This window comes from Vagococcus bubulae, assembly GCF_003950315.1.
Classification (GTDB): domain Bacteria; phylum Bacillota; class Bacilli; order Lactobacillales; family Vagococcaceae; genus Vagococcus; species Vagococcus bubulae.
The window spans coordinates 1-57,671 of sequence record NZ_NGJT01000013.1 but is presented as its reverse complement, the minus strand read 5'-3'; the positions used below and the strand labels follow the sequence as shown (position 1 = coordinate 57,671).

Here is a 57,671-nt window from a genome sequence, read left to right as displayed (position 1 = left end):
TTAGCGGATTTAATGGTGGGGCGTTCTGTATCATTTAAAACAGAAAAAGAAGTAGCTGATCCAAAAGAAGTGATTTTATCTGTACAAGACTTGCATGTAAAAGACAATCGTGGACTTGAAGCCATTAAAGGACTTGATTTAGATGTTAGAGCTGGGGAAGTTGTTGGGATTGCAGGGATTGATGGTAATGGTCAAACAGAATTGATTCAAGCTATTACAGGTCTTAAGAAAATTGAGTCAGGTAAAGTGATGCTGAGAGATAAAGATATTACTAATTTAAAACCTCGTCAGATTACGGAATCAAGTGTCGGACATGTCCCTGAAGATAGACATAAATACGGATTAGTTTTAGATATGACGCTATCTGAAAATATCGCCTTACAGACTTATTATCATGAACCATTTAGTAAAAATGGTGTATTGAATTATGGTTACATGGATTCTTATGCAAGAAAATTAATTGAAGAATATGATGTTCGTACAACGAGTGAGCATGCACAAGCTAAGTCACTTTCAGGTGGTAACCAGCAAAAAGCGATTATTGCTCGTGAAATGGACCGCGACCCTGAATTACTGATTGTTTCTCAACCAACACGTGGGTTAGATGTAGGTGCGATTGAGTATATTCATAAACGCTTGATTAACCATCGTGATAAAGGAAATGCGGTGTTAGTTGTTAGTTTTGAATTAGAAGAAATATTAAACGTATCTGATCGTATTGCTGTTATCCATGCAGGACAGATTGTTGGGATTGTGGATCCGAAAGAAACAACTGAAAATGAGTTAGGTTTATTAATGGCAGGATACACATTAGAAGAAGCAAGACGAGAATTAGGGACAGAGGTAGGTGTAACTAATGAGTAATTTTAAGTTTAGTAAGATGAATGGGGTTTTAGTTCCTATTTTATCAGTTATCATGGGATTTGTATTAGGTGCAATTATTATGTTGATTTTTGGTTACAACCCAGCACAAGGGTATCAAGCCATGTTAACAACAGCGTTTCAGTCACCAAAAAGTATTGGCGAAATTTTTGTAACAGCTGGTCCATTAATTTTTACAGCGTTAGGGTTTTCTGTGGCAAGTGCGGCAGGATTCTTTAATATCGGGCTTTCAGGCCAGGCTTTAGCTGGTTGGGTGGCAAGTATCTGGGTAGGTCTATCAATGGGAGATTCGCCAAGATTGATTGCCCTAACTGCAGCTATTTTAGCCGGTGTGATTGCAGGAGCTTTAACAGCAGCGATACCTGGTCTATTAAGAGCGTACTTTGGAACAAGTGAAGTTATTGTCACTATCATGATGAACTACATTTTGCTTTATACAAGTACACATATAGTGAATAATGTGATTCCTCAAAAATTTATTTCAACAAAAGGAACAACTAAGTTAGTTGGAGCAAACGTATCATTAAGAACAGAGTTTTTAACATCGATTAGTAATGGCTCTCGTTTGAATTTAGGGATTATCTTTGCACTGATTTTCTTAATTTTAATTTGGTTTTTAATGAAGAAAACGACATTAGGATATGAAATCACAGCAGTTGGTTTAAACCCATTTGCCTCAGAATATGCAGGGATGAGTAGTAAACGTATCATTGTGTTATCTATGGTCATCTCAGGAGCTTTAGCTGGTATGGGTGGCGTTGTATACGGATTAGGAACATTTGGTAATTTCTTTGTTCAAGGTAATTCATTAAGCATTGGTTTTGATGGTATGGCTGTGTCCTTATTAGGTGGTGGCTCATCCATTGGTATCTTATTATCTGCTTTATTATTCAGTATTTTGAAACTTGGTGGCCAAGGTATGCCAATCTTAGCAGGCGTTCCGACTGAATTGGTTGACGTAGTTATTGCTTCAATTATCTTCTTTGTCGGCATTAGCTATTTAATCAAATTGATTTTAACAAAACTTGAAACAAAAAAAGACACAAAAGCTAGCAAAGTTGAAGGAGGTAAAGCGTGATGGCAGCAGATACTATGTCAACAGTTGCGTCAATTATTACGCAAACACTTGTTTATTCAACACCTCTTGTTTTTACAGCATTAGGCGGAACCTTTTCAGAACGTGGTGGTATTGTCAACGTTGGACTAGAAGGTATCATGGTGATGGGAGCTTTTAGTTCGGTAGTTTTTAATATTACATATGCGGGTGTTTTTGGTGTATGGACACCATGGATTGCTTTATTAGTTGGTGGGATTGTCGGAATGATTTTCTCATTACTCCATGCAGTTGCAACTATTAATTTACGAGCTGACCATATTATCAGTGGGACAGTTATTAATTTAATGGCTCCTGCTTTAAGTATTTTCTTAGTTAAAGTATTATATGGTAAAGGTCAAACAGACCAAGTCCCTCAAACATTTGGATATTGGGAAGTTCCTGGGTTAAGTAAAATCCCAGTCATTGGACCATTGTTGTTTGAAAAAACGTCTGCACCTGCCTTTGTGGCTATTTTGGTGTCAGTTATCGCGTGGTTTGTCATTTATAAAACACGTTTTGGTTTGAGATTGCGTTCTGTTGGGGAAAATCCTCAAGCAGCAGATACATTAGGGATTAATGTTTATGGCATGAAATATGCTGGGGTATTAATTTCTGGCTTTTTAGGTGGGATTGGTGGAGCGGTATTTGCTCAAACAATCGCTGGACGTTTTGCTGTGACAACTATCTCTGGTCAAGGATTCATCTCAATGGCTGCGATGATCTTTGGTAAATGGAACCCACTTGGTGCGATGGGAGCAGCCTTATTCTTTGGTTTTGCTCAAAACTTGAGTATTGTAGGGGACAGTATTCCATTTATTTCAAGTATTCCAAAAGTTTACTTACAAAGTGCACCTTACGCATTGACAATTATTGTGTTAGTCTTGTTCCTAGGTAAAGCAACAGGTCCTAAAGCAGGCGGTAAAACATATATTAAATCTAAATAGTAATTAATTCCTTCCTCTAGCTCCTCTAAAAAGAGGAAGGTTTTAAAATATAAAAATGACTTGGAAGAAGGAATTGTAATGTTTAAAAGAATTCATTTAGTAGTACTAGATTCTGTAGGAATTGGTGAAGCACCAGATGCTGAAAAATTTGGCGATGTTGGTAGTCACACACTAGGTCATATAGCTGAGCATGGCTTACATGTGCCAAATATGGAAGAATTAGGTCTTGGAACAATTGAACCATTAAAAGGGGTAAAAGCAATTGAAGACCACAAGGGTTATGCAACTAAATTAGAAGAAGTTTCTGTTGGTAAAGACACAATGACTGGCCATTGGGAAATTGCTGGATTAAACATTCAAACACCTTTTAGAGTCTTTCCAGAAGGATTTCCTCAAGACTTATTAGATAAAATCACTGAATTTTCAGGTCGCGGTATTATTATGGGAGCCAATAAACCATATAGTGGCACACAAGTAATTGAAGATTTTGGTGAAGAACAAATGAAAACAGGTGATTTGATTATCTATACATCAGCTGATCCTGTGTTACAAATTGCTGCTCATGAAGACGTGATTCCGTTAGAAGAATTATACAAAATCTGTGAGTATACTCGTGAGATTACAAAAGATGATCCATATATGATTGGTCGTATTATTGCGAGACCTTATTTAGGTGAACCTGGTAACTTTAAACGTACCGCTAATCGTCATGACTATGCACTTGATCCATTTGGTCGTACTGTTTTAAATGAATTGAAAGACGCAGGTAAAGATGTTATTGCAGTTGGTAAAATCAACGATATCTTTAACGGTCAAGGTATGACAGAAGCAATCCGTACTGCTTCAAATATGGATGGTGTGGATAAATTATTAGATGTGATGAAACAAGATTTTGAGGGAGTAAGTTTTACTAACTTAGTTGATTTTGATGCATTATTTGGTCATAGAAGAGATACACCAGGTTATGCAAAAGCGCTAGAAGAATTTGATGCTCGCTTACCTGAAATTTATGCTAATATGCAAGAAGATGATTTATTATTAATTACAGCAGACCACGGAAATGATCCAACATTCCCAGGAACTGATCATACTCGTGAATATGTACCATTACTTGCTTATAGTAAAAAAATGCAAGGCCATGGTCAATTACCACAAGGATACTATTCAGACATCTCTGCGACAATTGCAGATAACTTTGATGTTAAACCAACTGAAAACGGAAAAAGTTTTTTAGAATTATTGAAATAAGGGAGACTATAACATGTCATTAAGCGAAAAATTAGCAGCAACATCACAATTTATTAAAGATGCAGGGGTAGGAGCCGTTGATTTTGGATTAATCTTAGGTTCAGGATTAGGCGAACTAGCTGACGAAATTACGGATCGTGTCGTGATTCCTTATGAAGACATTCCAAATTTTCCAGTATCAACTGTTGTTGGTCATGCCGGACAATTAGTTTATGGAACATTATCAGGTAAAAAAGTATTGGCAATGCAAGGGCGTTTCCATTATTATGAAGGCCATTCAATGCAAACAGTTACGTTTCCAGTACGCGTGATGAAAGCATTAGGAGCTGACTCGTTAATTGTCACAAATGCGGCTGGTGGGGTGAATACAAGTTTTTCACCTGGTGATTTGATGTTAATTACTGATCAAATTAACTTTACAGGAGACAACCCTTTGATGGGATTAAACGAAGAAGATTTAGGTCCACGTTTCCCTGATATGTCAGAAGCTTACAACAAAGAATATGGTGATGTAACCAAAAAAGTGGCACAAGAATTGTCTATTCACTTACAAAAAGGTGTGTATATGGGATTTTCAGGACCAACTTATGAAACACCAGCAGAAGTACGTATGGCTCGTGTAATGGGTGCTGATGCTGTTGGTATGTCAACAGTTCCTGAAGTGATTGTAGCAAATCATATGTCAATGAAAGTATTAGGTATTACCTGTGTGACAAACTTAGCAGCAGGTATGCAGGCTAATTTGAACCATGAAGAAGTGGTTGAAACAACAGAACGAGTAAAAGCAGATTTTAAAGAACTAGTAAAACGTACACTAGAAAAATTATAATTAAAGGAGACTAGAGAATGAGCGTACATATTGGTGCAAAAAAGGGAGAAATCGCAGATAAGATTTTACTTCCAGGAGACCCATTAAGAGCGAAATATATTGCCGAAACATTTTTAGAAGATCCTAAGTGTTACAATGAAGTTCGTGGGATGTTAGGATATACTGGAACGTATAAAGGACATAAAGTATCTGTTCAAGGAACAGGTATGGGAATGCCTTCAGCAGCGATTTATGCGAATGAATTAATTCGAGAGTATGATGTAAAAAAATTATTACGCGTGGGTACTTGTGGTGCGATTCGTGAAGACGTTCATGTGAGAGATTTAGTGTTAGCTCAAGCAGCAGCGACCAATTCAGCAATTATTCGCAAAGATTTTCCAAATTTTGATTTTCCACAAATTGCTGATTTTGATTTATTAACAACAGCGTATGATATCGCCAAAGAAAAAGGGTTTAATATTCATGTTGGGAATGTGTTATCAAATGATACATTCTACCAAGATGATCTAACTGAAGTTTTTAAATTAGGTAAACATGGTGTGTTAGGTGTTGAGATGGAAGCAGCTGTGCTTTATTACTTAGCAGCTAAATATAACGTTCAAGCTCTTGCTTTGATGACGGTTAGTGATCACATGATTACTGGTGAAGAAACCACCTCAGAAGAACGTCAAACCACTTTTAATGAGATGATGATAGTTGGTTTAGAGACATTAATTAAAGAAGATTAAATTAAAAAACGAGTAAGGGAGAATTTCTTACTCGTTTTTTATTGGATATAGTAGATAATTAAGCTAGCTAAGGCAAAAAGATTGAGGATAAACTCTTTCTTTTTGGCCTTTTTTGTTTTCATGAACAAGAAAAATGAGATGATAGTAGCAGCAATAAAAGAAACTAACTTCCAAGTATCTAGCTGTTGATACAGGTAATGTTGTATTGCGAGATAATAAGTTCCAGCTAGAGATAGTACACCAAGGAATAAGAAAATTGGTTGTCTTGAGAGATACGAGTACATTCCTTGAGTAAAGATGGTTAAAAATAATACAATTAAAAATGAGAAAATAAAGGGTTTAATCAATTCAAAATCATAATCAAATGGATAACTAATTGTTAATAGTTGATTAAACACAATTCCTTTAAAAAAAGCGTTGGTAAACGAATAAAAAAGTGAGTCAACATAGTAAAATTGTTTTGAAAAAATCATCATTTGAAAGAGTTCATAAGCTAATAAAATTATCCCAAATTGAATCGCTGTTTGTTGGATAATAAGATAGATTAAAACTGCACTAATGATAAGTTTGATTCCGTAAATTGCTAGAGGCATGGATTTCCCTTTTTTATAAGTATTTTTCCCAACTAATTGAAAAAAGTCGCTTATTAATAAATAGAGAATCATGTAATTTAAAATTAAGGCACCATGGCTACTGTTTTTTAAAAATAAAATGCCAGGAATCAATGAAATGACTGTTTGTAAAATGGCAATAAGGAAGGTGAGTGGAATATTTTTCCACAAAGTTGGTTTTGGTTGCAAAGTATATCTCCTTGTATGTTATTGATAATAATACTTTATGGCAATAAGGTAAAAAGGTCAAGATTATAGGGTGAATTAAGTAGGTAAAAAGGAAAAAATCTGCTATACTAATTTATGTTGCAAGATTCCCGATAGGATTTACATCTCGTGTAAAGATGCCTTGTAACCGACTATATTTAGGGGGAATGAAAGATGGAAGAAAGAAAATTATTTACGTCAGAGTCTGTATCGGAAGGACATCCTGACAAAGTAGCAGACCAAATAAGTGACGCGATATTAGATGCGATACTAGAAAAGGACCCAATGGCTCGAGTAGCTTGTGAAACAAGTGTTACAACAGGATTGGTCTTAGTATTTGGAGAAATTACCACAAGTGCTTATGTTGATATTCAAAAAGTAGTGAGAGATACGATAAAAGGCATTGGGTATACACGTGCGAAATATGGTTTTGACGGAGACACATGTGCGGTCATGGTTGCCATTGACGAGCAGTCACCAGATATTGCACAAGGAGTTGATGCATCACTTGAAACACGTGAAACCTCAACTAGTGAAGAAGATTTAGGTGCTGGAGATCAAGGATTAATGTTTGGATTTGCTATTGATGAAACACCAGAATTAATGCCTTTACCAATTGCTCTAAGTCATAGAATCACACACAAATTATCTGAACTAAGAAAAAATGAGACGCTATCTTATTTACGTCCAGATGCTAAATCTCAAGTGACAGTTGAATATGATGAAGAAGGCAATCCATTACGTGTTGACGCAATCGTTGTGAGTACACAACACGATGAAGATACCACGTTAGAAATGATTCAAAAAGATGTCACAGAGCTAGTCATAAATGAAGTGATTCCTAGTGAATTACTTGATGAAAAGACTAAATATTATATCAATCCAACAGGTCGTTTTGTTATTGGCGGTCCTCAGGGGGATTCTGGTTTAACCGGTCGAAAAATTATCGTAGATACGTATGGAGGATACGCTCGCCATGGTGGTGGAGCATTTTCTGGAAAAGATGCGACAAAAGTGGATCGTTCAGCTAGTTATGCCGCGCGTTATATTGCGAAAAACATTGTTGCTGCAAAACTTGCGACAAAATGTGAAGTGCAATTAGCTTATGCTATTGGGGTGGCACAACCTGTCTCAATATCAATTGAAACATTTGGGACAAGTCCATATAAAGAATCAGAATTGATTGCTGCTGTAAGGTCCTTGTTTAATCTATCGCCAACTGGTATCATAAACATGTTGGATTTAAGACGTCCGATTTATAAAAAGACAGCTGCATATGGTCATTTTGGTCGTGATGACGAAGACTTTACGTGGGAAAAAACGGATAAAGTGGATGAATTAAAACAATTTTTAACTAAATAAAAACAATACTATCAATAATCCTTATTAGGCAACCATTTATGCTGATAAGGATTATTATTTTGAGGAGGAAACCATGCAACAAAAAAGAGAAACAAATGTTAAAATTATCACAGCGTGTGTATTTATCGCTACGTTTATGACAGCAGTTGAAGGAACGATTGTCTCAACAGCTATGCCAACAATCGTTGGGTCATTAAAAGGAATTAGTATTATGAACTGGGTTTTTTCTATTTATTTATTAACAAATGCTATGATGACACCTATTTATGGGAAATTAGCTGATAAAATTGGGAGAAAACCGATTTATTTGATTGGTGTATTTATTTTTATTATTGGTTCTGCTTTATCAGGAATGAGTCAAAATATGATTCAGTTGATTATTTTTCGTGCCATACAAGGGATAGGAGCAGGTTCGATTGTTCCAGTATCTTTAACGATTATTGCAGATATTTATCCTGTTGATAAACGAGCTGGCGTATTGGGGTTAAATAGTGCAGCTTGGGGGATTGCCAGTATTGTGGGTCCACTGGCAGGTGGTTTTATAGTGGATGCTTTAAGTTGGCATTGGATTTTCTTAATTAATGTTCCAATAGGCATTATTTTAATGATTTTAGTTTGGATTTATTTGATAGAAGATAAAAGAGAGGTCGAAAAAAGTCCGATTGATTACATGGGCAGTTTTTATATGATGACTATGTTACTGTCATTATTGTATGGTGTTCAAAAAATCAATGATGGTTTTAATTTGATTACAGTCATTGCTTTTGCAATTTTTATTCTAAGTTTGGTATTGTTTGTAAGAACAGAAAAAAGAGCACAAGACCCAGTTATTCCCCTCGACCTTTTCAAAAATCGCACCTTTGTATTGGTGAACTTAATTGCAGCATTAATCAGTGGATTTTTAATGGGAGTAGAGGTCTATATTCCTATGTGGATGCAAGGTGTTGTTGGGAAATCTGCTGCATTAGGGGGAATTGTATTGGCTCCTATGTCAGTTATTTGGATGTTCGGTTCATTTGCCGGAGGACGGGCGATGAAAAAATGGCACCATTGTTTAGCGATTGTCATTAGTATGTTGCCAATATTAATTGGTTCTGTTTTCTTAACGTTAGTAGATAAAGGAACACCATATGGACTGTTCTTGGTTTTCTCTGGAATTATGGGGATAGGATTTGGGATGACGATGACTTTATTAACTGTTTTAGCTCAAACTTCTGTCTCGGAGCAATTTACAGGTGTTGCGACATCATTTTTTACGTTATCTCGTACCATTGGACAAACAATTATGATTTCAATTTTTGGTTTAGCATTAAACAAAACGATGGATACACAGCTAGAAAGTAGCGTGGTTCCAGGGGCAACAAAAGATATGATGAATGAGCTAATCAATCCACATACCGCATCAGAGTTACCAATCGAACTAATTGGTGGATTAAGAGATATTTTATATAATAGCATTCATAATGTATTTTTAATTGGTTTGTTTTTAGTTATTGCGTCTTATGTGCTCAACTATTTTCAAGAAAAAGAATAAATATATAAATAGAGTTAGCCAAAGATAGTTTTTTGTCTTTGGCTTTTTGTATACTTAAAAAACCAACTTCATTTGAACTTCATATAGGCTCCATTTTGAATCCACTTAGCTATGATAAGATTTTTTTGGGGAGGGATAATGATGATTATTTTAAAAAGAAGTATCCAAAGCTTAAAAAAGTTAAAGAAACGAACAAGTATACTGTTTTTATTATTTTTAATAGTCGTGATTTGTTTAATATCAGGTTCAGTTATAAAAAATTCCTTACAAGATATGTTGAACAGTGCTAAAAAAGAGGTAAATCCTATTGCAACCATTGAAACTGATTTGGATAGCTTGATGAAGGACATGATGACTGGAGGACAAAATTCAACAAGTAAACCAATTGATGATGAGTTAGTTGAAAAAGTAAAAAAATCAGATTATGTTAAAGAATTTTCTGCATATGGGTCTGCAGATGTGTCTACACAATATTCTGAAGTGGCCTCTCATAATAATACTGGGTCACAAGATTACATCGAGCCTACTAATACAATTGAAATATTGGATAGTCAGAATAGACCAATATCAAGAGCCGATACAGAACTAGTAAAAGGGAGATATGTAACAGAAGAAGATAATAATAAAGTCATTGTTTCTGAAGAATATGCTAATGAAGAAGATTTAGACATTGGAGATAGTCTTTCTTTATTGACAGATTACGGTTTGTATGATGCAGACAAGACTCTAGTGGAGATTGTAGGTATCTACAAACTATCTGATAATAATTCAGATGTGCAAAAAAGATTAGAAAACCAGACATTTTACTCCAATCGTAAACTTGTTTCAGCAATAAAAAAAATCCAATTTCAAGGAGATACATCAAGTAATTTAGCTAACTATTCTAAAATAAAAGTTAATTTAAAAGATCCAATGGATACAGAATTATTTTTTTCTGAACTACAAGATGGTAAAGATTACGAAGGGATAAAATTTAGTAGTAGCTATGAGCAATACCAGGCTATGAGTCACATTGTTGATGGGATTTCTAAAACATTTTCAGTCATCCAAGTGGTCGTATTTTTTGTAGCAAGTATCATTATGGCTTTGATTATGTTGATGTCTCTAAGAGAAAGACGATATGAGATTGGGTTACTGAGATCGTTAGGGGAGAATAAAAAGAATGTATTAATTCAAATGTTTATAGAGGTTTTTATGATATTTATTGTATCTTTTTTAATTGGGTTGGCTTTTGCAAAATATGTGGTAACGCCAAATATGAGTACTATGATTAATGAAAAATTGGATGAATCGATGTCTGAAAGTATTTCAGAAACTACCGTACCATTCAAAGGCCCTAATTTTGAAGAAGATACTGATTCAGAGCTTTCAGTAGAACCTAAAATAGATAGTCAGACAAGAAAAATATCTACATCAAGTATTTCTATTATTTTTGTCACTTTGACTGGAATTATCTGTTTATCAACGGTGTTGCCAACGTATTCTATAGTGAAAAAAAGTCCAAAACAAATATTATCAACGACAGATTAAGGAGATAATTTATGCTACGATTAGAAAATATATCATATAGTTACAATAATCAAGAGATACTAGATAATATCAACTATAACTTTGAATCAGGAAAAATATATTCTATTGTTGGGGAATCAGGAATAGGAAAGTCGACACTACTATCTGTTATGTCTGGTTTGGAGTATAAACAATCAGGAAAAATATTTCTCCATGACCAAGAGGTTACTAATTTTGAAATCTATCGTAAGAAAATGAGTTATGTATTTCAGTCATATAATTTAATCTCTTACTTGAATCCTATTGAGAACATCAATATTGCATTAGATATTCACCGTAAAAAAGTCACACAAGAGACACTATTGTCGTCGCTTGAACGTTTAAATCTTCACGGGACGACACTCGAAGAACCTTGTTCTACTTTGTCAGGAGGGCAACAACAGCGAGTAGCGATTGCTAGAGCTTTAGCTTTAGATACAGAGATTATTATCGCTGACGAACCCACAGGAAACTTAGACCGACAGAATTCAGAGAATGTTATGTCCATTTTTGAGTCGTTAAAAAAAGAAGATAAGTGTATAATTATGGTAACTCATGACAATTCATTAAATAAAAAAGCTGATGTTGTGATGACAATACAAAATAAACAGCTCGTCGAGTTAAAATAAGGTGGGATAAAAATGAGCGATAGGACATCTATTTTATTAATAGAAGATAATGATACTATCCGCAAAAGCATTAGCTATAGCCTGAAAAAAGAAAACTATCAGATAGGGACTTTTTCTACCGCTGAAGAAGGAATTAAGTCTTTAAGTGAGATAAAATATGATTTAATCCTTTTAGATTTGATGTTACCAGATATGAGTGGAGAGCAGTTTTTAGATGAAATAAGTGACTTTTGTGAGATTCCAGTTATTGTGATAAGTGCTATTTCTGATGAATATACACAAATAAACCTTTATAATAAAAAAATTGATGATTATGTTGTTAAGCCTTTTTCTACAAATATTCTCCTACTAAAAATTGAAGCCATATTAAGAAGGATAGCTGTAGAGGATCAACAAGTAGCGTTAAACTACGATTCATTAACTATAGAAATAGATAACTACATACTATATGAAGACAATAAACAGATTGATTTAACGTCTAGAGAGTTTGAAATTCTACAATCTATGTTATTAAATCAAGGAAAAGTATTTACGAGAGAAGAGTTGATAACAGTTCATTGGGGCTATGATGAATTTATTGATCCAAGAACGATTGATGTGCATATCAAAAATATTCGTAAAAAAATACAAACAGATGTGATACAGACTGTTAAAGGAGTTGGGTATCGAATTGAAAAGAAAAGATAGGTATAATTTGAAAAAAATGACTATTTTTTTCTCGATTCTACTCACACTGTTCACTTTTTTTGTTATCATCGTTATTTTAACTTTACAAATTGGTAAACAAATTGAAGGAAAGCAAAAAGAAAATTTTGAAAGTCATATTGAAGATATTAAGGTAGGCTTATCAAAGAAAGACATGGCTGAAGTATTAGATGAATATACTCAACAGGGATATAGTATCATTGTTTTCGATCAGTCCGATAATATTGTGTATCCAGAAACAGCAGATAAAACAAATTTGTTACTTAATCCAAATGGCTTAGTATCCTCTTTTAGTGTTAATGATCAGCGAGTAGTTGTTAGCTACCCTATGTCAATCAGCTCTGAGGATGCTACAATGGCATATCTTAGTATATTACCTATTATCATTATTGTGCTAATGGTTGTCGTATTTTTAATTCTTAGATTATATCTTAATGTATTAAAAAAAGAGATGGATAAAATCAAGGAGTTAATATTAGACATCAAACAAAATAATTTAAACTATGTCTATAATTTATCTCATTATAATATTAAGGTTTCTGAATTTAGTGATATGGCAGAGCAATTAAAAGAGATGTATCAAGAAAATCAATTAAAAGAACAAGCTTTGAATAGTGAAATTAATAAGGTTAATAAATTACAAGCAAATAGTGTCTCATTATTTAATAGCATTGCTCATGAAATGAAGACCCCCTTGATGTCCTCTCGATTACTTATGGAGAGAATAGAGTATGATGATTTAAACACTAAAAATAGAGGGATATTAGAGGATTTGTCTGGGGAGTTGGTTTTTTTAGAGAATTTTACTAAAGAGATGTTATTTGTGGCGCAAAGAAAAAATCAATCCTTCTCATTTTTTGAAAACTCAGTTTGTGAGGCAATAACTAAAATTGAAAAAAATTATTATGTGTTGTTGAATGAAAAACATATTGTGATGAAGATCTCTGTGAAGGAGGATTTTCTAATGAACTTAGACAGATTATTGATTGAAAAAGTGTTGTCTAATTTAATTAGTAATGCAATCTACTATTCATCAGACTATTCAACAGTAGAAATTGATATAACCAGTTGTAGTATCACTATCATAAATCCAATTGATTCCATCCTTAAAGAAGAAGATATTTTTACAAATAATCAAACAGGTATTGGTTTATTTTTAATAGATATGATGTTATTAGAAAGTGATTATCATCATACTATTACTAAAACAGATAATTGTTATAAAGTGATGATTTCAATAAATTAAGAAGATTCAAAAAGTCATGACGCCGATTATTGGCATCATGACTTTTTGACTACATTGATTCAACAGCTTCTAGAGCTTTTGTAACATTAAGGTAAGCATCTTCAGTTAATTTTTTACGTTTATCAGCAGAGATATTTGTACTAATTTCATGTAAATTATGACCGAGATTAACGATATTGCGTTCTATCGTCTCAGCATAGTTTAACTCCTCAGCAGAAAATTGTTCAGGATGTTTTTTGAAATCTTCTTTTAATTGTTTTACTAGAGATTCAGCATTTTGATAGATACCTTCATATTGATCAGATTCTAATGATTCCATGATAGAACTGTCTTTCTCTAAGATAACAAGTAAATCTTCTTTTAGTTTTTTTAAATGTATAGTGATACCCTTAAATGTTTCGGCTTTTGATACTGTCATGTTAATCACTCCTATAAGTTTTTTCAAAACGATTTGTTTATAGAATTTATTATAGTGGTCAAATAAAAAGTTTTTGTAAACAAAAGTCGAATAAATTCAAAATATTTAAAAAGATAAATAGTTTTTTTTACATATAAAAACCATTTTTTTGTAATAAACTAAACACTAACTTGAGAAAGGTGGTATAAGTAGTATGAGAGAAAATATAGGTATTGGTTATTTAATTGAATTATTTGATAATAAAGTAGAAAAAATATCTATTGTAGAGCCTTTAGTTGGGTTGTATATCCCAAAAGATGTCAAAAAATTAAGTCATTTAAACAGAGCGCCAGAGATTGGTGATGTGGTTGAAGCAAGAGATCACAATCATTATTTATTGATTGATGTCATTCATCGTGAAGATAGTGAGGAAGCACAAGAGGTGTTACCACATATTACAAATATCATTCATACAAAAGATCAATTAAAAGATTATATTGTTGAAGTGGTTGGAGATAATGAGTCAACATTTGATCGTTTAGTGGATGAATATATGGAAAGTAGTGCAAATTAATAATATCAAAAAGACCTGAACCATTTTGTAGTGGTTTAGGTCTTTTCTATTAAGTATTATAGTTTGCCATCTTTTTTTGCAGTATTCTGAATTTCTTCGGCTAGAGATAGGTAATTATCCCAAGCAGGATTTCTTTCTGTATAACCTGAGGACTTATAGTCACCAGTATTTTCAGTGGCAGGTAATCCTTCTATATTCAGCATATCTTGGTTTTTCTTGATTTGCTCTGTTAAAGCATCCATTTGAACGTTAAAACCAATTCTTGATGCCTCGTCATATTCAACGCTATCATATTTTGATAGACTCGCAAATCTTTTGAATTTTTCTTCTGTTATCTTATCTGGATCTGTTGAAAATACTTCATCATAATGAAGGTCTGTAATTTTTTTATCTTCAATAACTACTTTAAGGATACCATAAATACCGTCACCTAAATCTTTTGTTAATTGATAAAAAGTTGGTCCGTCAAAATCTTTTGATGGAACAATTTTTTCATTTAATTTTTTGGCCATCGGAACTAAAGCTTGTTCTACACTATTTGATGCACCTGACACAGTATCTACGTCTTCTGTTAGAGATTGTTTTTCGGTCATCTGTTCTTCAGCTAGTAATACCCCTTCAATCCATGCAGCTCCTTTTGCTTCCTTCATCGAAATATTGTATTCACTCATTCTTTTACTAACATCTTGAAAATACCTATTATAGTAATTTGGACGGGTATACTCATTAAAGTAAATGTATTCTAATTTATCATCTTTCACTACAACTTCTAAAATTCCTTCATGACCTTGACGGAATCGTTCAGACATTCTGTAGTAATTTCCAGAAATAAGTCCTTCTTTTGGGATAGTGTTCCAAGTTACTTTAGCGACTTCAACATCTTGTTTCACAGAAGCTGAACTGACTGTATCCTCAGATGTAGCGGTCGTTTTTTGTGTATCAGATTTTTTTGTCGATGCAGCAGTTTTTTCTGCTTCACTATCCCCACATGCCGTCAATGCTAAAAGTGAAAATAATAAAATAGCTGTTTTTTTCACAAAATCTCCTCCTTTTTATAAATAAACCCCTTACATTATTTTGAAAAACATACGTTATATTTTATATATGTCAATCATATAATACTAAATATAAAAAATCAATCTATTTGTGAAAATAAAAACATGATGAATATTTTGTTGATAGGGTACATTATAAAATAATTACTCTCATTAATTGATAGATTATTGAAAGTAAACGAGGGTTATTTAGTTTACATAAGTTACAAAAGTATCATTACTTACAAATCGTTAACTTTTTCACAAATTGGTATTAAGATGTATATGTAAAGCAAAGGAGCATGCAACCTTTTGTGATATAACACACAATGATTAATGGAGGATTTATATATGAATATCGGAGAAGTCATAAAAACTACCATGACTGATATGAATATTATCAGTGCGATAACATCAACAGTATTTATTATTTTATTAGGATTCTTTTGTCGCAAGAAAGGTATTTTCTCATCAGAAGTAGGGAAAATTTTATCAAAAGTTGTTTTAAGTGTAGCTTTACCAGCCTTGGCTTTTAACGCATTTATGCAAGATATTAAAAGTGAAACACTAAAACAAGGGATGAACGTTTTAATTTGGGGTATTGTCATTTATATTATTTTAATTTTTGTTTCTAAGCCATTATTTATGAAATATAAGGGTGACGAACAAGATACTCTACGCGTATTAACTATTTTTGGATCAACAACATTCTTTGGTACACCAATCGTTAGTGCCATTTATGGTCCAATCGGCGTGATGTTTTCTTCAATCTTTAACATTGGGTACCGAATTTTCTTATACTCATATGGCTACATTAAAATGAGCGGATTAAAAATGGAACTTAAAAATATAAAAACAATGTTTTTAAATCCAATTGTTATTGCAACGTTTGCTGGTTTATTCATCTGGATTTTCCAAGGATACTTGCCACAAGTAAGTGTGACAAACGCAGAAGGTGTTGTGAATCAAGTGGCATTCTTACGTATCGATCAAACAGCTGTTTGGTTATTTAAACCAATGACTTATTTAGCTGGATTAGCTTCACCACTTGCCTGGTTATCAATTGGAGCGACTTTAGGTGAAGTAAGCTTTAAAGATGCTGCATCAGATAAAACATCTTGGTACTACAGTGTAATGAAAGTTATCGTTGTACCGATCATCAACATCGTATTATTAGCTGCTTTAACAGTGACTCATATTTTACCAGTAAGTTATGAAGCGTTGGCAACAATCGTCATTATGATGGCTGCACCAACTGCAACAGTCGCAGCGGCATATGCCATTAGTTTTGATAAAAAACCAATCTTGGCATCAAACGCTTCACTTATCTCAACAGTACTAGCTGTTGTGATGACCCCAGTTTGGATTGTAGTACTAGAAATGATTAGCAAAATGGGTATTTTTTAACATAAAACATTATTAAGAAAGAAGAGGGATAGAGATGACATTCAAAATAGCATGTTACGGTGTACGACCAAATGAGGTAGCTTATTTCAATGATTTAAATAAATATGATTATGATTTAACTTTAATTGAAGGATTATTAACACATGATAATATCGAAACAGCTTATCATCATGATGCTGTTTTACTACGAGGAAATTGTGTAGCTGATCGAGAAAATATTGAAAAAATGGCAGAACATGGTGTGAAATATGTCTTTACACGTACAGTTGGTTTCAATCATATTGACTTAGATGCAGCAAAAGATTATCACATGGAAGTAGCAAGAGTTCCGTCATACTCGCCAAATGCTATTGCTGAATTGTCATTAACCTTAGCGATGATGTTATTAAGACATACTGCATATATGACCATGAGAACGAGCCATAAAAACTTTATTGTTGATAATACTATGTTTAGTAAAGAAGTGAGAAACTGTAAAGTCGGAATTATTGGAACTGGAAAAATTGGCTTAACAGAAGCGAAGTTATTTGATGGATTAGGTGCAACTGTATTAGGATATGATATTTATGAAAATGATGCGGCAAAAGAGATTTTGACCTATACAGATTTAGACGATTTATTAGCACAATCTGATATTGTTAGCATTCATGTACCATATATTCCTGGTGAAAACGATCAAATGATTAATGCAGAATTTATTAGTAAAATGAAAAAAGGTGCTATTCTAATTAATACTGCTCGTGGTGAATTACAAGATAACCAAGCCATTTTAGATGGATTAAATACAAATCATTTAGAAGGATTTGGAACAGATGTGTTTGCTAATGAGAAAGATTTATTCTTTAAACAATTTGGTGAGGATCAACCTTTACCAGATCCAACAGTTGAAGAATTAATTTCTCTTTACCCTAGAGTATTGGTTACTCCTCATGTAGGGTCAAACACAGATGAAGCTTTAACCAACATGATTGAAACAAGTTTTGAGAACTTCCATTCAGTATTAGAATCTGGAAAAACAGCTAACAGTGTTTTATAAAAAACAGAGGCTGACCAAAAAGTCTTAAAATAGAAATCCCATGAAATCCGTTAATTACAACGTTGATTTCATGGGATTTCTATTTTATTAGTTGAGTGATTTTTATTTAAAAATTACTTTTGGATCAGCCTCATTTTATGTTTTTTTATAACGTATAGTAGGTCGACCGACTTCTTGGTACACAATATCTTCTGTTAAGTAATTCGATTCAACTAAAAAGGTTAAATATTTTTTAGTCGAAATGCGAGATATGCCAATTTTTTTTGCCAGTTCTTCAGTTGAAAAAGAAGTGGTTTCTTCATTGATTTTTTCTAATACTTTTTCCATTGTTAGTTTTGCTAGGCCTTTAGGTAAATCATTACTTAAAGGCACATTAGCAGATGCGTTCTTAGTAGAGTGCTCGTTGAACAGGGCATCAATATTTTGCTGGTTAGCGTGTTGAAGTTGGCTAAATAGTTTTTTTTGTTTCATGACTTTTTGGATAGCTAATAAAAAACGTTCTGCCGTAAAAGGTTTAACCAAGTAGTCTATCACACCAAGTGCTAGAGCTTGTTGAATCGTTTCAATATCATTGGCCGCGGTAATAAGAATGACAGGAACTTGATTATTTTCTTTACGTAATTCAGCTAAAAATTCAATCCCTGTTTGATTTGGGAGATAGTTATCTAGTAATAGGGCATCTATTTTTTTTTCTTGTAAGGCTTCCTTAGCTTCTTCTGTTGTTCGATAATTTCCTACAATGTTTATAGTCGGAATAGTTTTTAAAAAGTCTTCGTTTAACTTTGCTACCATTGGATCATCTTCAATAATTAGAACGTTCATTTTGTCCTCCTTTTTGTTTCAACGGTAATTCTATGTAGACAGTCGCCCCAGTATCTTCGTTATTAGTTATATCAATTAAACCACCATGTTCATTGACAATCCGGTAAATGGCGTGTAACCCATACCCTCTTCCCATTCCTTTGGTAGAGAACCCTTTCTGAAAGAGTTGTTCAACATCAGAGGTTTGAATACCACATCCACTGTCTATGACTTCAATGATGAGAATGTTTCCTTCCATTTCATAGGTTATTAGGAGATTAACGTTTTTAATCATTTCTTCTTTAGTCGCATCAATGGCGTTATCCAATAAGTTTCCGACTATTTGAATTACTTGATGCACGGTGTCATCTAGTTTTAAATCAGGCAAAAACGAGTATGGATTTAGCGTGAGTGTGACCTGTTGTTCTTGCGCTTCATTGATTTTTCCTAAGATAAAGCCTGCAATAACAGGTGAATGAATAAGCTCTGTGACATAGCCAATTTCTTTTTGATAATCTTGACTGATTTGCTGGATATAATCTTGAACCAAATCATATTTTTTTTGTTCAATGAGCCCCATAATAACATGAGTTTTATTCATAAATTCATGTGTTTGTGCTCTTAAGGCTTCGATATATTGTTGACTACCGCTTAACGTATGAATAAGTTGATACATCTCTGATTGATCCCTAAATGTGATAACCGCTCCATTGAATACTTTGTTGACAGTAATAGGTGATGTGGTTGCAATCAAAGTAGTTGTGTGCAGTAGTAGTTCTTGGTCAGTTTGTTTAGATTGGGTTTCAAAACAATGATTAAAGAAAGCAGCAAATAATCTTTCATCTATTTTTTGATGCATTGTTAATTGGAAGGACGAATCAATAGAAGAAAGAAGACTATGGGCAGCTTGATTTATAAGTGTAATTTCTTTTTTATCATTAACTGCAATAATTCCTTCATTGATTTCATCATTAATCCACTTATTCTCTTGTACTAAACGTGAAATATCTTGCGGTTCAAGTCCAAGTAGAATGCGTTTGATTGCTGTACTACTAATAAGAGCACCGATGATTCCAACAAACAATCCGATTAATAAAATTAATGTGATTTTTGCTTGTAAATTATGAATTTCACCTTGTAATGTATCTAGTGTAATTCCGGCACAGATAACACCAATAATTTGATTATTATCATCTTTAACAGGGACGAAAAAGCGTATTCCATCACCTAAGACTCCTTTTTTTTGAGAGAAATGAGCATCACCATTAAGGGCTTGTCTAGCATCATCTAAATCAGAAAAAGGTTTCCCAATAACATCAGGATTTGGATGGGATAATCTAATGAGTTTTTTATCTAATACAACAATAAAATCCATATTACTAATTTTTGCCACTTCTAAAGAAAGATCCTGAATATCTTTAGAAGTTTTATCTTGAATTAAAGCTTTTTTTACTTGTTCATCAGTAGCAAATATTTTAGCAATAGTGGACATTTTATCTTTGGCATGTTTATATTCGTTTTGAACAACGTATTTTTGTAGGTAAAAAGTAGAGAGAATTAATGAGATGGTAGTAGTTAAAAGTACAATAGAAATAATAATGGTTCTTAAAGAAAAGCGACTCATAAATTGACTAATTTTTTGTTGCATAGCTGTTGTGTACTCCTTCATCAATCTTATTTCTTAATTATAACCTAAATTAGACAATATATAATAGAATTCGTAAAAAAAGAGCCTTTATCAGGCTCTCTTTTTCTCGATACATAATACAGAAGGGGGATTATTTTGTTGGTTGATAAATTGATAGGTTAAAACCGAGTACATATCCTGTGGGAGTGTTTGAGCAAATGTTAGAACGTCTGATTTTTCAGTCATTCCTTCTTTATGACCGGAATAGAGGACAAGAATTAGTCTACCACTTTCTTCTAAGATTGACAGTAACTGATTAATCGCAGTTAGTGTGGTATCACTAGTTGTTGTAATGTGCTTATCTCCACGAGGTAGGTAACCTAAGTTAAAGATAGCGGCTTTAATTTTAGTATTCTCCGGCAAGTGATTGACTGCATGTTCGTGGCCATCTTTAATTAATGTTGTATTTTGAATGGCTTGTGCTGTTATCTTTTTTTTAGTGCTCTCTATCGCTTTGTCTTGAATATCAAAGGCATAAACATGTCCAGTATATCCAACTAGTTCGCTTAAAAATAGAGTATCATGTCCATTTCCCATTGTCGCATCAATTACTATATTACCTGGGTTAATACATTCAGTTAAAAGTTGGTGACTAAAATGAAGTGCTGTTTTAAGCATCTTTTTTTCCTCCATTTCTAACATTATAGATTCCTTGATAGGTTTGTCTTTTCTCCAATTCTTTATCAATCCCATTTAACACTTCCCATTTTTTAAGACTCCACATTGGTCCAATAATCGCCTCTCTTGGAGCATCTCCAGTTAAACGGTGAATAATAATTTCAGGTGGAATGATTTCTAATTGGTCACAGGTTAAAGTGGTGTATTCTTCTTGCGTTAATAGTTGCAGGCGCCCTTCAAGATAATCTTTCTCCATCTTTGTATTGGACATCAAATGAAGAAGATGTAGCTTAATCCCCTGAATGTCTGAGTCTAAAACAGTACGTTTGACGTTTTCCATCATCATGTCATATGTTTCACCTGGTAACCCATTGATTAGATGAGTGCAGACATTAATACCATGTTTACGAAGTTTTTCAACACCATCTAAATAGGTTTGGTAATCATGTGCTCGGTTGATACAATGACTAGTTTCTTCAAAGGTTGTCTGTAACCCCAGTTCTACCCATAAATATAATCGTTTATTTAATTCGGCTAAATATTCTACTACATCATCCGGTAAACAATCAGGACGAGTCCCAATAGATAAGCCAACGACCCCTTCTTCGTTGATGACTTGTTCAAAGCGATGTTTTAAGACAGTAAGAGGGGCATGAGTATTAGTAAAGTTTTGAAAATACACGATGTATTGCGTGGTGTTTGGCCATTTATGATGCATTTGGTCGACTTCTTTACGAAATTGAACAGGTAAAGGATCACTTGGCGCGATAATCATATCACCAGACCCTGATACACTACAAAAAGTACAGCCACCTCGAGCGACTGTACCATCTCTATTTGGGCAATCAAAGCCACCATCAATTGGAACTTTAAAGACTTTTTCATCAAATACTTCTCTAAGAGCGGCATTCCAAGTGTAATAACGTTTTGAGTCTCCTTTTTTATATGTAAACATGTTTATCGTTTCCCTTCAAATCGTTGGATAAAATCATATTTTTTAAAGTATGGGTAACTAAAGGTTAACCAACAACCACCTAATAAGAATCCACCTAAAATATCAGTTGGGTAGTGAACACCTAAGTAAATTCGACTTGTTCCAATGAGTAAAATAATGATTCCTAGTGCAATTTGAATGACAAGTCTCATCGCTTTATTGTCAATGTATTTATAAGCTAAAAAGATAAGTGTTCCGTAAAACAGCATGCTTCCCATAGCATGTCCACTTGGAAAACTTGAGTGCTTTGCAACGACTAAATGCTCGACAGTTGGACGGGGGCGATTGAATAGATACTTCAAACTAAGGTTTCCAATCCCTGAGATAAGAACAGTATTTATAGCTAACCAGTAACTAGCCATTTTGTCTTTTACTTTAAAATATAAGATTGAAAAGCTAATAATAAATAACAAAGCAATCGTGACGGTGTTGCCGAATTTGGTAAAATATTTAAAGACAACCGTTTTCTCAGGCGTAATGGAGCCACGAATTAATTGTTGGACAGGGTGGTCAATCCCATATAAGACAGATTCATTTGATACGACAAAATAAGCAAGAACAGCAAAGAGTAGTAAGCAAATGCTTGCTGCGTAAGACCAATATAATTTCGATGTTTTCATAAAATAACCTCCTAAAATCAAAAACAGACTTTATTAACGAAATAATAAAGCCTGTTAATTATAACATGGTTTAGTCATAACCATAATGTGTGTCTTCACTATCAAGCTCTTCCACGTCAATTTCACCATTTTTAGTAGTGGCTTTGATACTTATTTTTCCTTTATTTGTTTTATATTTTCTTTCAGAAGATAAATTTTTATTAAAAATTGAGATGTCTCCTAAAGATGTTTCAAAATCTATATGGTTATGGTCAATGGATGATGTATCTGTTTCGATTGTAATATCACCATTGGTTGAAGAAAGAGTTGTATCAAAATCAATGGCATCATCATGGAATAAAATGTCTCCGTGTTTTGTTGTAATGGTAGATTTTCCAGTTGTATGATTGATAGATACATCTCCATCTTCAGAAGAGATGTTTAATTCTCCTTTTGTATTTCCAGTGAAAATGTTACCCATTCCAGTGGATAATGTCATCTGTTTTGCGGTGGTGTTTAATACGTTAATATCATATTGTTTGGAATTTACGTTTAATGTGTCTAATACTTTAGAGTCTTGAATCATAAAATCTGTGTCACTCTTAGTTTGTGAGATATGATTTGCTCTAACATCTTGTAGAGAGATACTCCCAGTTGAGATATTAAACTCCATGTTATCAATAGAAAAATCATACATCGATAAGTTGATATTTTCCCCGTTTATATGAATGGCTTCATAATGTTGCGGAATGCGTAAGTAGACAGTGTCATCTGTATAACTATTAAAATTGATAATCGAGAAAGGATAGCGACTATCATGATTGACTGTTGGATTATTAATAGTTAAAGACGAGATATCTTTTTCTTCAGTAAAGGTACAGTCTGCTTGGGTTGTTTTATCTAATTTAAAATCCACGCCCTGCTTATTCATATAAATATTGTCATCATCTGATTTCGTTATGGTGACAAGGGTAGATGAGCTGAAATGGATATTTAAGGTTTTATTTTCTTTAGTCGGGATTTTTTTGTTAATAGCATTTTCCTCACGTTCATTGATGAGTTGTTTTTGAGTGAAAAAAGTTCCTACTCCCCCTATGATCATAAATAGAATAGCTATAACGATGGCGAAAAGAGTTCTTTTTTTCATAAACGAGCTCCTCCTTTCAACACAGACCAACACCATTTATGATACATCAAAAATAGCTTAAAAGCCCCTTTCGTAATGGGTTTAAGAATCAAAAACCCTAAAAGGCCAACTCCAAATAAAACTAATGTAACGAAAAATTGAAACCAAGCATAAGTAGATACAGCTGTTCCCAATAAAAATAGACTAACTAAAGGACTAAACATAAAACTAAAAATCACTAACCATCCACTAACTAATAATAAGGTGATTAGTAGAATGACCCAGAACATAAAAAATAAATTGAGCATACCTAAACCAAGTAATTGAAAAAGGCGCGCGGATTTGGAATCTGTTTGAGCATACTGGTTGGTTGCATGGTGGGAGTAAGGGATATCATGTGTGATTTCCACCCAATCATCATCAATGGTTGTTTGCGTTTTAAATGATAAGCCTAATTCTTCAAGGATTGATTGTGCAATATGCTTTGGGGTCGGAAGGGTTTGGGTAATTTCATATTCAGATAATCCTTGAGCTGTTTTTTCATCAAAAATACGGTCATAAGTATCAATAATGGCTTGTTGTTCTTCTTTGGATAATTGATTTAAATAGAGTCTTAATTCTATAAAAAAATGCTCTTTATTCATACGTATCTCCTTCCTTAAATAATCGTTATATTCAATATACCCTCAAAAACTACCTCTAACAAGATGGAGAGAAAAAAATCGGCCTAAAGTATGAGGAAATTAGAGCTAGTTAAGTCATTAAAATAAGAACATTAATTAAAATTATTCTAATATTAAATTAGTTATACTTGAAAATAGCGCCGTCTAATGATTTAATGGTAATGTTAGAATAAAGTTGTATTATTAAAGTACTTTTTAAAAACCAATATAACAAATATACGGTTTTTGTGTTTTTATATAAAATGATAAATCAAGTAAACATTTATAGTTTATTTAATAAAAAAAGGAGAACTAAAAGATGAAAAACAAAAAATTATTGATGAACCAACCTATGATTCGTCATGCCTCTTTGTTTGGAACGGTTCTGTTATCGTCTACAACACTGTTACCAGGAATGACAGCACTAGCTGCAGAAAATATAAAAGATAATAACATCACTACACAAAATGGTTTAAATAATCAAGAAGAGTTAAATTCTAAAGAAAATTGGACATTTTTATCGATTTTAGGATCTGACGAGTGGACAGAAAACACAACACCACTTGATTTGAAGCTAACTTTAGAAGCTCATCAAACAGAGCAAATGGATGCGCTTATTCAAGTGTCACCTAATACGATTGTTAATACGGAAAAAGCTGATTTATCTATTAAAGATGAAACAGGAAGAGTTATTGGTTATTATGAGGTTAATCGTAATACCAACCAACTGCATTTAATATTCACAGAGAAACAATTTACTAAAGCAATCATTAATGTTCCACTGGATTTTAAAAAAGCAGATTTATCAGAACAAACAGTCGCTGTTTCGATTGGAAAAAGTATTATAACAAAGACTGTTAAAACAATTGCTAATCCCCAAAATGACGGTACATTAGTTGAGGATGAGACAAATACTACTCTCGCTAAGGGAACCACTGACTCGACAGATGCTTTATCAGATGAAGTTTCAGACAGCTCTTTTGATACTACCTATGACACTAATCAGTCTATAGATGAAGTAAATGATTCTCAAAATACAGGTACAACAGACTCAGAGACCACACAGTCATCTGACATAACTGAGGAATCATCAAAAGAAGAACCAAAAGAAGAACCAAAAGAAGAACCAAAAGAAGAACCAAAAGAAGAACCAAAAGAAGAACCAAAAGAAGAACCAAAAGAAGAACCAAAAGAAGAACCAAAACCTGCAGACATTGTTGTTCCAACACCTAAAGTTGCTACTTTGAGAGCCGCAACGCCACAAGCGGCCTTTATCGAGAGTATTGCTTCTCATGCGCAAAGTGTTGCCGCTGCAAATGATTTATATGCTTCCGTTATGATAGCTCAAGCTATTTTAGAAAGTGGTTATGGGACAAGTACGTTATCCTTACCACCAAATCATAATTTGTTTGGGATTAAAGGAACTTATAATGGACAGTCGGTTACGATGCCAACGCAAGAATTTTATGGTGGTCAATATGTCACAATTAATGATGCGTTTAGAAAATATCCATCTTATCGTGAATCACTAGAAGATAATGCGAGAGTATTAAAAACAACTTCATTTTCTCCAGGAGTATATTTTTATTCAGGAGCTTGGAAATCAAATACTAACTCTTACGTAGATGCGACAAAATGGTTAACAGGAAAATATGCAACAGATCCTACTTATAATACAAAATTAAATAATTTAATCGTCACATACAATTTAACACAGTATGATGATGCCAATTATAGTGGTCCTGTAACTACACCAACAGGAACCGGTTCATCTACAGGAAATAATGGGTCAAGTTCTTCAACAAATGCATCAGGAACTTACACAGTCAAAAGTGGTGATACACTTTATAAAATAGCGTTAAATTATGGTATGACCGTTCAAGAGTTGAAAAATTTAAATGGTTTAACGAGTGATTTAATCCGTGTGGGGCAACAATTAAAAGTAAAATCAACAATATCAGATGCTAGTGTATCTGATGAGGCTCCCACGCCAGAATCAAGTCATAATGGCACAACGGGGAACACTATATCTAATAATAATGGTAGCAGTGAGTCATCCTCTACATACACAGTCAAAAGTGGCGACACACTTTACCGAATCGCTTTAAATAATGGTATGACTGTACAAGAGTTGAAAAATTTAAATGGCTTAACAAGTGATTTAATCCATGTGGGACAACAGCTGAAGGTTAAAGGTGTGGCGACTAATTCTAGTAGTACAACAACGTCCACAAGTAAAGCTACGTCATCAACAAGTACCAATGCTGACACAACAACTCATACTGTTAAAAGTGGCGATACGCTATATGGTCTTGGATTAAAATATGGACTAAGTGTACAAGAAATTAAATCATTAAATAATTTAAGTAGTGATACCATTTATGTAGGACAATCTTTAAAAGTGCGTAAACAAGTTACATCATCTTCAAGTCCGTCAACAAATACGACTCAAGCAACTCATACTGTTAGAAGTGGTGACACGTTATATGGTATTGGATTGAGATATAATGTATCAGTTAATGATATTAAAAAATGGAATAATTTGACGAGTGATTTAATCCATGTCGGTCAAACATTAACCATTTGTCAAGCGACTAAAACAAGTACGCCGATTGCAACACCAGTTTCTACGAGTACAAATGTGTCGAGTTATCAAGTGAAAAGTGGCGATACGTTATATCGAATTGCTCTAGCTAATAAAACGACTATTCAAGCACTAAAACAAGCTAATAATTTAACAAGTGATTTCATTTATGTTGGTCAAGTTTTAACGTTACCAGGAGCGACAAGTGTTGTAACATCTAAAAACATACGTCACACTGTAGCACCAGGTGAATCACTGTGGTTGTTATCACAAAAATATAATGTGAGTGTGTCTCAAATTAAAGACTGGAATAACTTATCTGGTAATATTATTTATGCAAATCAAGTCTTACGAGTAAGCTAGTTGTCAAAGTAGCATTCATTTGATATGATGAACCTAATAATATAAAAACAAGTGACTAAGAAGTAGTAAAGTAGAAAGTTTTTAAGAGAGTATGTGGTTGGTGTAAACATATAAATGGACTATTTGAACTTGTCTTAATAAAAATTTACTTGTCGGAAAATCTATTTTCGTTAACATGGATTAGAGGTGCACTAGTATATCTAGGCACAAATTTAGGTGGTACCACGTCAGTCAACGTCCTATGAAGACACAAAAGTGTTTTTATAGGGCGTTTTTTTACATAAAATTTTAGGAGGAAAATTCATGGCTTATAATCATTTACAAATTGAAAAAAAATGGCGCGACTATTGGAAAAAAGATCACACGTTTAAAACAGGTGAAGAAACAGACAAACCAAATTTTTATGCACTAGATATGTTTCCTTATCCATCAGGTCAAGGTTTACATGTTGGTCATCCTAAAGGTTACACATCAACCGATGTTTTATCACGTATGAAACGTGCACAAGGGTTTAATGTGTTACACCCAATGGGATGGGATGCGTTTGGTTTGCCAGCGGAGCAATATGCATTAGACACAGGAAATGACCCAGCGGAATTTACTGAAAAGAATATCCAAACTTTTAAACGTCAATTTGATGCGCTAGGATTTAGTTTTGACTGGGATCGTGAAATCAATACAACAGATCCTTCATACTATAAATGGACACAATGGATTTTTACAAAAATGTTTGAAAAAGGATTAGCCTATGAAGCAGAAGTTCCCGTGAACTGGTGTCCAGCGTTAGGAACAGTCTTGGCTAACGAAGAAGTGATTGATGGAAAATCAGAACGTGGCGATCATCCAGTATACCGTGTTCCAATGAAACAGTGGATGTTACGTATTACGGCATATGCGGATCGTTTAATTGATGATTTAGAGTTGATTGACTGGCCAGAAAGTATTAAAGAGATGCAACGTAATTGGATTGGACGTTCTGAGGGAGCTAATGTGACGTTTGGCATTAAAGGAACAGACAAACAATTCACCGTGTTTACAACACGTCCTGATACTTTATTTGGTGCAACTTACGCGGTTATGGCGCCTGAACTTCCTGTAGTTCAAGAAATTGTCACACCAGAACAAAAAGACGCGATTGATGCGTACATAAAAGAAGCAGAAAAGAAAACAGATTTAGACCGTACAGAATTATCAAAAGAAAAAACAGGTGTCTTTACGGGTGCTTATGCAGTAAACCCAGTGAATGGTAAAGAAATCCCAATTTGGATTGCAGATTACGTGTTATCAACTTATGGAACAGGTGCGATTATGGCAGTTCCAGCTCATGATGAACGTGATTACGAATTTGCGAAAACATTTGATTTAGAGATTGTTCCTGTTTTAGATGGTGGAGATGTTTCTAAAGAAGCTTATACAGGAGATGGCGACCACATTAATTCTGATTTCTTAGATGGAATGAATAAAGAAGATGGTATTTTAACCATGATTAAGTGGTTGGAAAAAGAAGGAATCGGAGAACAAAAAACAAGTTACCGATTGCGTGATTGGTTATTTTCTCGTCAACGTTATTGGGGTGAGCCGATTCCAATTATTCATTGGGAAGATGGGACGATGACAGCTATTCCGGAAGAAGAATTGCCATTAGTATTACCAAAATCTAAAGATATTAAACCAAGTGGAACAGGTGAATCACCGTTAGCAAATATGACAGATTGGATTAATGTGGTAGATGAAAAAACGGGCATGAAAGGTCGTCGTGAAACCAATACCATGCCACAATGGGCAGGAAGTTCATGGTATTATCTAAGATTTATTGACCCACATAATGACGAACAATTGGCAGACCCAGAAAAATTAAAAGAATGGATGCCAGTTGATGTGTATCTTGGTGGAGCAGAACATGCCGTTCTCCATTTATTATATGCTCGTTTCTGGCATAAATTCTTATACGACATTGGAGTAGTTGAAACCAAAGAACCATTCCAAAAATTATATAACCAAGGCATGATTTTAGGTGAGAACAATGAAAAAATGTCTAAATCAAAAGGTAATGTCGTTAATCCAGATGATATCGTAGAACAATACGGAGCAGATACATTGCGTTTGTATGAAATGTTTATGGGTCCACTTGATGGATCGATTGCTTGGAGTGAAAAAGGTTTAGAAGGAAGTCGTAAATTCTTAGACCGTGTGTGGCGTTTGTTTATTGATGAGAATTTTGTGTTGCGTGATCGTATCACAAAACACAATGATGAAGCTTTGACTAAAGTGTATCATCAAACAGTGAAAAAAGTGACGGAAGATTATACTAACTTACACTTTAATACAGCCATTTCTCAACTGATGACGTTTGTCAATGAAGCGTATAAGGCAGAAGCTTTGCCAGTAGAATACATGAATGGATTCTTACAATTATTAGCTCCTGTTGCACCGTTTATTTCTGAAGAGTTATGGGAAAGAATGGGAAATAAAGGCTCAATTAGTTATGTAACTTGGCCAACATATGATGAATCAGCTCTAGTTGAAGACACAATTGAAGTTATTTTCCAAGTAAATGGTAAAGTACGTGGAAAAGAAGTGGTGGCACGTGATTTATCAAAAGAAGCATTGGAAGAGATTGCCATGGCACATGAAGGCGTGAAAAATCAACTTGAAGGAAAAACCATTCGAAAAGTGATTGTGGTACCAAATAAATTGGTTAATATTGTGGCAAATTAAAGTTAAGATTGTATTTAAATCGTTTAAAAGAGTTTGCATAAACGTACAATTGTCGATACAATTAAACCAGTATATTGAAGAAAGTTGGTTAGAATCATGCCAAATCGAGAAATTTCTTTTGATGCAACTGCAAAAGAGTTGAATGCAAAGGAAAAAATGGTTCGTGGCTCTTTATGGATGACAATAGGAAATGTTTTTTCTAGGTTGTTAGGTGCAGCATATGTGATTCCCTGGTATGCATGGATGGGGGACAACGCACAAATTGCGAATGCACTGTTTAATAAAGGTTACAACATTTATGCACTGTTTTTAATGATCGCAACAGCCGGTATTCCAGGTGCTATTGCAAAACAAATCTCACATTATAATTCATTAAATGAGTATGGAATTAGTCGACGCTTATTTAGACGAACAATGGTGATTATGGGGATTTTTGGAGTAGTCTGCTCAGGGATTATGTATTTATTTGCTCCGATATTAGCAGATGGGAATGCTGATTTAATTCCTGTGATGAGAGCATTAAGTGCGGCTATTCTCATCTTCCCAATGATGAGTGTGATTCGTGGGTATTTCCAAGGAAATCAAAATATGATGCCATCAGCAGTATCACAAATCATTGAACAAATTGCTCGTGTATTTTATATGTTACTAATGACGTTTATTATCATGAAAGTAACCACAGGAGATTATGTAGATGCGGTGATTCAGTCAACCTTTGCGGCATTTATTGGAATGATTGGTGCCTTTGCGGCGTTGATTTGGTTTTATAAAAAACAAAAATCACGTATGGATTATCTTGTAGCTAATAGCTCGAATGAGGTTGAGATTTCTGAAAATCATTTGATTAAAGAAATGATTAAACAGGCAATACCATTCATTATTGTGGGGTCTGCCATTACGTTATTTAAATTAGTCGACCAGTACACGTTTGAGCGAATGATGGCAAGTTTTACTAATTATTCGTCTAAGCAATTAGAATCTTTATTTAGTATTTTTAGTGCTAATCCAGATAAATTAGTGATGATTACAGTATCACTGGCTACTGGGATGGCTATGACTAGTTTGCCATTAGTGACCGAAGCCTATACAAAAAATGAAAAACCAGAGTTGGCTAAACTAATTAGTGATAATATTCAGTTATTATTGTTTATTATGGTCCCAGCAACCTTGGGGATGATTGTGTTAGCTCGTCCAATGTATGTGCTATTTTACACATCTGATGATTTAGGAATTAGTGTGTTGATTGAAGCGAGTTTAGTTGGGTTAGTGATGGGCTATTTCATTTTAATCTCAACCACACTTCAAGGTTTATATCGAAATAGAGAAGCCATTATGTTACTGGGTCTAGGATTAATAGTAAAATTAGTCTTACAATACCCAATGGTGCGTATGTTTGAAACATATGGCCCACTTGTCTCAACTGCGATTGGGTTAGGTGTTTCGGCGTTATTGATGACGCGTTCTATTTATCGTATTACGACGTTTGATTTAGCAATGACAGCTAAACGAATTTTGTTAATTGTGATATTAGGTGCAGTGATGTCTTTAGTTACATGGCTTGTACGTAGTGGTTTATACACGTTTTTAAACCCTGACAGAAAATTTCAGGCTTTCATTATCATTATGATCTGTGTGGTGTTTGGTATCATTAGTTATGGATGGCTCGTATTACGAGTTCGCTTAGCTGACCAATTACTCGGACCGAAAGCACGTAAGTTTCGTCGGAAATTTAGAATAAAATAAACAGGAAGAACATCTATTTAGGTGTTCTTTCTTTCATTAGGAGAAAAAAGATGCGGTTAGATAAATTTTTAAGTCACACAGGATTTGGTAGTCGTAAAGAAGTGAAAGAGTTACTAAAGAAAAAGCGAGTGACAGTAAATGGCGAAGTGGTAAAAGAAGCAAAATATTTAGTGGATGAGCTGAGTGATAGTGTTTGTGTTGACGGGGAAAATATCCTGTATGAAAAATTTGTCTATTATATGTTGAATAAGCCTAAAGGTGTTATCTCAGCAACAGAAGATACTTCATCTCGAACAGTTATTGATTTAATTAAAAAAGAAGACTATAAAAAAGGATTATTTCCTGTTGGACGCTTAGATAAAGATACAACGGGGCTGTTATTATTGACGAATGATGGGGCATTGGCTCATGAACTATTGTCTCCTAAAAAGAAAGTTCCTAAATTGTATCAAGCATTGGTTCAAGGAAAAATGACAGATGAAGATATCGATATTTTTTCTAAGGGAGTGATTCGCTTAGATGGGGATGAGTGTCTACCCGCTAAGTTAACCATCTTATCTATTGATGAGAAAAAAGAACAAAGTATCATTCAATTAGAAATTATGGAAGGAAAATATCATCAAGTCAAACGTATGGTAGATGCTGTTGGAAAAAAAGTGATAGAGCTTGAAAGGCTTGAAATGGCTAATCTTAAATTAGATGAAAATTTGGCTCAAGGAAAGTATCGTACATTAACTGAAATAGAGAAGGAAAAGTTAAAAAATAACGAATAAACTAGCTTAAATATTAAAATATATTATCTAAAAGAATGAAAAAATGATATGATAAAGTAAGATAAAATCAACAGGAGGTATTTTTGTATGACAATCGATTGGAGAAAAGAAGTCGAAGCTCGTCGCGAAGACTTAATGAAAGATTTATTTACGCTACTAAGTATTCCTAGTGTTAGAGAAGATGAACTAGCTACAGAAGATGCACCAGTTGGTCCTGGACCAAAAGCGGCGTTATTAAAATTTTTAGAATTAGGAGAACGTGATGGTTTCTTAACTAAAAATGTTGATAACATTGCAGGTCACATTGAATTTGGTGAAGGCGATGAAACATTAGGGGTATTTGGTCACGTTGACGTAGTACCAGTTGGCCCAGGTTGGGATACAGATCCATTTGAACCAGTAGAAAAAGATGGACGTATTTATGCTCGTGGTGCAAGTGATGATAAAGGGCCTACAATGGCTGCTTACTATGCCTTAAAAATTATCAAAGAATTGGGATTACCAGTTTCTAAAAAAACACGTGTTATTTTAGGGACGGATGAAGAAAGTGAATGGAAATGTATGGACCACTATTTAGAAGTGGAAGATACACCAGACTTTGGTTTTTCACCAGATGCTGAATTTCCAATTATTAATGGCGAAAAAGGAAACACAACGATTTTAATTGAATACCCTGGTAAAAATGAAGGAAACTTAACATTAGTTAAATTTGATTCAGGTATGCGTGATAATATGGTACCAGAAACAGCAACTGCTGTGGTTGAAATTTCTGGTGACATCAATGCATTTGAAAAAGAATTTGAAGAATACTTAACAACAGCTCCAGTAACAGGTGATATTGAAGTAGTAGGTTCTACTGCGACTTTAACGGTTCATGGTAAAGCAGCTCATGGCGCTATGCCAAGTAAAGGAATTAATGCTGGTACTTATTTAGCAAACTTCCTAAGCTTCTATGATTTCTCAGGTTCAGCAAAAGATTATCTAACAACAATTGCTGATTATGTACATACTGATACTGAAGGTAAAAACTTTGGTGTGAATCATGCGGATGACATCATGGGTGAATTGACAATGAATGCTGGTGTGTTTAAATTTGATTCTTCAAGAGATGATAATATTATTACGTTGAACTTCCGTTATCCTAAAGGGTTAACTGAAGAGATGATTTTTGATCGCATTTCCGAAAAAACAGCCAATACATCAGCTAAAGTGATTCAAAAAGCTGGTGGAAAAGGTCCTCATTACGTGTCTCCAGAAGACCCATTGGTGAAAACATTACTAGAAGTTTATGAAGATCATACAGGTCTTAAAGGTCATGAACAAGTAATCGGTGGTGGAACGTTTGGTCGATTATTAGAACGTGGTGTTGCTTATGGTGCGATGTTCCCAGATAGTATTGATACAATGCACCAAAAAAATGAATTTATTTCAGTGGATGATTTAATCAATGCAACAGTGATTTATGCTGATGCGATTTATCGTTTAATCAAATAAGAAAAAATAACCCCGTCAAACGATATTCGTCTGATGGGGTTATTTTAATGAAAAAACGACCGTGCGTCTTTTTCGAGTTCAATGGCTTTTGCCGTATAGTTTGTAAAATAAGAATCTGCTCCTAGATCAATAGCTTTGTTGATATCATCCATACTGTTTAACGTCCAAAAATTAGCTTGTTTATTAGCATCATGAATCATCTGAATAATGTCTTTAGACATAAATTTAGAATGTAAGGAAACGATATCCACGTAATCCATACGACAGGCATTTTTAGCTTCTAATTCATCTTTCGCTAATACGAGCGTCTTCATATTAGGGAAGGTGCGTTTAATTTTTTCTAAACTAGTTAACGTCCTTGCCTGGACAGTCACTTGTTTTTCCATATTGTTTTGTTTAATAATCTTTTCAAATAAATCGACTTGTTTGTCATTTTCTTTTAGTTCAATGACATAATGAGTTGTTTTTTTATAACGGTCAAAGACGTCTTGTAAACGTAAAATATGCTGATGATTGTTAGTTTCTAAGTGATTAATTTCGTCATCTGTCATTTCTGAGTATAATCGGTCGACACCTGTCAGGCGTTTAGCACTATCATCGTGAGACACATATAATGTACCATCTTTTGAGGTGACTAAGTCTTGTTCAATATTACGTGATCCATATAATAAAGCTAAATAATAAGCTTGGAAGCTATGTTCTATTTCTTCTCCACTGGCTCCTCTATGAGAGTATATTTTATTTATGATTTGCTTATGTGAGTAAGATTGCAAGAATATAACTAATAGAACACAAAAACAACTTAACAGTATAAATAATAAGTATTTTTTCTTTTTCATGAGATACTCCTTTATAAAGGTTATAACATAAAATATGAAAAAAATAAATCACATAAAAAAAAGAGTCCCTTAATGAGAGGACTCTTTTAGTATGGATTCATTAATCGGCACGTAAAGCAATAGCCGCATCTTTTTTCGCTGCGATTTTTGCTGGGATATGACCACCAAGCATGGTTAAAATAGTTGAAATAATGACTAAAATCAACGCATGTTTTGGATTTAGTTGTGCCACATTTTTTAAGTCAGTTAATTTATATAATAAATTATTGATAGGAAACGTGGCAGCATAAGCAATCAGAACACCTAATGAACCAGAGGCGATACCTAAAATACAGGTTTCAGCATCAAATACACGTGTGATATCCTTTTTTCTAGCCCCTAAAGCCTTTAAGACACCAATTTCTTTTGTTCTTTCAAGAACAGAGGTATAAGTGATGATACCAATCATAATCATACTAGTAACAAGTGAAATTCCCGCAAAGGCAATTAGAACATAAGTTATCGCATCCATTAGGCCACCAGTTAGTTGTGTCATAGTACCAGCTAAATCAGTGTATAAAATCCGATCTTTTTTATCTTTTCCTTTATTGTATTTGTCTAGATAGGTTAGAATTTGTTCTTTATCACTAAAGTTATTTGGATAAATTAAAATACTTGAGGGGATACTAGTTCCTCCAAGATAGGCAAGTAGGTTATCTTTAGCTTGCGCATCAAGAGACTCATTGTTCATCACGTTTTTATTACTATCACGTTGAGCTTTGACAATATCCGATTGTTCATTTTCTTCGACAATTTTTGCAGTTAAATCATTGCTATAAGCAAAACCAGGTGAGAGTAAATTCATGTTAGACGATGCTTTGACACGTAAAATCCCACTCACACGAATGGTGGTATTATTAGTGTTATCATACATTTTTTTATAATCTGTATTTGGAATGAAATTACCAGTTGGGATTTTTTGATAATACTCATTGTTAGAAATTAATTTAAATTCTTTCCCCACAATATCGTCAAATGGTAAGGGCTCATTTTCTTTGACGTCTAACCCAATATTTTTTAAAGCATTAATATTCGTTGCATTTTGTTTATCAACAATTAACACAACATCAGTTGCAGAGGATGGATAATCTCCCGCAATGACATTATAGTTTTCTTTTAAAAAGTCTTTTGAGTCATTGTTAAGTTTTGTTGGAAAAGATGAAATACCAATGCCAGTCATGGAAGACATGGCCGCTTCCATAGAATTACCACTATTTGGCGCAGTATTTGAAAAACTAATCGGTTTAATATCGCCATTGACATCCCCTAAAATATTCATAGCCACCGTTCTTGAGTAACCAATACTATTTGTTAAAGCAGGATCGATGTTTTTAATATAGTCCACATAGTCTTGATTAATATTATTAACATGTTGTGCTTTATCTTGTTCGCTTTGTTTCGGTGTGACTTCTTTTTTCTTAGAATAAGAACCTTTATCACTACCTAAAGCATTTTTTTGATTCATGGTTTGATCTGTTGTAACTTGTGAAATAGTAATAGGAAACTTCGACAGTGTTTCTGTTTGTGTTTTATCAATTTGCTTTTGAAAGCCATTAGATAAAGATAACACAATCCCAATACTAATAATTCCGATACTTGAGGCAAACGCTGTTAGTAGGGTTCTACCTTTTTTTGTACGCAAGTTATTGAAGGATAGTTTTAATGCAGTGAAAAAACTCATTTTAGTTCGTTTTAATTTAAATTCATTTTCGTGAGTTTCTTCGGTATAGGGATTAGAGTCATTTTTTATTTTTCCATCAGAAAACTCAATGATACGATCAGCGTAATCGTAAGCTAATTCTGGATTATGTGTCACCATAACAACTAATTTTTCTTTAGATAGCTCTTTGATTAAATTCATGATTTGTAGACTAGTTTCAGTGTCTAATGCACCAGTGGGTTCGTCACATAATAAAATATCAGGATCATTGGCGAGGGCTCTAGCGATTGCGACACGTTGCATTTGTCCACCAGATAATTGATTTGGCTTTTTGTGCATGTGTTCAGCCAGTCCAACTCGTTCTAGTGCAGCTGTGGCATGTTGTCTTTTTTCTTCTTTTGATACACCACTGAGCGTCATACCAAGTTCGACGTTCTCAATAATCCCAAGATGACTAATCAGGTTATAACTTTGGAACACAAAACCAATCGAATTATTTCGATAAGCATCCCAATCACCATCTTTGAAATCTTTAGTGGATTTTCCATCAATAATCATGTCACCAGAATCATAATTATCGAGTCCACCAATGACATTTAGTAAAGTAGTTTTCCCAGAACCACTTGCTCCTAAAATGGCAACAAATTCTTGCCGTCTAAATGATACAGATACACCGTCAAGTGCTTTTGTTGTTGTGCCACCAACCGTGTAGTATTTTTTGATGTTCTTTAACTCAAGCATGTGGATTTCCTTCTTTCTTTTTCAACATGTTATTAATAATACTTATCAATAAACTAACTTTTATTATAACAAAAAAAATTGGATAAGCTAGATAAACCATAAGTTCTTATAAAAAAGTGGCTTAACTTAATAAAGTTGTCCACATTTTCTGTGGACAAGTGTGCATAACTTTTTAATAGACAGTTTTATTATCTATATAGGTTGATAATATCGACTTTAAATTTTAGGTAAATTAAGTGAAAATAGCTGTTCGTGTGTAAAGATAATGTAAAACCTGTGGATAAGTCTGTGGACAATGTGTATAAGTTTTTAAAACCTTGAAAAATTAATCTTTTTAATGTGAAAAACTTTTATGTGGATAACTAAAACTATCCACACCCTTTTTTTTGTTCGCCAATGAGAAGTACTTTACAGGAATAAATAGAACTTATCCAAATAAACAAAATGATTTGGATAAGTTCTAAAAGTCAATTATCTTTTAAGAGAGTTATTTTCCTCTAAAATGGTTGGTTCAAGACGTTGAATCGTTTTATATGCTGATTGCAAGTATTCAGGACTTCCTTCAGAAAAACCATACGAAAAATCAGTATTTAAAAAGGCATCTGCCATTTCTTTTGCGAGATAGGGTGTTATAAGCAAACCACCCATTGCCAGTACATTCGCATTATTGATTTTTCTTGATAAAGTAGCTGTTTCAATACTTTCACACAAGGCAGAATAGACACCAGTAAATTTATTTGCGATAATGTTCACACCCATGCCAGTTCCACAAAAAATAAATCCACGATCATATTCTTGATTGGCTATGGCTTTTCCAACTTCAAAACCAACTGAATAGTATGCCTGTTCATTATTTTCGGTAATATCTGTTACATCCAATCCTTTTGATAGTAAATGTTTTTTCACATCATTTTTTAAAGCTAAGCCAGAAGGATCTGCTCCCATAATAATTTTCATGATTTTCGCTCCTTTTATTTTTTAACATATAAAAGTAAAATATGTCTATTTTTATTTTATAAAAAAACATAATATATGTAAAATGATGTTATTGGATGATTAATGATTAGTTATAAAACAATAAAAAAAGATGAATCTCATTTATAAGATTCATCTAGATATGATTTTATTTTTTGTCTTCATGTTTTTTGAATTTGTCTTTTACATCATCAACAACTTCTTCTGTTTTTTCTTTAATCTCAGAGGATACTTCTTTTACTTTGCCTTCAGCTTGTTTTAAAAGACCTTTATGTTTTAACTTGTCATTATTTGTAACGTCACCTGCAGTTTCTTCTACTTTACCTACCGCTTTATCAACTTTACCTGTATCAGTCATGTTAAATTCCTCCTATTTCTATGAATGTATCTTAACTATATATCAAAATACCTAAAAAATTCAAATGAAAGCCTTTCATAATCTATTTTTATTACAATAAATGGGTTTAAATAAAACAGAGATTTTATAGTGAATGTTTGTTATAATTAAATAGCATTAAAAAAACAGGAAACATATGGAGGAGTTTATGAAAAAAAGAGTTGTTAAAATGATGATATTGTTTACAGTGGGGCTAGGTCTTGTTGGGTGTACAGGTAAAACGGCAGACGAGTTTGTGGGAAGAATGGAGTCCGTCAACAATAAGAAAAATAATGATATGACAGTGGATATTAGTTTATCTGATATAGAAATGACGACAGAAAATAGTCAAAATCCAATGGTAAACATGTTGGTCACTCAATTAAAAGAAACCAAAATAAGTATTCATAATATAAGAGATAGTAAAGAGGACAGTTTGGTTGAAACAAACGTCCAATTTGATTTAATGGGAATGAGTATTCCTATGTCTTTGGTAGGCTCAATGAAAGAGACACCTAAAATGTATTTATCAACTGATAGTTTATCTTCAATTATGGAAATCGTTCAAAGTGTATCAGGAGAAACCTCACCTGTGGATCAAGAGACATTAAATTCTTTAAAAGGAAAATACATTGATATTTCAGATTTATCAGAAAATCAAAACAAGACAAATACATTAACTGATTTAGGAAAAGAATTGTCAGTAAATGAGAAATTCAATCAAGCTTATGCAAAAGAAGTAGTTTCTTATATTAAGAGTTTAGATGCTAAAACATTTGAAAAAAAAGATAATAAGATTACTCACACGTTTACTTTTGATGAAATAAAAGAAATGATTAAATTAAGTGATAAAGTGATTAAGTCAAATGATGAATTTAAAACAATGGACACTACAGACTCTAAAACAGTAATCGAGGATTTAGTTAAAGAGTTTAAAGATGTGAGTGTAAAATTAGCAGTTGATACTAAAAAAAATACCATGGATTTTAAAGTAAATATGAAACCAGCAGAAGATACTAATGATAGTGGGCTGAAAAAATTAGTCATGTCTGGAAAAGTATCTTCAAAATCAAGTAAAGAAACCGTTACTTTACCAAGTAAAGATAAAATTATTTCTTCTGAAGAAATAAATAAATTGACGACATCAGGACAACAAACAACAAAAATATCTGATGAAGAGTTTTCAGAGTTTCTTAAAGCAGCAAAAGCAGGTAAAGAAAATGGAACCATTACAGAAGAAACTCAAAAAGAAGTATTAGAAGCATATAAAGAAATATTAACAGATGAACAATATAAACAATTAGAGGAAGCGTTGAAATAAAAAATTAAAATTAGATGTGAAAAAGCATCTAATTTTATTTTTTATTTGACTAGTGACACTTTGTCACTTATTATATTTTTATAGTGACATTTTGTCACTATTTAAACTATTTATGAGAGGGGAAAAAATAATGAGTAAAGATTTGATTTTAGCTAGTATGGCTATGATTATTGCCTTAATATCATACAGTATAGGAGTATTCGGCGAAAGAAGAACAGGAACCATTCAATTAAAACATATTTTATTTTTTGTTGGAGGGTTGATATTTGACTCGACAGGAACAGCTTTGATGAATCAAATCGCTTCTGAAAATGCAGGATCAACTTTTGGCTTGCATCAAATTACTGGTGGTGCGGCACTTATTTTGATGGGGTTTCATTTGATTTGGGCAATCGTTGTGTATAAAAAAGGCTCTGAAAAAGCAAAAAAACAGTTTCATAAATTTAGTTTAGGTGTTTGGACTTTATGGGTTATTTCATTTGTTTTAGGTATGTTTGTTGGTATGGGGATTATATAACTAACTGTTATTAAAAAAACGCTGCTCTTTAAGAGTAGCGTTTTTAATTTGATATTTATTTTACGTTAACTGAACGACGGCGGACAATAACAGCAGATGAACCTAAAAGACCTAATCCGATTAAAGATGTAGCCATTTTTGAAGTTGTTTCACCAGTTTGTGGTAATGTAGCAGCTGTAGTTGAAGTAGTCGTAGCTGTTGGTACAACAATTGTTTGAATTGCTTCAGATACTGTAGGTTTGTTGACAGTAGATGATACTAATTCATTTTCTGGAGTGCTTGGTTTAATGATTAAATCAATACCAGGAGCAGTTGGATCTTCCATTAGACCATTATCAGGTGCCATTGGACCTACTGGAGGAGTTGGATCTTCCATCAAACCATTATCAGGTGCCATAGGAGCATCTTCTTCAAATACTAAATCATTGTTAGGAGGCATAGGAGCATCTTCTTCAAATACTAAATCATTATTTGGAGGCATAGGAGCATCCTCATCAAATACTAAGCCATTTTCAGGTGTTTCGTATGATCCATCAGCAGGCATTAAACCATTATCAGGAGCTTGATGAGGACCATCAGCAGGCATTAATCCATTATCAGAAGTCATAGGAGCATCTTCGTCAAATACTAAGCTGTTATCAGGTGTTTCATATGATCCTTCGGCAGGCATTAAACCATTATCAGGAGCTTGGTGAGGACCATCAGCAGGCATTAAACCATTATCAGTTTCCATTGGACCAACTTCTTGGTCTGCGCTTACTTTGGTAGTCATGCTAAACATACCAATACTTAAAGCACCTAATAAAGCAGTTTTTGTGAACAATTTAATGCTCTTTTTTTGTTGCATGATTTTTTTGTAATCTTGTCTTTTCATTTTTATATATCCCCTTCTTTTTTAAAGTAATAACACTACGTTCGGTAAACGTATATTACAAAAAGAGTATAAACGAAAATAAAACATATTTCAATAGTTTTTGTATTACTTTAATGTTACAAATGATATAAATAGACATTTATAAAAAAATCATATAAAATTCACAGAAAAAACATAATATTAAAGATAAAAAAAACACCCATTAATTTATTAATGGGTGCACCACGGGGTATAAGGTATTAAATGTTTGGAAGTATCCGCGGTTGGTAAAATAAAGGTAAGTTCATAATATATCCTATTTATGAAAAAGTCAACCTTTTTTTTCTTTTTTCTTTTTTTTATTAAAATAAAAAGCAACTAATTTTCCAAATAAAATAAAAAAAATGATGATTAATAAAAACCATATGGAAAATAAATCGGTATCGACAAATTTATGAATGTTCATATCAAGAATCTTCCTCACGTTCTGTTTTTATCCATGATTTAAAACCAAAGATCTGTCTAAAAAAGGCTAAAAGTACACTAGGAATGGTTAGCAGAGTATATACATACATTAGTAGACCTTGCATTTTTATTAATATCATTTCATATTTTGTTGTTTCAGTAATCCTATTTATATCGGTACAATATCTTTTTGAAAAAATATAACCAGGATATACTGTAATCAGAAGCATTAAAATTAACGAAATGAGTGTGTGTATCTTCAAATGAAATATTATATAGGAAAGTATTAAATAAGCAGAGACAGCTATAATGAAAATATTAATTAAATTCATAAAAGGTTGTAGCAAAAAGTATAGCATTTCTACTTTTCCAACGGTTGGAATATTTGAAGAACTTAATATTTTGGGTACATATTTGATGCATTGGATGGAACCCTGTACCCAACGGCTTCTCTGTTTCACATATCTTTTATAACTGGTTAAACCTTGTTGGAAAATTATTAAGTTACCTGTATAAATAATTTTATGTCCATTTAGTAACATTCGAATGGTTAAATCATAATCTTCAAGTAAACAGGGACTCCAAGGTGTATTTTCGAGTTCTTTTAAAGCAGATAAGCGTGTAAATTGTCCATTTCCACCAAGACCGACTGTATCTGTGTGCATTCGAAAGCGTTGAATATTATCAATAATTTCAAAAAACTCAATATCTTGAAAATTAATTAAAAAATTATACTTGTACTTATTTCTTAATATTTTTACACGAGCTTGAGCAGCGTCATTAGTAGGATCCATAAAGATTGAATCAGCTATATAGAATGCATCGTCACATAAAAAACCGTCAGAATCGATGATGGTTACAATAATTGATTTATCATCAATATGAAGGAAGTCTTGTTTAATTTGTTCAAAAACTAAATTTAGAGAATGTCCTTTACCTTTTTGGGCATTGGGTTTTTTCTTTTCAATAAGTTTAATTCGCTTGTCTGTAAATTTCTTAATTTTTTCAACAGTATCATCATCTGAATCATCATCTACTAAATAAATACTAGCATCTCTATTCCCTAGATTAGATAGTAATCGTTCTAATGTTGCTTCGATGACTTTACTTTCGTTTAGACAAGGGATGATTATGGCATAGTGTAGTGGCGAATAATTTGTAGCGGGCTCAAATTCTTGTGATTTAATGTTACGTATTAATGAAATATAAAAAAAATAAATAGAAGTAGCTATTAAAGAAATAACTAATACAACTAGCATATTTTATACCTACCTTTTATATACAATGATAATAAAAGTCTATCATATAACATTGAAGGGATATAATTTAATGCTCATTAAATTAAAAACCTCTAACAATAGATGTTAGAGGAAGGAGTGTATTCTTTATCGTGGGAGGATAAAAAATACATGATTAGGAGTTGTACGGTAGAATAAAAAGTTATTCTTTGAGAACTTCCTCTGTTGTGGAGTAGAGGAAGTTAGATGAGAGGTAGGATTTGAACCTACATAATATAAAGCCCTTTTGCTTTTCACTCATGAATTAATTAACTTGAATATAGCATAATCGGTTAACCTTAAATGAAGCTTAAAAAAGTATGATGAATTCGTGTTTACTAAAAAGAATAGTTAATTATGCTATTATACTTGAATAGATAAAAATAAAAAAAGAGGGATAATGATGATAAATAAAAATGAGGCCATTCTTATTTTAGATAAATGGATAGGGATTCTTAGAATAAAAAACCAGTGGGATGTTGAACTTATTTTAGTGAACGATGATAAATTTAATAAAACAGGTGATATTAAAATCGATATTACAGATAAAAAAGCACTGATTTATTTAAATAAACAAAATCCTCGAAATGAAAATATTGAAGAGGTAATTGTTCATGAGCTTCTTCATTTAAAGCTATATCCACTGGACCAATTAACTGAAACCTTAATTACGAACCATTATGATGAAAATACTCCTGCTTTTCAAATGATTTATGAACAGTTTATGGTGTCATTAGAAATAACGGTAGAAGAATTAACTAAATGTTTTTTAGGAAAAATGGGTGAAAATACTGAACTTTCTTTTGGTAGAGTAAAAGAGATGAAAAGTTTTAATGAGTTGTTTGACGGATTAAATGATTTGACCTAAAAAACCTCTAGCGTGATAACTAGAGGAAGGAGATGAGTTAACTATCTTCGGGAATAATAGTTAACTCGATTTTGGAGTAAAAATGAAAAAGTTATTTAGCATGTTATTAGCAGTTCCTCTGTTGTGTGGGAAGAGGATGTGTTAATCATCTAACTGTTTATATCATAATCTTATAATCTTAATCTAAGCTTAAAACAAGATATTATTTTTTCTTTTTCTTTTCTTCAATAATTTGTGGAGTATCTGGCAGAATAAAATTAAATCCATCATGATTTAAAGAGGTCATTCTTTCTTTGATAAAGTCACTTTTTAAAACCATTTCATTTTCAGCCTCTAGTGGCATATCATTAAGAATAACTGGTTGAGCAGGCATTGATTTATCTGACATAGTAATCCCTCTTTTCTTTTTGTTACAATCAGTTTATCATTTAAACAATATTAAATAAACTTTTTTGCTAGTCATACCAAGAGGGATATTATTCTTTTTAATTTTACCATGGAATGATACTATTATTAAGGAGCAAGGGAATTTAAAAGGGGAGAACAGTCATGGATAGACATCAAAAAATTGAATTATTACAAGATATTTTAAAAATGAAAACGATTAATGGCAATGAAGAAATGGTAGCAAAATACATTCAAAACAAATTGAAACAAGTAGGGATTTCAACAGAATTGATTCAATATGCAAATAATCGTAGTAGTTTAGTAGCCACGTTAAAAAAAGGGCAAGAAGATAAAGTACTCGGATTAACTGGGCATATGGATGTTGTGGATCCAGGTGATGAAAATGCATGGAAATACCCACCCTTTTCAGCAACGATAGAAGATAATAAGTTATATGGGCGTGGCTCAACAGATATGAAAAGTGGTTTAATGGCAATGGTCATTGCAATGATGGAACTTCAAGAAGAACAGCAAGAATTTAACGGCATTGTCAAATTACTTGCAACAGTTGGGGAGGAAGTTGGAGAATTAGGTGCAGAACAATTAACAAAACTAGGATACGTTGATGATTTAGATGGTTTGATTGTGGGAGAGCCAAGTCATTATAATATTGTTTACACACATATGGGCTCAATTAATTACACCGTAACGTCTGCCGGAAAAGAAGCGCATAGTTCTATGCCACAAGAGGGATACAATGCTCTAAATCATTTGATCGATTTTTCTTATCATATTAATAAAAAAATGGATGATATTTCTAAAAAATATATCAATGAAGAATTAGGTTCAACCATTCATAATATTACAATCATGAATGGAGGGAACCAGGTTAATAGTATTCCAAACTATGCGGCGTTACAAGGGAATATCCGTAGTATCCCAGAGTTTTCTAATGATGAAATTATTAATGTATTGCAAGAAACAGTGGATGAATTAAATAAAAATCAGCCCTATAAATTAACGCTAACAATCAACTACAACAAGTTATCTGTAAGAGCAGCGAAAGATTCAGAATTGGTTCAAGTCATTCAAAGTCAATTTGCTACGCCATTACCACTTATCGGTATCTCAGCAACAACGGATACAGCAGAATTTGTTAAATCAGATAATTCATTTGATTTTGTTGTGTTTGGCCCCGGAGAACCTACGTTACCTCATCAAGTGGATGAATATGTCGATATAGATAATTACTTAGATATGATTGATAAATATAAACAAATTATTACCACATATTTAAAATAACTTAAAAGGAATCGTGATGATGGAAGATATTCGTGTCGTAATAGGAGAAAGTAAATTTGATGTAAGAGCTTGTGGTATTTTAAAACAAGGAGATAATGTTTTGACAACAGTGGAGTCTGATGGGGCACATACCTTACCAGGAGGAGCGGTAAAAATAGGAGAGACTTCTAAAGAAGCTGTTGTAAGAGAATTTTTAGAAGAAACGGGCATTAAAGTGGGAGTCGGCTCATTGTTATCAATTATTGAGAATATGTTTATCTATGAAGGCAAGCCATACCAACAAGTCATTTTTGTTTATGAAGTATTTGCTTCAGATAATGTACAACCTAATAGAGGAGAAGTCACTGTGGAGTGGACAAATATTATGGCGTCACACTCTTTAAGACCATCTCAATTAAATGAATTAGTTAAACAAGCAACCACAACGACGCAACATTTTATTAATAAAGAATCATAAAAAAATAGCCTAAGCATACTGGATATACTTAGGCTATTTTTTATTTGTGTTCACGGATTAAACGTTTTTCAGCTTTTTCTTCTTTTTTCTCAGCAACTTTTTCACGATTTTTGTCGATATCAGCTTCGAATATTTCTTTTGCTTTCGCTTGTTCGAATGAACGGCGATTTTCTTTTGCTCCATCACGTTCAGTAGTCATAGATATAACCTTCTTTCATCCTGTTAAATTGATGGCATTGATTAAATGCTTATAAGGTTATCTTACACTTAGTTAACGAAAAAAAAGTGAATTAACTATGTTGTTTTTTTATTATGATGCAAACACAACATTATTATCCAAATGAATCGCATGATAGGTGATATCAGTTAGATTGGAATCTAATGTTTTAGCTGTAATGGCTAACCCTTCACCAGTTTGAACGTAGGCTGTTTGTTTGGCGACATCATAACCAGACCAATAGCGTGTATAGTCAGTGATAGTCATCTCTGCTTTTTTATGTTCCAATCCTCTAGGAACAATTAAAGGTCTAAAAATACTATATAAACGATTTAACCCATCGTTTGAATCGAATTCATCAATCATATTTCGTAGGTAGAAACTACGAATAAAACGAGAAGGAGAGGTATAATCTCCAGGCATACCAAACAATCCGTAACCTGTACCATGTTCAATTGGTTCTATATCCACATTATTTTTCATGACACGATGAGTTGGGTGATCAATATCACTTAAATTAATATAGTGTCTAATATTTGTTGTGTGATAAGAGTATTCGGGACTATTGGTCATAACATCGACATAGTCATAAATTTTAAATCCACCATTTAAGACAGGTTCTAACACAATCCCTTTTCCAGTTGTATCGACAAATGTGTAATGCAATGGAAAGTGAAGGTTTTGTTTTTTATAAACAAAAGGTTCATCTGCTAGGACAAATTCTTGATAATGCTCTTTTATTTCTGAGACTGTTTTGAAGTTGGAAAGAATATATAAAACGAATTCTTCTGTGAGCAATGGTTTTTTATTTTCATTAAGGATGTCTTGAGTGTTTTTGGTGGTTGCTTCTACTAATACTTGCATATCACCAGTTAAGCCATGCTCATTGATACCGTCATACATCACTGTTGTATATTTAGTCATGACGCCTAAAACAGTGTATTTACTTGTCCAAGGAGATACCTGGCTAGCTATATTTATATTTTTAGGAACAGTTGCTAAGGTAATATCTAAATCTAATCCTGAATCCTCTCCAAACATTGAAATGTCTAAATCCATTGTACGGCCGAAAAAAATATCGCCGTTTTTAGCGGATAATTTAATATTAGTACACATTTAAAAAACCTCCTTTTTATGTTAATTATATAGTAATTGTTTTATTGAAATAATACAACTGATACACTTTTTGTTATGTTCATTTAAAGAAATAATAATGATTGAAATGTCTTTAAACTTACGATTTTGTTAGATTATAAAGAGGTATTTGAGTTATTTTATTTTGAAATCCATGTTATTATTTATATATAATACTTTTTGTGTTTTAATGTTAACTATTAAGGAGTGGATCTGATGGCAAAGAAAATTATTTTAGTTGTGGCATTAGTGTTAATCGTTATATTTGGTTATAAAGGATATGAGTATTACACAACAACTTATAAAGGTGATGTGGCATATGCTAAAGTGCCAGAAGAAGTTCCAACAGTAGAAGATACAAAAGATGATACTGGTCAAGTTATAGCTGGAAGTAAATCTTATAAATATGATTTTGATTTTGTAAAAGAAGACGGTACTGTACAAAAAATGGATTATGAATTAAGTGGTGATAATGTGACACCATTCAAACCAGGATCCTATGTGAAAGTATCTCTCAGCAAAAAACGTGTGGTTAGTGGGCCAAATGATGTGGCAAAAAGTGATATTCCAAAAACAGTGTTAGATAAGTTAGATAAATAAAAAATGCTAGATTGATTTTCAAGTCAATCTAGCATTTTTTATTATCCCTCTAAAATTCGTTGTAAAAATTCTTTTGTACGGGCTTGTTCTGGGTGTTGGAATATTTTTTCTGGGGCCCCTTCTTCAGCTACAACCCCTTGATCCATAAAAATGACACGATCAGATACTTCTTCGGCAAAGGCCATTTCATGAGTCACGATAATCATGGTTAAACCAGTACCAGTTAACTCACGCATGATTTTTAATACTTCTCCAACCATTTCTGGATCAAGAGCTGATGTGGGTTCATCAAAGAGCATCACTTCAGGGTCCATTGAGATGGCACGAGCAATCGCGACACGTTGTTTTTGTCCACCAGATAATTGGCTAGGTTTAGCATGAGCAAAGTCTTTCATCCCAACTTTGTCTAGATTTTCAATCGCAATACGTTCTGCTTCTTCTCTTGATCGTTTTAAAACTTTTACCTGTCCAACAATGCAATTATTTAAAACATCATGATTTTCAAATAAATTAAATTGTTGGAACACCATGCCCACGTGAGCGCGGTATTTTGGTAAGTTATATCCAGGCGCAAGGATATTGTCACCTTTAAATAACAGTTCTCCACCTGTTGGTTCTTCTAATAAATTAATGCAACGAAGTAAAGTTGATTTACCAGAACCTGATGGGCCGATGATAGTGACCACTTCACCATCTTTTACAGATAAATTAATGTCTTTTAGCACTTCATGATTACCATATTGTTTTTGTAAGTGTTTGATTTCAATTAAATCAGTCATTATTTGTCATCCTTTCTTTCTAAAATAGCTGTTTGCATTTGGTTAGCATATGGAGCATATTCACCCGTACCATCCATTTTTCTTTCGACAAAGCGTAAGATACGTGTCACGGTAAAAGTCATGACGAAGTAAATCACACAAACAACAAAGAAGGTATCAAAGAATCTAAAGTTACTTCCTGCGACTGTTTTCGCTTGGAAGAACAACTCAGTGACAGCAATCACGTTTAATACAGAGGTGTCCTTAATATTGATGACAAATTCATTCCCCATAGCAGGTAAAATATTTCTAAATACTTGTGGAATTACCACATTTAACATTGTTTGACCATGTGTCATACCAATAGCAGAAGCTGCTTCAAATTGTCCTTTATCAACTGAGAAGATACCACCACGAACGATTTCTGTCATGTAAGCCCCGGTGTTAATTGATACAATAAATAATGCTGCAGCGAGTGGATTCATATCAATACCAAATGCTTGAGACGAACCATAATAAATGACCATCGCTTGAACAATCATAGGTGTTCCTCTAAAGATTTCGATATAAATAGAAAATAGGGTGTTTAATAATTTAAATAGAATTCTGTTTAATGTGTTTTTAGGAGTAGGGATAGTTCTAAATAGTCCAATTCCTAGTCCAATAAGTGTTCCTACGACAGTTCCGATAAGTGAGATTAAAAGCGTCACCCCAGCCCCTTTTAAGAACATTTGCCAGTTTTCTTTGACGATTTTGACAATCCAATTTTCATTTGACTGTGAATCAGGTTGCTCACTAATGGCAATATCCATAAAATTATCTCGTTCTGTTTGAGTGATGTCAGCTAAAATGTCATTGATTTTTTCAATATCTTGGCTACCTTTTTTAACCCCGATAGAAACAGACGTATCGTCACGATTTGTTTTAAATCCTTTTCCATCTTCAAAATCAATCATTTTAAAGTTTGGATTCACTTTTTGAGCGGTGATTCCCTCAGGTTTTTCTGAAACATATGCATCAATTTTTCCTGATTGGAGTGCTACACGCATGGCAGAAAAGTCATCCATGGCAGTTTGTTTTGAGACACCTTCTATTTGATCAATCACAGAATAATGAAATGTATTTAATTGAGCAGTGACTTTTGCTCCTTCAAAATCTTTTAGACTTTTTGCGTTAGCATATTTCCCATCTTTCGCAACAACGAGGACGAGGTTTGAATGATAGTAGTCGTTAGTAAAATCAATGGTTTTTTTTCGTTCTTCAGTGGGAGACATCCCAGCAATAATAGCATCTACTTTTCCAGAAGTTAACGCAGGGGCTAATCCATCCCACGCTGTTTTATAAATAACGAGCTCTTTTCCTAAACCTTCAGCGACGCGTTTAGCAATCATGACATCATAACCATTGGCATACTCACTTCCGCCTTGAATTTTGACCGCGCCATTGGCATCATTTTGTTGTGTCCAGTTGAATGGAGGATACCCGGCTTCCATTCCGACGACAAATTTATCTTCACTTGCCTCAACTTTTGGTGTCAGCATGATTAAACTAATAAATAGGAATAATAATGCCATTAAGACATGATGGGTAGAACGATTGTTTGTTTGCATGATAATTCTCCTTTTTGTGTTTTAAATAAATAAAAAAGCAACCTCGTAAATAGAGGTTGCTTTTGATGAAGTCAGATTAACAAAGTGTTATCCAATCATAGCGCATCTTAGTTTTAACTAAGACAGTCCTATAGTTATTCACTATAGTCCCAACATGATAAGTGAGGAACTTTATCACATTTCGGCAATCTTCCCTGTGCATTAGTGTCAATGTACTCCTCTACTCAACTAATGTTATTGATAGATTGCAACCTCTAGATTTATATTATTCGGTTATTTTTTCTCAATATGTCTAACACTATATCATACCTTTTTCAAAAAGTCATGAGTTTTGGTAAAAAAATATTTGACCAAGTTCGTTCAATTGGTTATTTTTAAACAAGTAAGTGTGAAAGTAAACATAAGGGAGACGAAAAGTATGTGGTTTATGTCAGCGTTAGTAACTGTCTTTGCTTGGGGGACAGCTGATTTATTTTATAAGTTAGGAAATAATGAAAAAGACAAGTATAGTGCACAAAAAACAGTGGTGATTGTTGGGTTAGTCATGGGATTACACGCTTTTTTCTATTATTATTTATATTTAGGTGTGGGATTTGAATGGAAAAATATGTTGATTTATTTACCAGTATCGTCAATGTATATCTTATCAATGGCAATAGGGTATGTAGGACTTCGCTATATAGAGCTTAGTGTATCCTCACCCATAAGTAATTCTTCAGGAGCAGTATCTGCTTTGCTAATGTTTCTTTTTTTAGGTGCTAAAATGGTATGGATTCAATTTGTGGCAGTAGCTGTCATTTCAGTGGCTATTTTTATGTTGTCGGTCTATGAAAAACAAGAAGCCGATTATGAACTAAAAGTATCAGGGGATGTAGTGGATAAAAAATACCGAAAAAGTGCATTGGCTATTATTTTTCCGATCCTTTATTGTGTGATTGATGGACTAGGGACGTTTTTAGATGGGTATTATTTGGATTATGCCGAGATTTTACCAGAAAACCAAGCAAACATGAGTTATGAGTTTACTTTTTTGATTGTTGGAGTATTAATGTGGCTTTATTTAAGAGGAGTAAAAGGTGAAAAAATCGATGTGTTTCATGAAAAGTATAAAGGCATGGCAGCCATATTTGAAACATTGGGTCAATTTTTCTATATTGGAGCAATCGCAAGTAACTCCATTGTTGTCGCACCGATGATTGCATCATATAGTATCGTATCGGTCTTATGGTCACGTATTTTCTTAAAAGAAAAACTCACAAAAAAACAATACATCATGATTTTTGCTATTATCATTTCTGTAGTTATATTAGGCTTTTTTGACGAATAATGTCATAATGAAGTAAGGGAGTGATTGATTTGGAAGAACAAGCCATTGAGATATTAAAACAGGCAAAAAATATTGTGTTTATGACAGGTGCTGGTGTATCGACTGCATCAGGTATTCCTGATTATCGCTCTATGACAGGGGTATATCATGGAGTGGACAATCCAGAATATTTACTTAGTCACACGTGTTTAAAGCGTGAGCCAGATGTTTTTTATCAATTTGTAAAACAATTATATCATCCAAGTGCCAAACCGAATGTAATCCATAAAAAAATGGCAGAATTGAGCCAAACGAAACAAGTCGGGATTGTGACGCAAAATATTGATGACCTACACATTAAAGCGGGAAGTCCAAATGTGGTGTCGTTTCATGGAAGTTTGTATGATTGTTATTGTCAAAAATGTGGTCAATCAGTTTCTGTTTCAGATTATATGCAGATTATGTATCATAAAGAGTGTGGGGGGATTATTCGACCTAATGTGGTACTTTATGAAGAAGGGTTGTCAGAATCTAATATAGAAACAGCTATCTCTTGGTTGTCTCAAGCAGACGTTGTGTGTATTGTTGGAACAACTTTTCAAGTGTATCCATTTAGTGGATTGATTCATTACCGAAAACCAGATAGTCAAGTGATTGTGATAAATAAAGAACCTATTTCTTTAATGGAACCTCATCTTTTAGTACAACAAAAAGGGGAAAACTTTTTCTCTAACATATAATCTAACGCTTATACAAAGTGAGGAGATAAGATGTTAAGTCGAGATAGACAACGAATTGATGAAATTGATGAAAAAATCGTATCATTGTTGGAAGAAAGGTATGACTGTGTATCAAACATTGCTCAGATAAAAAAAGAAAATAACCTTCCAGTTTTTGATACAACAAGAGAAGACACTGTATTAGAAAAAATTCGACAAATGGTCTCAAATGATGATTACGCTGAATCAATTGTCGAAACATTTAATCAAATCATGATGGTATCAAAAGACTATCAAAAAAGTAAACAATAAAGGTAATCCTTCAGAAAGTATCTGGAGGATTTTTTGATAGACATGATATAATGAGTAAAACACCTGAAAGGGGATTTTATTATGAATAATCGGTTGAGATTACACTCTTAATTTAAAAATAAATTAGGAGGAACGATAATGATAGAATATAAAAAGGGCTATCAGATAGATAGTAAAAATTTGAAAGAATTATACAACAGTGTGGGTTGGATTGCTTATACTCAAGACTTAGTTGGTTTAGAAAGAGCAATTACTCATTCACTTTATGTAGTGAGTGCTTGGCACGGAGAACAACTAGTAGGATTAATCAGAGTTGTCGGTGATGGTTACACGATTTTGTATATACAAGATATTTTGATCCATCCAGATTATCAACAACAAAAAATTGGGACTAAATTAATGTGTGATGTATTAGAAACATATAAACATGTTCGACAAAAAGTATTATTAACTGTAGATGCACCAAACGTTAGAGGATTTTATGAGAGTTTTGGATTTGAGTCGTGTGATAGAGGTGTAGCAGTAGCTTTTTATAGAGAATACTAATTAAGGCAATAAGTCAAATAGATGAGAGTCTTTGGCTTATTTTTTTATGCTTAATACGCATACCTATTGTTTTTTTATGTATTATATTTTTAATAAAATAATAGCGTATGATTATACTAAATTAAATAAACGTGGTATTATAAAAAAGGAAGGTTCTATATGAAAAAATAATATTTTCTTGTTATGTTAACAGGACATAGCCTTTAATGTGGGGATTAATAGATATATCACTATAACCGACCTAATGATTGTCATGCTTAGATTGGTTTTTTGTTTATGATTAACTGTCTACAGTGGATTAATAAAATATTAATATAGAATACATCGTTTTAAGGTTAGGTTAAGTATCGCATTTTATACTGTAAGTAAATTTAAGTGATGACAGTGTAATTAGGAGGTATGATAATGATGAAAAAAAAGCAAGTAATTAAAATAGCGTGGGCAAGTATTACAACGATTGTGATTATTATGGGATTAGGCTACTTTTTAAATCGAAGTATGGTGGATGATGAAGCTTATGCAGCGGGTAATACGGATAATAGTTCTTCTGATAAGACCATTGAAGATTATTTTCCAGAAGAAAATTACAACGGTGTGGCGATTATGGTTGAGGGAAATGAAGTCACATCAACAGCTACATATGGCTACAGTAATTATGAGGCAAAAGAGGTAAATGATTTAGACACAATATTCCCAGTTGCATCGTTGCAAAAAATGATGACAGCAACACTTGTTGCTAAGACTGTGTCAGATGGACAACTGACTTATGATACACCACTGTCAGATTTTTATCCTGATATTGAGGGAAGTTCAGACATAACTATTCGTGATTTATTAGACCAAACATCTGGTATTAAGATGGATGAAATAGCCCCCGATAAGGTATTAACAACACAAGAAGAACAACTGGATTATGTATTAGAAACCTTAGAAAGCACTGGAGAAACAGGATTTAATTATACCAACGCTAACTATTCTTTATTAGCAGGAATTTTATCTACTGTGACAGGTGAAAGTTATGAAGAATTATTTACAAAGGAAATCATAGAGCCATTGAATTTATCACATACTTTCTTTTGGGATAATGTAGCAGAAGAAGATGTGGCAAAAGCATATAATAGTTCACTATTGTATGGTGATTACACAGAAAGTGCCTCAGACTTTTCGCAATCAAAAGAATTATATTCTAGTTTGATTGGGGCTGGTAATGTGTTGATGTCAGCCAATGATTTAGTTACTTTTTTACAGGCGTTAACTGATGGCACGCTAATAACAAAAGAAGCATTTTCAAACATGGTTAAGACAGATAATGATTATAGTGGTGCATTTTGGCAAAATGATGGTTTAATGCAAACTAACGGTAGTCTGGGAGACTATCAATCCTCAGTATTTCTTGATGATAATGGTGAAAATATTATCGTATTGATTAGTAATGGTCATGAATTAGATAGTTTGTCAGATTTAGCTTCATCCATTTATAAAAGTAATTTTGCTTAAACAATCAATTGAGTGATTCCCTAAAAAAATTTCAAATAGAATGAGTTAAAAGAGTCTTTTTGAAGGCTCTTTTTTTATGTCCAAAATTCATTAACAGCTATTAATAAAAAGAAATATCCATAAAGATAGTAAATATAATTACTCCGAAAAAGCCTATTACTACAATGGCAATTTCAAATTGCTACGGTATTTGTTGAAGTAAGAGGAGAATGCTAGCTATTTTTAGTAACATGATTTACTGTGAAAGATAGATGGAGGTAAGAAGAGATGCTAGCAGAAATTTTAAAAGAAAAAAGACACGAATTGAAATTAACACAACAAGAAGTTGCTGATGAATTAAATGTGACAAGACAAACTGTATCGAGTTGGGAAGTTGGAAAAAGCATTCCAGATATTTATAGCTTGATTCATTTAAGTGAACTATATGATATTTCTCTAGATTACATGTTGAAGGGGGATACACAGGTGAGTGAAAAATTAAAAAAAGATACTATTGAATTAAAATTTTTGAGATTTTTTTCAAAATCAACATTAATTATTATGTGTGTGGCATTAATGGTGATGATTCCTTTTTCAGCTATTATATTATTAGGAATCTTTGCCTATCTAACAATTATTAAAAAGAAAAAGATTAAGATTATCACGCATACAAAGGAGGAAAAAGTAATGGGAAAAAGGACAAGTAATGCGATTAAATCTATTACAGATTCTACCTCAATTATTGGAGCAGTTTCCCTGTTTTATGTCGTTATTTCAATTATTTTAGGTAATGATAGTTTAATTGTTGATGAACGAAATCGATATATGATCATTGTGCTATTTGTTGGGATGTCTATTGGTCGATATATTAGGTATAAAAGAGATAGTTAGAAAGAGATTTCAAAAAACGATGAGTGAACTATATGATAAAAATAACCATTCATCCTTTTTTAGAGGGTGAATGGTTATTGCGTCTCTACTTATTGTCTCTTTTTGATGAGTAAACGAAGAGATAAAATGTTAGAGAGATAATCATTAGGAATATTAAAAGAACAGATGGATTTCCTAATCTTTCTCCAGTTTTTGGTAAATATTTCTCTTTATTGGATATTTTATTATTAGAAATAGGGCGTTTTATGATATTTATCTTGTCATATTGATGATTGTTTGGTGTATCCGATGGTTGTTCTGTCAATATTTGAGAATAAATATAGGTTACAATAATGTCTTCGATAGTGTATAGACCTTTATCGTTAATAGGTATTTCTTTTAGCGTATACCCACTAATTAAGGCAGGATAAGTTTGATAGGTTGATTCAATAGGTCCAGACATTGTATCGTGATCCTTAATCTCATTTCCATTTTCGTCAACGTATTTGATGATGACCTTCCCGTTAATTTGTATAGGCGGGTTAGGAACGATAGGTGAATAGACATAAGTTACGATGATATCTTCTACAGTGTAAACACCTATATCATTGTCAGGTATTTCTTTCAATACATACCCATTAATTAACGCCGGAAAAGTTTGATAAGGTGAATTAATAGGTCCAACCATTGAACGACTAGGTATAATGTTATTTCCTTTTTCATCAACGTATTTGATAATGACTTTTCCATTATCTTGTGTTGGAGGCACAACTCCATTAGGTGAATAGACATAGGTTACGATAATATCTTCTTTTGTGTAAGTTCCTTTATAATTATCAGGCGTTTCTTTCAGTGTATACCCCCCGATTAAGGCTGGAACAGTTTGATAATTGGAACCGATTGGCCCAGATATTGAACTGCTAGTTTTAATCTCATTCCCATCTTCATCAACGTATTTGATAATGACATTTCCACTATCTTGTGTTGGAGGCACAACTCCATTAGGTGAATAGACATAGGTTACGATAATATCTTCTTTTGTATAAGTTCCTTTATAATTATCAGGCGTTTCTTTCAGTGTATACCCCCCGATTAAGGCTGGAACAGTTTGATATTTGGAACCGATTGGCCCAGATATTGAACTGCTAGTTTTAATCTCATTCCCATCTTCATCAACATATTTGATAATGACTTTTCCATTATCTTGTGTTGGAGGCACAACTCCATTAGGTGAATAGACATAGGTTACGATAATATCTTCTTTTGTATAAGTTCCTTTATAATTATCAGGTGTTTCTTTGAGTGTGAATCCTTTGATTAAAGCAGGAACAGTTTGATAATTGGAACCAATAGGTCCAGATATTGAGTCACGAGCTTTAATCTCATTTCCATTTTCATCAACGTATTTGATAATGACTTTTCCATTATCTTGTGTTGGAGGCACAACTCCATTAGGTGAATAGACATAGGTTACGATAATATCTTCTTTTGTATAAGTTCCTTTATAATTATCAGGCGTTTCTTTCAGTGTAAATCCTTTGATTAACGCAGGAACAGTTTGATAATTGGAACTGATTGGTCCAGATATTGAGTCACGAGCTTTAATCTCATTTCCATCTTCATCAACGTATTTGATAATGACTTTTCCATTATCTTGTGTTGGAGGCACAACTCCATTAAGTGAATAGACATAGGTTACGATAATATCTTCTTTTGTATAAGTTCCTTTATAATTATCAGGCGTTTCTTTCAGTGTATACCCCCCGATTAAGGCTGGAACAGTTTGATATTTGGAACCGATTGGCCCAGATATTGAACTGCTAGTTTTAATCTCATTCCCATCTTCATCAACATATTTGATAATGAC

54 protein-coding genes and 2 riboswitches (1 of these 56 running past the window's edge) are annotated in these 57,671 nt (G+C 33.2%); of the genes, 32 read left to right on the top strand and 22 right to left on the bottom strand.

Going from position 1 to position 57,671, the window contains the following annotated elements:
* From CBF36_RS08000 to deoD, 6 genes are all read left to right on the top strand, one after another.
* Nucleotides 1–864, top strand: the 3' portion of a protein-coding gene (locus tag CBF36_RS08000) for an ABC transporter ATP-binding protein (protein WP_125957930.1). 702 nt of this gene lie to the left of the window's left edge; 864 of the gene's 1,566 nt are visible here — the last part of the coding sequence; the start codon falls outside the window, past its left edge; the stop codon is at nucleotides 862–864.
* Nucleotides 857–1,960, top strand: a complete 1,104-nt coding sequence (locus CBF36_RS07995) for an ABC transporter permease (RefSeq protein ID WP_125957929.1) — start codon at nucleotides 857–859, stop codon at nucleotides 1,958–1,960. Before CBF36_RS08000 ends, CBF36_RS07995 begins: the two co-directional genes overlap by 8 nt.
* Complete coding sequence (locus CBF36_RS07990; RefSeq protein ID WP_165865429.1) at nucleotides 1,960–2,922, top strand: ABC transporter permease; 963 nt, start codon at nucleotides 1,960–1,962, stop codon at nucleotides 2,920–2,922. The genes CBF36_RS07995 and CBF36_RS07990 overlap by 1 nt, the downstream gene beginning before the upstream one ends.
* Before the next feature lie 78 nt (nucleotides 2,923–3,000).
* Nucleotides 3,001–4,170, top strand: a complete 1,170-nt coding sequence (deoB, locus tag CBF36_RS07985; RefSeq protein WP_071455959.1) for a phosphopentomutase — start codon at nucleotides 3,001–3,003, stop codon at nucleotides 4,168–4,170.
* 13 nt (nucleotides 4,171–4,183) lie between these two features.
* Nucleotides 4,184–4,999 carry a purine-nucleoside phosphorylase gene (locus CBF36_RS07980; protein ID WP_125957928.1) on the top strand — a complete coding sequence of 272 codons (816 nt, stop codon included), beginning with the start codon at nucleotides 4,184–4,186 and terminating at the stop codon, nucleotides 4,997–4,999.
* 17 nt (nucleotides 5,000–5,016) lie between these two features.
* Nucleotides 5,017–5,727, top strand: coding sequence for a purine-nucleoside phosphorylase (gene deoD, locus CBF36_RS07975; protein WP_125957927.1), 711 nt, complete (start codon nucleotides 5,017–5,019; stop codon nucleotides 5,725–5,727).
* Between the two features lie 38 nt (nucleotides 5,728–5,765).
* On the opposite strand, the gene CBF36_RS07970 is transcribed toward deoD, so the two are convergent.
* Nucleotides 5,766–6,527, bottom strand: a complete 762-nt coding sequence (locus CBF36_RS07970; protein ID WP_125957926.1) for a hypothetical protein — start codon at nucleotides 6,525–6,527, stop codon at nucleotides 5,766–5,768.
* A 112-nt stretch (nucleotides 6,528–6,639) separates the two neighbouring features.
* Nucleotides 6,640–6,722, top strand: a riboswitch (SMK box riboswitch).
* Between CBF36_RS07970 and metK the strand changes: the two genes are divergently transcribed.
* From metK to CBF36_RS07940, 6 genes are all read left to right on the top strand, one after another.
* Nucleotides 6,720–7,907, top strand: coding sequence for a methionine adenosyltransferase (gene metK, locus CBF36_RS07965; RefSeq protein WP_125957925.1), 1,188 nt, complete (start codon nucleotides 6,720–6,722; stop codon nucleotides 7,905–7,907). (Overlaps the previous riboswitch by 3 nt.)
* Nucleotides 7,908–7,980: 73 nt before the next feature.
* A complete protein-coding gene (locus CBF36_RS07960) occupies nucleotides 7,981–9,441 on the top strand; it encodes an MDR family MFS transporter (protein ID WP_125957924.1) in 1,461 nt (486 codons plus the stop codon).
* 141 nt (nucleotides 9,442–9,582) lie between these two features.
* The gene (locus CBF36_RS07955) at nucleotides 9,583–10,971 is read left to right on the top strand and encodes an ABC transporter permease (protein WP_165865428.1); all 1,389 of its coding nucleotides are present in this window, start codon (nucleotides 9,583–9,585) and stop codon (nucleotides 10,969–10,971) included.
* Between the two features lie 11 nt (nucleotides 10,972–10,982).
* Nucleotides 10,983–11,618 (top strand): ABC transporter ATP-binding protein, encoded by a 636-nt coding sequence (locus CBF36_RS07950; RefSeq protein ID WP_125957922.1) that lies wholly within the window; start codon nucleotides 10,983–10,985, stop codon nucleotides 11,616–11,618.
* A gap of 12 nt (nucleotides 11,619–11,630) precedes the next feature.
* Nucleotides 11,631–12,305 (top strand): response regulator transcription factor, encoded by a 675-nt coding sequence (locus CBF36_RS07945; protein WP_125957921.1) that lies wholly within the window; start codon nucleotides 11,631–11,633, stop codon nucleotides 12,303–12,305.
* Nucleotides 12,289–13,569 carry a histidine kinase gene (locus CBF36_RS07940; protein ID WP_125957920.1) on the top strand — a complete coding sequence of 427 codons (1,281 nt, stop codon included), beginning with the start codon at nucleotides 12,289–12,291 and terminating at the stop codon, nucleotides 13,567–13,569. Before CBF36_RS07945 ends, CBF36_RS07940 begins: the two co-directional genes overlap by 17 nt.
* Nucleotides 13,570–13,618: 49 nt before the next feature.
* On the opposite strand, the gene CBF36_RS07935 is transcribed toward CBF36_RS07940, so the two are convergent.
* Nucleotides 13,619–13,987: a hypothetical protein gene (locus tag CBF36_RS07935; RefSeq protein ID WP_125957919.1), complete on the bottom strand. Its 369-nt coding sequence runs from the start codon at nucleotides 13,985–13,987 to the stop codon at nucleotides 13,619–13,621.
* Between the two features lie 193 nt (nucleotides 13,988–14,180).
* On the opposite strand from CBF36_RS07935, the gene CBF36_RS07930 reads away from it, so the two are divergent.
* The gene (locus CBF36_RS07930) at nucleotides 14,181–14,540 is read left to right on the top strand and encodes a hypothetical protein (RefSeq protein ID WP_125957918.1); all 360 of its coding nucleotides are present in this window, start codon (nucleotides 14,181–14,183) and stop codon (nucleotides 14,538–14,540) included.
* Between the two features lie 56 nt (nucleotides 14,541–14,596).
* On the opposite strand, the gene CBF36_RS07925 is transcribed toward CBF36_RS07930, so the two are convergent.
* Entirely contained in the window at nucleotides 14,597–15,577 is a 981-nt protein-coding gene (locus CBF36_RS07925; RefSeq protein WP_125957917.1) for an FMN-binding protein, read from the bottom strand.
* 348 nt (nucleotides 15,578–15,925) lie between these two features.
* On the opposite strand from CBF36_RS07925, the gene CBF36_RS07920 reads away from it, so the two are divergent.
* Nucleotides 15,926–16,981, top strand: a complete 1,056-nt coding sequence (locus CBF36_RS07920; RefSeq protein WP_125957916.1) for an AEC family transporter — start codon at nucleotides 15,926–15,928, stop codon at nucleotides 16,979–16,981.
* Between the two features lie 34 nt (nucleotides 16,982–17,015).
* Nucleotides 17,016–18,017, top strand: coding sequence for a 2-hydroxyacid dehydrogenase (locus CBF36_RS07915; RefSeq protein ID WP_125957915.1), 1,002 nt, complete (start codon nucleotides 17,016–17,018; stop codon nucleotides 18,015–18,017).
* Nucleotides 18,018–18,152: 135 nt separating this feature from the next.
* On the opposite strand, the gene CBF36_RS07910 is transcribed toward CBF36_RS07915, so the two are convergent.
* The 7 genes from CBF36_RS07910 to CBF36_RS07880 all read right to left on the bottom strand — a co-directional run bounded on the left by CBF36_RS07910 (nucleotide 18,153) and on the right by CBF36_RS07880 (nucleotide 24,486).
* On the bottom strand, nucleotides 18,153–18,839 hold the full coding sequence (locus tag CBF36_RS07910) for a response regulator (protein WP_125957914.1): 687 nt from the start codon (nucleotides 18,837–18,839) through the stop codon (nucleotides 18,153–18,155).
* Nucleotides 18,820–20,466, bottom strand: a complete 1,647-nt coding sequence (locus CBF36_RS07905) for an ATP-binding protein (RefSeq protein ID WP_165865427.1) — start codon at nucleotides 20,464–20,466, stop codon at nucleotides 18,820–18,822. Before CBF36_RS07905 ends, CBF36_RS07910 begins: the two co-directional genes overlap by 20 nt.
* Before the next feature lie 90 nt (nucleotides 20,467–20,556).
* Entirely contained in the window at nucleotides 20,557–21,123 is a 567-nt protein-coding gene (gene mnmM, locus CBF36_RS07900; protein WP_125957912.1) for a tRNA 5-(aminomethyl)-2-thiouridylate-methyltransferase MnmM, read from the bottom strand.
* Nucleotides 21,116–22,078 carry a tRNA modification radical SAM protein MnmL/YtqA gene (mnmL, locus tag CBF36_RS07895; protein WP_125957911.1) on the bottom strand — a complete coding sequence of 321 codons (963 nt, stop codon included), beginning with the start codon at nucleotides 22,076–22,078 and terminating at the stop codon, nucleotides 21,116–21,118. The genes mnmM and mnmL overlap by 8 nt, the downstream gene beginning before the upstream one ends.
* A 2-nt stretch (nucleotides 22,079–22,080) precedes the next feature.
* A complete protein-coding gene (locus tag CBF36_RS07890; RefSeq protein ID WP_125957910.1) occupies nucleotides 22,081–22,737 on the bottom strand; it encodes a phosphatase PAP2 family protein in 657 nt (218 codons plus the stop codon).
* A gap of 70 nt (nucleotides 22,738–22,807) precedes the next feature.
* Complete coding sequence (locus CBF36_RS07885; protein ID WP_165865426.1) at nucleotides 22,808–23,863, bottom strand: DUF4097 family beta strand repeat-containing protein; 1,056 nt, start codon at nucleotides 23,861–23,863, stop codon at nucleotides 22,808–22,810.
* Nucleotides 23,860–24,486 (bottom strand): DUF1700 domain-containing protein, encoded by a 627-nt coding sequence (locus CBF36_RS07880; protein ID WP_125957908.1) that lies wholly within the window; start codon nucleotides 24,484–24,486, stop codon nucleotides 23,860–23,862. Before CBF36_RS07880 ends, CBF36_RS07885 begins: the two co-directional genes overlap by 4 nt.
* Before the next feature lie 337 nt (nucleotides 24,487–24,823).
* On the opposite strand from CBF36_RS07880, the gene CBF36_RS07875 reads away from it, so the two are divergent.
* From CBF36_RS07875 to pepV, 5 genes are all read left to right on the top strand, one after another.
* Entirely contained in the window at nucleotides 24,824–27,451 is a 2,628-nt protein-coding gene (locus CBF36_RS07875) for a LysM peptidoglycan-binding domain-containing protein (RefSeq protein ID WP_125957907.1), read from the top strand.
* Between the two features lie 303 nt (nucleotides 27,452–27,754).
* The gene (gene leuS / locus CBF36_RS07870) at nucleotides 27,755–30,169 is read left to right on the top strand and encodes a leucine--tRNA ligase (protein ID WP_125957906.1); all 2,415 of its coding nucleotides are present in this window, start codon (nucleotides 27,755–27,757) and stop codon (nucleotides 30,167–30,169) included.
* Between the two features lie 96 nt (nucleotides 30,170–30,265).
* A complete protein-coding gene (locus tag CBF36_RS07865; protein WP_125957905.1) occupies nucleotides 30,266–31,912 on the top strand; it encodes a putative polysaccharide biosynthesis protein in 1,647 nt (548 codons plus the stop codon).
* 50 nt (nucleotides 31,913–31,962) lie between these two features.
* The gene (locus tag CBF36_RS07860) at nucleotides 31,963–32,685 is read left to right on the top strand and encodes a pseudouridine synthase (RefSeq protein ID WP_125957904.1); all 723 of its coding nucleotides are present in this window, start codon (nucleotides 31,963–31,965) and stop codon (nucleotides 32,683–32,685) included.
* Between the two features lie 87 nt (nucleotides 32,686–32,772).
* Nucleotides 32,773–34,179, top strand: a complete 1,407-nt coding sequence (gene pepV / locus CBF36_RS07855) for a dipeptidase PepV (protein WP_125957903.1) — start codon at nucleotides 32,773–32,775, stop codon at nucleotides 34,177–34,179.
* A gap of 44 nt (nucleotides 34,180–34,223) precedes the next feature.
* On the opposite strand, the gene CBF36_RS07850 is transcribed toward pepV, so the two are convergent.
* From CBF36_RS07850 to CBF36_RS07835, 4 genes are all read right to left on the bottom strand, one after another.
* Nucleotides 34,224–35,018: a glycerophosphodiester phosphodiesterase gene (locus CBF36_RS07850; RefSeq protein WP_125957902.1), complete on the bottom strand. Its 795-nt coding sequence runs from the start codon at nucleotides 35,016–35,018 to the stop codon at nucleotides 34,224–34,226.
* A gap of 100 nt (nucleotides 35,019–35,118) precedes the next feature.
* The gene (locus CBF36_RS07845; protein ID WP_125957901.1) at nucleotides 35,119–37,458 is read right to left on the bottom strand and encodes an ABC transporter ATP-binding protein/permease; all 2,340 of its coding nucleotides are present in this window, start codon (nucleotides 37,456–37,458) and stop codon (nucleotides 35,119–35,121) included.
* A gap of 471 nt (nucleotides 37,459–37,929) precedes the next feature.
* On the bottom strand, nucleotides 37,930–38,415 hold the full coding sequence (locus tag CBF36_RS07840) for an RpiB/LacA/LacB family sugar-phosphate isomerase (protein WP_125957900.1): 486 nt from the start codon (nucleotides 38,413–38,415) through the stop codon (nucleotides 37,930–37,932).
* Between the two features lie 166 nt (nucleotides 38,416–38,581).
* Nucleotides 38,582–38,791 (bottom strand): CsbD family protein, encoded by a 210-nt coding sequence (locus CBF36_RS07835; protein ID WP_125957899.1) that lies wholly within the window; start codon nucleotides 38,789–38,791, stop codon nucleotides 38,582–38,584.
* A gap of 187 nt (nucleotides 38,792–38,978) precedes the next feature.
* Here CBF36_RS07835 and CBF36_RS07830 point away from each other — a divergent pair, with 187 nt between their 5' ends.
* Nucleotides 38,979–40,130, top strand: a complete 1,152-nt coding sequence (locus tag CBF36_RS07830; RefSeq protein ID WP_125957898.1) for a hypothetical protein — start codon at nucleotides 38,979–38,981, stop codon at nucleotides 40,128–40,130.
* A 130-nt stretch (nucleotides 40,131–40,260) separates the two neighbouring features.
* On the top strand, nucleotides 40,261–40,647 hold the full coding sequence (locus CBF36_RS07825; protein WP_125957897.1) for an HsmA family protein: 387 nt from the start codon (nucleotides 40,261–40,263) through the stop codon (nucleotides 40,645–40,647).
* A 55-nt stretch (nucleotides 40,648–40,702) separates the two neighbouring features.
* Here the strand turns inward: CBF36_RS07825 and CBF36_RS07820 are convergent, their stop codons facing one another.
* Together CBF36_RS07820 and CBF36_RS07815 are read right to left on the bottom strand one after the other, a co-directional pair.
* Nucleotides 40,703–41,521 carry an LPXTG cell wall anchor domain-containing protein gene (locus tag CBF36_RS07820; RefSeq protein WP_125957896.1) on the bottom strand — a complete coding sequence of 273 codons (819 nt, stop codon included), beginning with the start codon at nucleotides 41,519–41,521 and terminating at the stop codon, nucleotides 40,703–40,705.
* A 446-nt stretch (nucleotides 41,522–41,967) separates the two neighbouring features.
* Complete coding sequence (locus CBF36_RS07815) at nucleotides 41,968–43,224, bottom strand: glycosyltransferase (RefSeq protein ID WP_125957895.1); 1,257 nt, start codon at nucleotides 43,222–43,224, stop codon at nucleotides 41,968–41,970.
* 421 nt (nucleotides 43,225–43,645) lie between these two features.
* Here CBF36_RS07815 and CBF36_RS07810 point away from each other — a divergent pair, with 421 nt between their 5' ends.
* A complete protein-coding gene (locus CBF36_RS07810; protein ID WP_243637996.1) occupies nucleotides 43,646–44,110 on the top strand; it encodes a hypothetical protein in 465 nt (154 codons plus the stop codon).
* A gap of 202 nt (nucleotides 44,111–44,312) precedes the next feature.
* Here CBF36_RS07810 and CBF36_RS07805 read toward each other — a convergent pair whose 3' ends face one another.
* Nucleotides 44,313–44,498 (bottom strand): hypothetical protein, encoded by a 186-nt coding sequence (locus CBF36_RS07805; RefSeq protein WP_125957894.1) that lies wholly within the window; start codon nucleotides 44,496–44,498, stop codon nucleotides 44,313–44,315.
* A gap of 161 nt (nucleotides 44,499–44,659) precedes the next feature.
* Between CBF36_RS07805 and CBF36_RS07800 the strand changes: the two genes are divergently transcribed.
* A complete protein-coding gene (locus CBF36_RS07800) occupies nucleotides 44,660–45,799 on the top strand; it encodes an ArgE/DapE family deacylase (RefSeq protein WP_125957893.1) in 1,140 nt (379 codons plus the stop codon).
* 16 nt (nucleotides 45,800–45,815) lie between these two features.
* Entirely contained in the window at nucleotides 45,816–46,256 is a 441-nt protein-coding gene (locus CBF36_RS07795) for an NUDIX hydrolase (protein WP_125957892.1), read from the top strand.
* Nucleotides 46,257–46,296: 40 nt separating this feature from the next.
* On the opposite strand, the gene CBF36_RS12290 is transcribed toward CBF36_RS07795, so the two are convergent.
* Both CBF36_RS12290 and CBF36_RS07790 read right to left on the bottom strand, forming a co-directional pair.
* Nucleotides 46,297–46,455 (bottom strand): hypothetical protein, encoded by a 159-nt coding sequence (locus CBF36_RS12290; protein WP_165865425.1) that lies wholly within the window; start codon nucleotides 46,453–46,455, stop codon nucleotides 46,297–46,299.
* 111 nt (nucleotides 46,456–46,566) lie between these two features.
* The gene (locus CBF36_RS07790) at nucleotides 46,567–47,589 is read right to left on the bottom strand and encodes a linear amide C-N hydrolase (protein WP_125957891.1); all 1,023 of its coding nucleotides are present in this window, start codon (nucleotides 47,587–47,589) and stop codon (nucleotides 46,567–46,569) included.
* Nucleotides 47,590–47,823: 234 nt separating this feature from the next.
* On the opposite strand from CBF36_RS07790, the gene CBF36_RS07785 reads away from it, so the two are divergent.
* A complete protein-coding gene (locus CBF36_RS07785; protein ID WP_125957890.1) occupies nucleotides 47,824–48,207 on the top strand; it encodes a YxeA family protein in 384 nt (127 codons plus the stop codon).
* Nucleotides 48,208–48,248: 41 nt separating this feature from the next.
* Here CBF36_RS07785 and CBF36_RS07780 read toward each other — a convergent pair whose 3' ends face one another.
* On the bottom strand, nucleotides 48,249–48,986 hold the full coding sequence (locus CBF36_RS07780; RefSeq protein WP_125957889.1) for an amino acid ABC transporter ATP-binding protein: 738 nt from the start codon (nucleotides 48,984–48,986) through the stop codon (nucleotides 48,249–48,251).
* The gene (locus CBF36_RS07775) at nucleotides 48,986–50,575 is read right to left on the bottom strand and encodes an ABC transporter permease subunit (RefSeq protein WP_125957888.1); all 1,590 of its coding nucleotides are present in this window, start codon (nucleotides 50,573–50,575) and stop codon (nucleotides 48,986–48,988) included. The genes CBF36_RS07780 and CBF36_RS07775 overlap by 1 nt, the downstream gene beginning before the upstream one ends.
* A gap of 90 nt (nucleotides 50,576–50,665) precedes the next feature.
* A riboswitch (Lysine riboswitch) is annotated at nucleotides 50,666–50,840 on the bottom strand.
* 153 nt (nucleotides 50,841–50,993) lie between these two features.
* On the opposite strand from CBF36_RS07775, the gene CBF36_RS07770 reads away from it, so the two are divergent.
* From CBF36_RS07770 to CBF36_RS07745, 6 genes are all read left to right on the top strand, one after another.
* Nucleotides 50,994–51,902 (top strand): EamA family transporter, encoded by a 909-nt coding sequence (locus CBF36_RS07770; RefSeq protein ID WP_125957887.1) that lies wholly within the window; start codon nucleotides 50,994–50,996, stop codon nucleotides 51,900–51,902.
* A gap of 29 nt (nucleotides 51,903–51,931) precedes the next feature.
* Complete coding sequence (locus CBF36_RS07765) at nucleotides 51,932–52,621, top strand: NAD-dependent protein deacylase (RefSeq protein WP_416340697.1); 690 nt, start codon at nucleotides 51,932–51,934, stop codon at nucleotides 52,619–52,621.
* Nucleotides 52,622–52,651: 30 nt separating this feature from the next.
* Nucleotides 52,652–52,912: a chorismate mutase gene (locus CBF36_RS07760; RefSeq protein WP_125957885.1), complete on the top strand. Its 261-nt coding sequence runs from the start codon at nucleotides 52,652–52,654 to the stop codon at nucleotides 52,910–52,912.
* A 138-nt stretch (nucleotides 52,913–53,050) separates the two neighbouring features.
* Nucleotides 53,051–53,458 (top strand): GNAT family N-acetyltransferase, encoded by a 408-nt coding sequence (locus CBF36_RS07755; RefSeq protein WP_125957884.1) that lies wholly within the window; start codon nucleotides 53,051–53,053, stop codon nucleotides 53,456–53,458.
* Between the two features lie 405 nt (nucleotides 53,459–53,863).
* A complete protein-coding gene (locus CBF36_RS07750) occupies nucleotides 53,864–54,955 on the top strand; it encodes a serine hydrolase domain-containing protein (RefSeq protein WP_165865424.1) in 1,092 nt (363 codons plus the stop codon).
* Nucleotides 54,956–55,222: 267 nt separating this feature from the next.
* Nucleotides 55,223–55,825 carry a helix-turn-helix transcriptional regulator gene (locus CBF36_RS07745; protein WP_125957882.1) on the top strand — a complete coding sequence of 201 codons (603 nt, stop codon included), beginning with the start codon at nucleotides 55,223–55,225 and terminating at the stop codon, nucleotides 55,823–55,825.
* An 85-nt stretch (nucleotides 55,826–55,910) separates the two neighbouring features.
* Here the strand turns inward: CBF36_RS07745 and CBF36_RS07740 are convergent.
* Nucleotides 55,911–57,671, bottom strand: a 1,761-nt coding sequence (locus CBF36_RS07740; protein WP_165865423.1) for a MucBP domain-containing protein, incomplete at its 5' end; no start/stop codon positions are given.

Excerpts from the sequence above, each read along its gene's own strand:
- CBF36_RS07995 (WP_125957929.1), top strand. The coding sequence starts at position 857 with ATGAGTAATTTTAAGTTTAGTAAGATGAATGGGGTTTTAGTTCCTATT.
- CBF36_RS07990 (WP_165865429.1), top strand. The coding sequence starts at position 1,960 with ATGGCAGCAGATACTATGTCAACAGTTGCGTCAATTATTACGCAAACA.
- deoB (WP_071455959.1), top strand. The coding sequence starts at position 3,001 with ATGTTTAAAAGAATTCATTTAGTAGTACTAGATTCTGTAGGAATTGGT.
- CBF36_RS07980 (WP_125957928.1), top strand. The coding sequence starts at position 4,184 with ATGTCATTAAGCGAAAAATTAGCAGCAACATCACAATTTATTAAAGAT.
- deoD (WP_125957927.1), top strand. The coding sequence starts at position 5,017 with ATGAGCGTACATATTGGTGCAAAAAAGGGAGAAATCGCAGATAAGATT.
- metK (WP_125957925.1), top strand. The coding sequence starts at position 6,720 with ATGGAAGAAAGAAAATTATTTACGTCAGAGTCTGTATCGGAAGGACAT.
- CBF36_RS07960 (WP_125957924.1), top strand. The coding sequence starts at position 7,981 with ATGCAACAAAAAAGAGAAACAAATGTTAAAATTATCACAGCGTGTGTA.
- CBF36_RS07955 (WP_165865428.1), top strand. The coding sequence starts at position 9,583 with ATGATTATTTTAAAAAGAAGTATCCAAAGCTTAAAAAAGTTAAAGAAA.
- CBF36_RS07950 (WP_125957922.1), top strand. The coding sequence starts at position 10,983 with ATGCTACGATTAGAAAATATATCATATAGTTACAATAATCAAGAGATA.
- CBF36_RS07945 (WP_125957921.1), top strand. The coding sequence starts at position 11,631 with ATGAGCGATAGGACATCTATTTTATTAATAGAAGATAATGATACTATC.
- CBF36_RS07935 (WP_125957919.1), bottom strand. The coding sequence starts at position 13,987 with ATGACAGTATCAAAAGCCGAAACATTTAAGGGTATCACTATACATTTA.
- CBF36_RS07930 (WP_125957918.1), top strand. The coding sequence starts at position 14,181 with ATGAGAGAAAATATAGGTATTGGTTATTTAATTGAATTATTTGATAAT.
- CBF36_RS07920 (WP_125957916.1), top strand. The coding sequence starts at position 15,926 with ATGAATATCGGAGAAGTCATAAAAACTACCATGACTGATATGAATATT.
- CBF36_RS07915 (WP_125957915.1), top strand. The coding sequence starts at position 17,016 with ATGACATTCAAAATAGCATGTTACGGTGTACGACCAAATGAGGTAGCT.
- CBF36_RS07910 (WP_125957914.1), bottom strand. The coding sequence starts at position 18,839 with ATGAACGTTCTAATTATTGAAGATGATCCAATGGTAGCAAAGTTAAAC.
- CBF36_RS07905 (WP_165865427.1), bottom strand. The coding sequence starts at position 20,466 with ATGCAACAAAAAATTAGTCAATTTATGAGTCGCTTTTCTTTAAGAACC.
- mnmM (WP_125957912.1), bottom strand. The coding sequence starts at position 21,123 with ATGCTTAAAACAGCACTTCATTTTAGTCACCAACTTTTAACTGAATGT.
- mnmL (WP_125957911.1), bottom strand. The coding sequence starts at position 22,078 with ATGTTTACATATAAAAAAGGAGACTCAAAACGTTATTACACTTGGAAT.
- CBF36_RS07890 (WP_125957910.1), bottom strand. The coding sequence starts at position 22,737 with ATGAAAACATCGAAATTATATTGGTCTTACGCAGCAAGCATTTGCTTA.
- CBF36_RS07885 (WP_165865426.1), bottom strand. The coding sequence starts at position 23,863 with ATGAAAAAAAGAACTCTTTTCGCCATCGTTATAGCTATTCTATTTATG.
- CBF36_RS07880 (WP_125957908.1), bottom strand. The coding sequence starts at position 24,486 with ATGAATAAAGAGCATTTTTTTATAGAATTAAGACTCTATTTAAATCAA.
- CBF36_RS07875 (WP_125957907.1), top strand. The coding sequence starts at position 24,824 with ATGAAAAACAAAAAATTATTGATGAACCAACCTATGATTCGTCATGCC.
- leuS (WP_125957906.1), top strand. The coding sequence starts at position 27,755 with ATGGCTTATAATCATTTACAAATTGAAAAAAAATGGCGCGACTATTGG.
- CBF36_RS07865 (WP_125957905.1), top strand. The coding sequence starts at position 30,266 with ATGCCAAATCGAGAAATTTCTTTTGATGCAACTGCAAAAGAGTTGAAT.
- CBF36_RS07860 (WP_125957904.1), top strand. The coding sequence starts at position 31,963 with ATGCGGTTAGATAAATTTTTAAGTCACACAGGATTTGGTAGTCGTAAA.
- pepV (WP_125957903.1), top strand. The coding sequence starts at position 32,773 with ATGACAATCGATTGGAGAAAAGAAGTCGAAGCTCGTCGCGAAGACTTA.
- CBF36_RS07850 (WP_125957902.1), bottom strand. The coding sequence starts at position 35,018 with ATGAAAAAGAAAAAATACTTATTATTTATACTGTTAAGTTGTTTTTGT.
- CBF36_RS07845 (WP_125957901.1), bottom strand. The coding sequence starts at position 37,458 with ATGCTTGAGTTAAAGAACATCAAAAAATACTACACGGTTGGTGGCACA.
- CBF36_RS07840 (WP_125957900.1), bottom strand. The coding sequence starts at position 38,415 with ATGAAAATTATTATGGGAGCAGATCCTTCTGGCTTAGCTTTAAAAAAT.
- CBF36_RS07835 (WP_125957899.1), bottom strand. The coding sequence starts at position 38,791 with ATGACTGATACAGGTAAAGTTGATAAAGCGGTAGGTAAAGTAGAAGAA.
- CBF36_RS07830 (WP_125957898.1), top strand. The coding sequence starts at position 38,979 with ATGAAAAAAAGAGTTGTTAAAATGATGATATTGTTTACAGTGGGGCTA.
- CBF36_RS07825 (WP_125957897.1), top strand. The coding sequence starts at position 40,261 with ATGAGTAAAGATTTGATTTTAGCTAGTATGGCTATGATTATTGCCTTA.
- CBF36_RS07820 (WP_125957896.1), bottom strand. The coding sequence starts at position 41,521 with ATGAAAAGACAAGATTACAAAAAAATCATGCAACAAAAAAAGAGCATT.
- CBF36_RS07815 (WP_125957895.1), bottom strand. The coding sequence starts at position 43,224 with ATGCTAGTTGTATTAGTTATTTCTTTAATAGCTACTTCTATTTATTTT.
- CBF36_RS07810 (WP_243637996.1), top strand. The coding sequence starts at position 43,646 with ATGATAAATAAAAATGAGGCCATTCTTATTTTAGATAAATGGATAGGG.
- CBF36_RS07805 (WP_125957894.1), bottom strand. The coding sequence starts at position 44,498 with ATGTCAGATAAATCAATGCCTGCTCAACCAGTTATTCTTAATGATATG.
- CBF36_RS07800 (WP_125957893.1), top strand. The coding sequence starts at position 44,660 with ATGGATAGACATCAAAAAATTGAATTATTACAAGATATTTTAAAAATG.
- CBF36_RS07795 (WP_125957892.1), top strand. The coding sequence starts at position 45,816 with ATGATGGAAGATATTCGTGTCGTAATAGGAGAAAGTAAATTTGATGTA.
- CBF36_RS12290 (WP_165865425.1), bottom strand. The coding sequence starts at position 46,455 with ATGACTACTGAACGTGATGGAGCAAAAGAAAATCGCCGTTCATTCGAA.
- CBF36_RS07790 (WP_125957891.1), bottom strand. The coding sequence starts at position 47,589 with ATGTGTACTAATATTAAATTATCCGCTAAAAACGGCGATATTTTTTTC.
- CBF36_RS07785 (WP_125957890.1), top strand. The coding sequence starts at position 47,824 with ATGGCAAAGAAAATTATTTTAGTTGTGGCATTAGTGTTAATCGTTATA.
- CBF36_RS07780 (WP_125957889.1), bottom strand. The coding sequence starts at position 48,986 with ATGACTGATTTAATTGAAATCAAACACTTACAAAAACAATATGGTAAT.
- CBF36_RS07775 (WP_125957888.1), bottom strand. The coding sequence starts at position 50,575 with ATGCAAACAAACAATCGTTCTACCCATCATGTCTTAATGGCATTATTA.
- CBF36_RS07770 (WP_125957887.1), top strand. The coding sequence starts at position 50,994 with ATGTGGTTTATGTCAGCGTTAGTAACTGTCTTTGCTTGGGGGACAGCT.
- CBF36_RS07760 (WP_125957885.1), top strand. The coding sequence starts at position 52,652 with ATGTTAAGTCGAGATAGACAACGAATTGATGAAATTGATGAAAAAATC.
- CBF36_RS07755 (WP_125957884.1), top strand. The coding sequence starts at position 53,051 with ATGATAGAATATAAAAAGGGCTATCAGATAGATAGTAAAAATTTGAAA.
- CBF36_RS07750 (WP_165865424.1), top strand. The coding sequence starts at position 53,864 with ATGATGAAAAAAAAGCAAGTAATTAAAATAGCGTGGGCAAGTATTACA.
- CBF36_RS07745 (WP_125957882.1), top strand. The coding sequence starts at position 55,223 with ATGCTAGCAGAAATTTTAAAAGAAAAAAGACACGAATTGAAATTAACA.